Below are 57,671 nucleotides of genomic sequence, written 5' to 3'. Positions count from 1 at the left end.
CAGATGAGGAGGTCGCCCGCTTCGAGGTCGGGGCGTACGACGGGGTATTCGACGGGGTCGTAGGCGGGTCTGATCGGGTCGCGGTCGGCGGGCTGCTCCACCTTCCAGCGGTCGAAGTCGCGGAACAGCTCGGGGTTGCACTGGAAGCCGCCCTGGTCGGGCTTGGTGTCGCTGAGCGCGACGATGCCCTGCACACGCTGCGGCACCACGCCGAGCGTGGAGTCGATGTCCCAGTGCAGCCTGATGTCGAAGCCGCGCTCGGTGTGCGGGATGAGGGCGCGGTCGCGGGTCCTCACGTTGGGCGGGTTGAGGTTGAGCCGGTCGAGCGTGACCCACAGCTCCTCGCAGTCCCAGACGTCGACGAACGCGTCGTACACGCGCTGGGCCTGCCGGTTGTCCCAGATGAGCTGATGCTGGTAGGCCTCGACGAAGCCGTAGATGTGCAGTTCGCGGTCGAGGTCGGAGCGGTACTCGCGCTCCTCGTACCAGGTCTCGGGGCGTTCGGGGTCGAGGCCCTGGAAGTCCCAGGCGAACTGGAGGAGTTGTTCGGCGGTGGCACGCGGCACGGCCTCCTTGACCACGGTGTAGCCGTAGGTCTGCCAGAACGCGAAGTCCTCCTCGGACAGCACGCGCAGCTTCTGTTCCTTCTTCAGCTCGCGCAGGGGCGTCTGGGCGAGGTAGGTGTCGGCGTCGGCACTGAAGTAGGGGACGGGGGACGCAGCTCGGTACAGGTGGCGGTCGGATGCCGGCATGCGGTCGCTCCAAGGCTCGTTCTTCTGTCACGGTCACGGGTCGGTGCGCTCCGGGCGCGCGGGCGCGGCGGAGGGACCGGTGTGGGGGGACATGCACGGCCGCCGCGTCGCACAGCGGTGTCGCGGGGCCGGTGGACGGGCCACGGAGGGCGGGCCGTCTCGCGGGCGCCGAGGGGCGCCGTCAGGAAGCCGTTGTCGCGACCGGGGCCGCCCGCGGGAGGGGGGAAGGGGGCGCCGGTCGGGCGGTTTTCAGGCGTCTGCGCCGGATCGGGGGTCGGGGGGCACGCACGGCCGGGCCGCGGGACCGGCCGCCGACGGTGTGGTTCTCAGCGAATACAGCACCAGCTTCTCGCCCCTTGCACTTGCCCTTGCGCTTACCGCCCGTCACCGTACGGGCCATGGACGTTCTGCGCGTCCCAGTAGTGGTGCGCGGCGAACGGACGGACCAGCGAGGCCGGTCCGGGTCCCGCGCCGCACGCGTCACCGACGTCCCACCAAAATGGACTAGACCAACACCCCTGTCAATAGCGGCACCCGGCCCCGCCCGGTGACCGGACGCCACCCCCCGGGGGACCGCGCGGGGAGTTCCGCAGCGGCCCCACAGGGAGGTACCGAGGGGTCCACGCGAAGACGGCCGAGGGGTCCACGCGAAGACGACGGCGGGGAGGGAGCCGCGCCGCGCCGACCGGCTCACAGCCCCCTTGACACCTCGATTGGTACAGGCCAATATCCAATTGGCCTGTACCAATCACACCCGCTCGCTCGGTATGTCCCCGCTCCCCCGGAAGGCCCGGTCGATGACCTCCAGCATGCACACCAAGGACGTGCGCAGGCTCGCGCTCTCCGTTCTCCAGCCGGGTTTCGTGGGTACCGAGGCGCCGGACTGGGTCCTGCGCGCGATCCGTGACGGGCTGTCATCGGTCGTGCTGTTCACCCGCAACATCGTCTCGCCCCAGCAGGTCGCGCGCCTGACCGCGCAGCTGCGGCAGGAGAACCCCGCCCTCGTCATCGCGATCGACGAGGAGGCGGGCGACGTCACGCGCCTGGAGTCGGCGACCGGCTCCACCCGGCCAGGCAACTTCGCCCTCGGCGCGGTGGACGACGTCGAACTCACTGAGTCCGTCGCGCGGGACCTCGGCAGGCAGCTGCACGCGGCCGGCGTCAGCCTCGACTACGCGCCGAGCGTCGACGTGAACTCCAACCCGGACAACCCCATCATCGGCGTGCGGTCCTTCGGCACCGCGCCCGACGTGGTCTCCCGGCACACGGCCGCCTGGGTCCGGGGGCTCCAGTCGGCGGGCGTGGCCGCCTGCGCCAAGCACTTCCCCGGCCACGGCGACGTGGCGGTCGACTCCCACCACGGACTGCCGAGTTACGACGCGGGCGCCGACGAGATCGCCGAGCAGGCCCTGCCGCCGTTCCGCGCCGCTCTCGCCGCGGGCGTGCGCGCCGTGATGAGCGGCCACCTCCTCGTGCCCGCCTACGACCCCGAGTCGCCCGCCACCCTCAGCCGCCGCATCCTGGTCGAACTGCTCCGCAAGGAGCTGGGGTTCGACGGCCTGATCGTCACCGACGCCATCGAGATGGGCGCGGTCACCGACCTCTACGGCATCGGCGGCGCCACCGTGCGGGCGCTCGCCGCGGGCGCCGACGCGATCTGTGTCGGCGGCGAGAGCGCCGAGGAGTCGACCACGCGGCTCCTCACCGCGTCGGTGGTCGACGCCGTCGCCTCGGGTGAACTGCCGCTCGACCGGCTCGCGGAGGCGAGCGAGCGGGTGCGGGAGTTCGCCGACTGGTCGACCGGGCTCGGCGGCTCGGTCCCCGTCGACCCGGTCAGCCGGGACATCGGCTATGTCGCGGCACGGCGCGCCGTCCGGCTGAGCGGGCCCGCAGCGGACGCCCTGCCGCTCGCGGCCGCCCCCCATGTCGTGGAGCTGGTGCCGTCGACCAACCTGGCCATCGGCAAGGAGACGCCGTGGGGCGTCGCCGTGCCGCTGCGCGAGCGCGTCCCCGGTACGACGTTCGTACGCCTGCACCCGCAGGAGCTGGCGGAAGGCCCTGCCGCCCTGCGCGAGTACGGGCTCGCGCCCGCGGCCGGCCGCCCCCTTGTGGTGGTCGTCCGCGACGCCGCCCGGCACGCCTGGATGGGCAGCGCGCTCGCGGACCTCACCGCGGCGCGGCCCGACGCGATCGTGGTGGAGATGGGCCTGCCCGGCGCGGCAACGGCCCCCGGAGCGCTGCACATCTTCACGCACGGCGCCACGGCCGCGTCCGGGGTGGCGGCTGCCGAGGTCCTCGCGGGCTCGCGCCGTACCGCCGACGCGGTGCCCGAGGCGCTCGCGGGGCCGCGCGTCTGACGCGTCCCCGGAGCCCGCGGGCTCCAACGGCCGCGGACCGCGGGCTCCGGGGACGCGGGGCTCCGGGAGGGCCGTGACCGCCGCCGCGTCGGCCGCGCGCCTCACACCGTGAAGCGGTCAGGGTCCGCGGCCTTCCAGTCGGCGGCCCAGTCCGCGGGCGGCTCGTCGAGCAGCCTGCCGGGTTCGAGCCACTCGTACAGCTCGTCGTAGGAGCGCACCGTGTACGGGTCGGTCCTACGGCGCAGCATGTGCGGCCGCAGCTGCGCCGGGTCGGTGACCCCCATGGACGCCATGATCTGGAGGGCGCCCGCGACGGTGGCCTCCTGGAGCCTGCGGACGCGCTCCGTCTTGTCCCCGACGTGCAGGGCCCGCGCCCTGCGGGGGTCCTGGGTGGTGACGCCGGTGGGGCAGGTGTTGGTGTGGCAGCGCTGCGCCTGGATGCACCCCACCGCGAACATCATGGCGCGGGCCGCGTTGCCGTAGTCGGCGCCCTGCACCAGCCGCTTGACCAGGTCGGCGCCGGTGGCGATCTTGCCGCTCGCGCCGATCCTGACGCGGTCCCTCAGCCCCGTGCCGACGAGCGCGTTGTGCACGGTGAGCAGGCCCTCCGTCAGGGGCGTGCCGAGGTGGTCGGCGAACTCGAGGGGCGCAGCGCCCGTCCCGCCCTCGCCGCCGTCCACCACGATGAAGTCGGGCGCGGTGCCCTCGTCGAGCATCGCCTTGCACACGGCGAGGAACTGCCGCCGCGAACCGGGGCAGATCTTGAAGCCGGTGGGCTTGCCCCCGGAGAGCTCCCGCATCCTGGCGAGGAAGCGCACCAGCTCGCGGGGCGTGGAGAAGACGCGGTGGTACGGCGGCGAGACGACCGTACGCCCCTCGGGCACGTCCCGTACGCGGGCGATCTCGGCGTTGACCTTGGAGCCCGGCAGCACACCGCCGATGCCGGGCTTGGCGCCCTGCGACAGCTTCAGGGACACGCACTTCACACTGTCGTGGGCCGCCTTCCCGGCGAACTCCCCCGGGTCGAAACCGCCGTCGCGGGTGCGGCAGCCGAAGTATCCCGTGCCGATCTCCCAGACGAGGTCGCCGCCCGGCCGCAGGTGGTACTCGGACAGACCGCCTTCACCGGTGTCCTGCGCGAAACCCCCCGCCGCCGCACCGCCATTGAGCGCGAGGACCGCGTTGGCCGAGAGCGAGCCGAAGCTCATCGCGGACACGTTGAGCAGCGCCATGCCGTAGGGGCGGGTGCAGTCGGGCCCGCCGACGCGCACCCGCGGCGGCGTCTCGGGCACCGGGCGGGGCGCCATGGAGGGGACGAGGAACTCGTACCCGGTCGCGTAGACGTCGCGCTCCGTGCCGAACGGCTCCTCGGCCGCGGTGCCCTTGGCCCGCTCGTAGACGATGCTGCGGGTGTCGCGGTCGAAGGGGCGGCCGTCGTAGCTGCGCTCCACGAAGTACTGCTGCATCTCGGGGCGGATGCTCTCCAGCAGGTACCTGGCGTGGCCGAGCACCGGGTAGTTGCGCAGCACGGTGTGCCTGCGCTGGAGCAGGTCCCACAGGCCGAGCGCGGCGACGAGCAGGAGCGGCGCGGCGCCGAACGACCACCACGGGGAGGCCGCCGCCGCGAGCACCGCGGCGGTCGCCGACGCACACCACAGGAGAACCACAGAGCCGATACGTGTCACACGGGCCGCGTTGCCCGGCGCGGGCGGCCCACACCCGGTGGCGGCCCAAGATTCCCCCAAGGCCATCCGGCCCGCCGAGCGGTGTCACACCGGCGACCCGGCGCGGCCCGCGTGCCGCTCGTGCCCGCCCGCGCCGTCCTGCCGCGCGGCGGGCAGGGGCGCGGCGGGGCGGGCGCGGTGCCATGCCGCGTCCCGCAGCAGGCGCAGGCCGTTGAGCCCGACGACCACGGTGGAGCCCTCGTGGCCGAGGACACCGAGCGGCAGCGGCAGGCGGCCCGCGAGGTCCCACACCACGAGGCCCGCGATGAACACACCGCCGATCACGAGGTTCTGCACGACGAGCCGCCGCGCGCGGCGGGACAGCGCCACCACCGCGGGTACGGTGGCCAGTTCGTCGCGCACGACGACGGCGTCGGCCGTCTCCAGGGCGAGGTCGGACCCGGCGCGCCCCATCGCGACGCCGACATGGGCGGTGGCGAGCGCGGGCGCGTCGTTGACCCCGTCGCCCACGACCAGCACCCGCGCGCCGCGCGCGGCCTGCTCCCCGACGGCCGCCGCCTTCTGCTGGGGCAGCAGCCCCGCGCGTACGTCGGTGATGCCGGCCTCGGCCGCGAGCCGGGCTGCGGCGCGCTCGTTGTCCCCGGTCAGCAGCGTCACACCGGCCCCGGTGAGGGCGCCGAGTGCCGCGACGGTGCGGGCGGCGTCCCGGCGCAGCCGGTCGGCGACGCCCAGCACGCCGACGGTCCTGCCCTCGTACCTGACGAGCACGGCGGTGCGCCCGCCTGCCTCGACCTCCGCCACCAGTGCTGCCGCGGCGGAGCCCGGATCAGCCGCCGCGGCGAGGCGGCCCGGCGCGCCGACCTCGACGGTGCGCCCACCGACGCGTGCCCTGACGCCGACGCCGGGCTCCGAGGCGAAGCCCGCCGCCGGGGACAGGCGGAGGCCGCGCTCCTCGGCGGCCGCGACGACGGCCCGGCCGAGGGGGTGCTCGCTGGGGTGCTCGGCGGCCGCGGCCAGTGCGAGCACCTCCCCGGCGCCGAGCCCGCCGCCGGGGACCGGGCGGACGTCCGTGACGCGCGGAGTGCCCTCCGTCAGCGTGCCGGTCTTGTCCAGCGCCGCCCGGTCGACCTGGCCCAGGCGCTCCATCACCAGCGCCGACTTGACCAGCACGCCGTGGCGCCCGGCGGTGGCGATGGAGGCGAGCAGCGGCGGCATGGTGGCGAGCATCACCGCGCACGGCGACGCGACGATCATGAAGGTCATCGCGCGCAGCAGTGCGGTCGTGACCGGGGAGCCGAACGCGAGCGGGACGAGGAAGACCGCGAGGGTGGCGGCCACCATGCCCAGCGAGTAGCGCTGTTCGACCTTCTCGACGAACAGCTGGGCGGGCGCCTTGGTCGCGGACGCCTCCTCCACCATGGCGACGATCCGGGCGATCACCGAGTCCGCGGGGTCCCTGACGACCGTGACGCGCAGGGCGCCGGTGCCGTTGAGCGTCCCGGCGAACACCTCGTCACCCGGCCGCTTGGCCACCGGGAGCGGCTCGCCCGTGATGGTGGCCTGGTCGACCTCGCCGGCCCCGTCCGCGACGGTGCCGTCCGCGCCGATCCGTTCACCGGGGCGCACCAGGACGGTGTCGCCCACCGCGAGTCGGCCCGTGGGCACCCGCTCCTCCCGCACGCCGCCGGAAGGCGTCTCCACGAGCCGGGTCGCGGTGGCGGGCGCGAGGTCGAGCAGGCCGCGCACGGCGTCCCTGGTACGAGCCGTGGCCAGCGCCTCAAGCGCGCCCGACGTGGCGAAGATGACGATCAGCAGGGCGCCGTCGAGCACCTGCCCGATGGCGGCGGCGCCGAGCGCGGCGACGACCATCAGGAGGTCGACGTCGAGCGTGCGCTCCCGCAGGTCGCGCAGTCCCGCGAGACCCGGCTCCCACCCCCCGGTGGCGTAGACGGCCGCGAGCAGCGGCCCCCAGGCCCATGCGGGGGCTCCGGCGAGGTCGAGCGGAAGCGCGGCCAGGAACAGCAGCAGGGCGGCCAGCGCCCACCGCGCCTCGGGCAGGGCCAGCGCGCGGGAGCGGCGGGGCGGCGCCGCGAGGCGGCCGGCGGGAGCGGACGCAAGGGGCGGGGCCTGGCTGGGCGTCATGGCGGTACGTGCCCTTCGCGCGGGAGCGGAGACCGACGGCGCCCACCCTAACAGGAATACTTGAACATCCATTCATTCGTTTTGGTCCGTAGGATGGGCCCATGGGCCATGGAGCACCTCCCCAGGACGGCGGTCACGCCGGCGACGCGCCGCGCACCCGGCTGACGCCGCAGAACGCACAGCAGGTCGCGACCGCCCTGCAGGCCCTGTCCACGCCGTCGCGGCTGCTGATCCTCGCCCGCCTGCGTGAGGGACCCTGTGCCGCGACGGAGCTCGCGGCCGCGGTCGGCATGGAGCAGAGCGCCTGCTCCCACCAGCTGCGCCTGCTGCGCAACCTCGGCCTTGTCACCGGCACCCGTACAGGACGCTCCGTCGTGTACGCCCTGCACGACAGCCATGTCGCCGCCCTCCTCGACCAGGCCGTCCACCATGTCGAGCACCTGCGGCTCGGCCTCGTGGACCCGCCCGCGCGGGATGCCGCCCCGGCCTCCGCGCGCTGACACCGCCGCGCCCCCTCCGTACGGTCGCGGCCCGCGGCCGTACGGGTGGCGCGGGACGCCCGGGATGCATGAGCGGTGGCCCGCCGGGCACTCGGTGCGGGAGCGCGCCGAGTCCGACTGGTGAGGAGGGGCCCCATGCCCGCAGGATCGAACCGCAAGCGCGAGCGGCAGTACGAGCACATCAAGGAGAGCTCGCGGGAGCGCGGCGCCTCCCCGGGGCGCGCGAAGGAGATCGCCGCGCGCACCGTGAACAAGGAGCGCGCGCGCAGTGGCGAGGCCGGGTCCGCGGGCAAGGTGTCCACGCGCGACCCCAAGTCCGCGTCGCAGCGCGGCGGCGAGCGGTCCCACAAGGGCCCGCAGAGCCCCACGAAGGACCAGCTCTACGCCGAGGCGAAGAAGAAGAACGTGGAGGGCCGCTCGTCCATGAACAAGGACCAGCTGCGGCGGGCGCTCGGGCGCTGACCCCCGGCCGGGGTCGGGCCCCGCCCGGACGGGGCCGTTTCACATCGCGACCGCGGGCTACTCGCGGATCATGGTGCGAATCGGATACACGATGATGACGGAGCAGGCCGGTCCCCGCGAACTCGTCGAGCACGTGGTGGGCGCCGAGCGGGCCGGGTTCGACTTCTCGGTCACCTCCGACCACTTCTTCCCCTGGCTCACGGAGCAGGGCCACTCGCCGTACGCGTGGAGCGTCCTGGGCGCCGCCGCGCAGGCCACCTCGCGCATCCCGCTCATGACCTACGTGACCTGCCCGACGACGCGCTACCACCCGGCCGTGGTCGCCCAGAAGGCCGCCACGGTGCAGCTGCTGTCCGAGGGCCGCTTCCGCCTCGGCCTCGGCTCGGGCGAGAACCTCAACGAGCATGTCGTCGGCCGCGGCTGGCCGGGCGTCCGGGAGCGCCAGGAGAAGCTGGCCGAGGCCGTGGAGATCATCCGGCGGCTGTTCGCAGGCGGCTACGTCTCGTACCGGGGCACGCACTTCACCGTCGACAGCGCGAAGCTCTGGGACCTGCCGCAGGCCGCTCCCCCGATCGGGATCGCCGTCTCGGGCGAGAGCTCCTGCCGCATCGCGGGCGAACTCGGCGACCTGGTGATCGCCACCGAGCCGGAGCGCGCCCTGCTCGACGCCTTCGACCGGCACGGCGGCGCGGGGAAGCCCAAAGTGGGCCAGGTGCCCATCTGCTACGACACGGACCGCGACGCCGCCGTGGCGCGGGCGCACGCGCAGTTCCGCTGGTCCGTCGGGCCCTGGCCCGTCAACGCGCAGCTGCCGACGCCCGCGGCCTTCGACGGCGCGACGCGGTACGTCACCCGGGACGACATCGCCGAGGCGATTCCCTGCGGCAGCGACGTGGACACGTTCGTGGACGCCGTACGGGCCTACGCGGACGCCGGCTTCACCGAGGTCGCCCTGGTCCAGATCGGCGGCGACCACCAGGAGCCGTTCCTCGGCTGGGCGGAGAAGGAACTGCTGCCCGCGCTGCGGGAGCTGTGAGCCGGGCCGCGGGGCCGTACAGCGGCGGGCGGCGCCGGCTCCCCCCGGGTCCCGCCACCGCCCGCCGCGCCGCGCGCTCCGCCGTCAGGCCGCCGCGCCGGCGAGCTGCCCGTCGGGGTGGAGGACGACCTTGGTCCAGCCCTCGTCGCGGGCGTCGAAGTGCCGGTAGGCCTCGGGTCCCTGTTCCAGCGGCAGGTCGTGGGAGACCAGGAACCCCGGTTCGGCCCTGCCCGCCGCGATCAGGTCGCGCAGCGCCCGGTTGTACCGTTTGACGGGCGCCTGCCCCGTCCCCATCGACTGGCCCTTGAACCACATCAGCCCGTAGTCGAAGGGGATCCTGCCCTCGGCCTCCAGGTCGCCCTGGGCCCGGCTGCCACCCGGGTCCTGCGGCAGGAAGATGCCGACCACGCCGAGCCTGCCGGTGAACCGCACGGCGTCGACGAGGCCGTCCAGTGTCAGGGCCGCGTTCTCGTTGCCCTGCGGGTCGTGCGCCTGGTAGCCGACGCATTCGCAGCCGTTGTCGGCGCCGAGGCCGAGCGTCGCCTCCTTGACGACCTCCGCCGGGTCGCTCTCCCTGGTGTCGATCGGGATCGCGCCGATCCGTTCGGCGAGCGCGAGGCGGTCGCTCTGGTGGTCGGCGACCCAGACGCGCCCCGCGCCCTTGAGGATCGCGGAGTACGCGGCCATCAGGCCGACCGGTCCCGCGCCGTAGACGAGCGTCTGGTCGCCAGGACCGACGCCCGCCATCTCGGTGGCGTGGTAGCCGGTGGGGAAGATGTCCGCCAGCATCACGTAGTCGTCCTGGCGCTCCTCTGCGTCCTCGCCGAGGAGCAGCGCGTTGAAGTCGCCGTGCGGCACGCGCAGGAACTCGGCCTGCCCGCCCTCGTACGGGCCCATGTCGGCGAAGCCGTACGCGGCGCCGGCGAGCGCGGGCTCGGGCTGCATGGTGAGGCAGTAGTTGGTCAGGCCGCGCTCGCACTGCTTGCAGAAGCCGCAGCCGATGTTGAACGGCAGGACGACGTAGTCGCCCACCTTGACCTTGCTCACGCCGGGGCCGGTCTCGACGACCTCGCCGAGGTTCTCGTGGCCGAGGACGCGCCCCTCCTCGAAGGAGGTGCGGCCCTCGTACATGTGCAGGTCGGAGCCGCAGATATTGGTGCTGGTGACGCGGACGACGATGTCGTTGGGGTCCTCGATCCGCGCGTCGGGCACCTCCTGGACGCCGATGTCCCCGGGGCCGCGGTAGACGAGTGCTTTCACGGTGTGCCGCTCTCCGACCACCCGACGGCCCGCGGCACCACCGGCGGGCGGTGGGGGCGCGGCGGGCGGTCTGGTCGGTTTCGTGGTCGGCCGGACGCGCCCCGCGGGGCCGTCCGGCCCACTTCCACCCTGGCACCGTTCGACCGGCCGCGCCAAGGGGCGGCCGGTCGCCGCGCGGACCGCCCGCGGCCGGCGGCTGCGGGGGCGCACGCGCGCGGCCCGTGCTGTACTGGCCGGGTGGAGCGCAAGCACCCCGTGCCGTTCGCGCCGCGCGCCGGGAGGACGTCCGGCGACACGGCGCCGGGGGCCGTGGGCGGCCGGCGGGCCGAGGAGGTGCGGCGCCGGGTCCGGCTCATGATCGAGATCACCGCGCGGGCCGGGGAGTATCGCAAGGGGCTGCTGACCGCGGCGGCCCGCCTGAGCGCCGAGGAGGCGACCATCCTCTCCGACCTGGAACGCCTGGGCCTCCAGGTGCCGCAGCTGCACGACGTGCTGTGCGGCGGGCACGTGCTGGTGGACGACCCCGGGCTCTACACGGCCTGGCGGTTCGACGGCGTCAGCCATCCGCGGCTCTCCAGCCACCACCTCGACATCGACAAGAAGCGCTACCCGGACATCGGGATGCGCGGCCAGGTCGTGCGGGAGAAGCTGCACGGACGCACGGCGCGGGGCACCTGGGTGCAACTGGAGAAGACCCCGGCCGCCTTCGGCGAGAACCGGCTGCCACGCCCCGGCGACCTGCGGCACCTCGTGGACTACGTGGTCTACCGGGTCACGCGCAGCAACGTCGGCCCCTGGGGCCTTTCGCGGATGACGGAGCGCCGCCCGATGTACCTCTCGCCCGACCTCGCCCTGCCCACGTCGCTCACGCCGCCGGTCGCGCGGGAGCTGACCCGGGCGCTGCGCGGGATCGAGGAGGACGACGACAGGACGGCGGTCTCCCGCGACCTGGCGGCGCGCTTCCCGCCGCCGGACCGCGCGGACCTCTCGGCCGAGCTGGGCGGCACGCTGTCCGGCAGGTCGGGGCGCGGCCTGTTCGGCAACTCAGAGGTGTGGGTCACGGAGACGCCCTCGCGCGGCGCCGCCGAGGTGTTCCGCCTCAGCGCGGCACAGGGCGCGAACGCGCGTCCGGGCCGGAGCGGGGAGGTGCCCCATGAGCGGTGACCGGGCGGGCGCTCCCCCGCCCGCGCAGGACGGGCCCGGCTCCGGCTCCGGCTCCGGCGAGGCCAGGGTGCCCGAGGGGCTGGTGTCCGCCGTGGTGAACCTGGTGGACACCGGGCCCGTGCTGCTCGGCGCCTACACGATCGCGGAGTTGACGGCGGTGGACGCGGTCGTGGACTTTTTGGAGACACGCCCCTCGGACGAGGTGCTCGCCGAGGCCGTGCGCTCGCTTGCCGCGCGCCAGATGCTGGTGGCGGGCTCGGCGCCCGACCAGGTCCAGGTGCGCGGCGACCTGGGCATCGCGGTCGCCTTCCAGCAGCGGGCGCGGAGCGTGCTCGACGCCCGTACGACCGGTACGGAGCCGGGCGAGCCCTGGCGGATCCTGCTGCTGCCCCAGCCCGAGCACATCTGCCTGCTGCTTCGCATCGACGCGCTGGGCGTCCACCAGATCGGCCTGTACGCCTTCGACGAGGCCCTCGACATGCTCGTCGACTGGCTGCCGCGCGGCCCGGCGGCCGATCCCGCTCCCGGCGCGGACGCCGACGCCGTCCTGACCGGCGCCGAACGGTCCGCGCTCGTCACCGTCACCCACTACACCGCACGGGGCTCGGCCGAAGTGGCGGGATCGAGCACCGACCTGGTCCTGGCGCGCCGCGGCGGGCGGCTGCACCTCTTCACCCGGGACCCGGCCGACCGGGACCGCCTGGTGGCGGGCCGTGCGGACGGCAGGGACGGTGTGCGCGACAGGGTCGGCGCGCTGCTGTCCACCTGACCACGGCCGTCCGGCGCGTGCGGCTCAACCCGCGCCACCGGAAGGGGGCTTCACACCGACGCCTGCCCAGATCGGGGCGGCGGTGTCGTCGGGGGCCGCGTCGGGCGTGCCGACGTCGAGTGTCCGCGCGTCGGGGCGCCACCGGTGCGGCGCGACCAGGCCGGGCTCGATCAGCTCCGTGCCGTCGAAGAAGCGCAGGGCGTCGTCCCTGGTGGCCGGGTGCAGGTCGATGCCCTGTGCGCCGAAGTCCTCCTCAAGACTGGCAGATCCCCCCGCGAGCTCCTTGGCGAAAACACTGATCAGGAGGTAACTCCCGGCGGGCAGGGCGTCGACAAGGCGCCGCACCAGGGCGTGCGGCCGCGCCTCGGGCGCGATCCAGTGCAGCAGCAGCCCCATGGACAGGGCGACGGGCTGCCCGAGGTCGAGGACCTCCCGCAGCTGGGGGGCCGTCAGGATGCTGTCCGGGTCGGTGAAGTCCGCCTGCACGTACGTCGTGCGCCCGGCGGGCCCGCTGGTGTGCAGGGCCCGCGAGTGGGCCAGGACGATCGGGTCGTTGTCCACGTAGACGATGCGGGACTCCGGCGCGACGCTCTGGGCGACCTCGTGGAGGTTGGGCGAGGTGGGGATGCCCGTGCCGATGTCGAGGAACTGGCGGATGCCCGCCTCGGCCGCGAGGCGGCGCACGGCCCGCAGCACGAAGTCCCGGTTGACGCGGGCCGCGAGCTTCACGGTCGGCATCTTCTCCGCGACTCTCTCGGCCATGTCGCGGTCCGGCCGGTAGTTGGTCTTGCCACCGAGGAACACGTCGTACATGCGCGCCGGATGGGGGATGTCCGTGCGCAGGTCGAGCGGCGGACGGTGGCCCGCGCGACTCATCCAGCCATCCGCATCCGACATCGGCAGCGCCGCCTCTCTCGCGTCAACTCCCCCACTCTATCGGCGGATCCGCACCCCTTGCGGACGCGGGGGTGCCGGGGGCCCGTGGCGGTGCACGGTCCGTGCCCGGGGACCCCGGGCGCGCGGCCCCGTCCCGCGCCCGCGCCCGCGCCCGCGCCGGGGGAAGATCCCTCCGTCCTCTACGCTGGTGAACCGTCATAGCACCCGCAACGTTGTTCACGAGTGGCTGGGCCGGGGCCGCTCCCGGCCCGTTCTGCCCGAGTACGAAGAAGGATCATGGACGAGGTCAGCACAGCCGAGAACTACACCACCGCAGTTCTGCGACGATTTGAGGCAAGAGGCAGTCGTGACGCCCTGATAGCCGGGGACCGCCGCATCAGCGGGGCCGAGGCCGCGCACACCGTACTGAGGTTCGCGGCGGTCCTCAAGGACGCCGGACTGGGGCGCGGCGACGGGGTGGCACTCTTCGTCCAGAATTCCCCGGAAGCGTTGCTTTTGCAACTTGCCATTCACTTCTCCGGGTGCCGTCTGGTCTTCGTACCGCCGGAGCCCGGCAACGGCGAGCTGGGGGCGCTGATCCGCAGGGCGGACGTCCGGATGCTGCTGTTCGACCCGGCCTTCGAGGACCGGACCAGGCGGATCACCGAGGAGGTCGGGATCCCGCACGTCTTCGGCGTGGGCCCGTCCGCCGTGGCACCCGACTTCGTCGAGGCCGCCGAGGGGCGGGAGGCCCTCGCGCCGCAGGACGCCGCAGACGGCCGCCACCTGGCCACCCTGCTGTACACCGGCGGCACCACGGGCCTGCCGAAGCTGGTCACCCACCGCAGCAGCTACTACCGCGGGTTCATGGACATCTCGGTGGACTTCACCGACGCCGCGGTGGCCGAGCCGGTGCTGCTCATCGGCACGCTCGTGACGCACACCAGCGGCCACGCGGCTTTCCTGGTGGGCGTGTTGAGCGGACACACCATCGTGCTGCTGCGGACGTTCGACGCCGGGGCGGCCCTGTCGGCCATGGCGCGCGAGCGCGTCACCCGGCTCATGATCGTCACGCCCATGCTGTACGAGTTGCTCGACCACCCGCGGTGCCGCCCCCACGGCTTCCCCGCCCTCAAGACCCTCTACTACACGGGCGCCGCCGCCTCCCCCGCCCGGCTGCGGCAGGCTATCGAGGTCTTCGGCCCGGTCCTGCACCAGGTCTACGGGGCGTCCGAGAACGGCGGCGTCACCGAACTCACCCCCGCGGAGCACGACCTGGACCGGCCCGAGTCGCTGACCAGCTGCGGGCGCCCCGGTGCGGGGGTCGAGGTGGAGCTGCGCGACCCCGAGGGCAAGCCGGTGGCCGTGGGCGAGACCGGCGAGCTGTACGTCCGCGGCGACCGGGTCATGGAGGGTTACTGGAACGACCCCGAGCGCACGGCCGAAGTGCTCGACGCGGACGGCTGGTTCCGCAGCGGCGACCTGGCACGCCAGGACGAGGACGGGTACTTCTACCTGGTCGACCGTGCGCGCGACATCATCGTGACGGGCCGCACCGCGGACAACGTCTACTCCCGGCTGCTCGACGACTTCCTGAGCGGCCACCCGGCGGTCAGGGAGGCCGCCACCGTGGGCCTGCCTGGCGCGGACGGCACGGAGTCCGTGCACGTGGTGCTGGTCCCGCGCGACTCCTCGGACACCCCGGACCTCCCCGCGCTCACCGTCGAGATCGTCGAGGCGCTCGGGGAACTCTACGCGCCCGAGTCCTATTCGTTCGCCGCCTCCCTCCCCCGCACGACCGTCGGCAAGACCGACAAGAAGGCGCTGCGCGCGGCCCTGGCTCCGGCGTAACGGGCAAGCCGGCGCGCGGCCCACGGCCCGAACACCCGCGCGGGACGGGGCGATGTCTCCCCGTCCCGCTGACGGCGGCTCGGCGGCCCGCTACGCTCCCGGTGTGTCTGCCACGCCTGATCATGACGACCGCCGCGTCGCCGCCGCGCCCGTGCTGGGTGAGGAGTACGCCCTTGACGGGGCGTGGGTGATCCGCGTACGCGGTGACCTGGACCTCGACTCGCTCCCGCCGCTGCGCGCGGCTCTGGAGGCGGCCACCGGCACCCGTCCGGTGACGGTCCTCGACGCGAGCGGGGTGACCTTCGCGGACTCCAGCGCGCTGAACCTGCTCCTGGACACCGCGCAGGCCGCCACCCTGCGGATCGCGGCCCCCTCTGAGGCGCTGCTCCGGCTGCTGCGGATCACCGGAGCCGACCAGGTCCTGCCCGTGTGGCCGGACGTGGCGCGGGCGGCGGCCGGCTGACGGAGCGGTCCGGGGGGCCGCGCGCCGGCTCGCCCGCCGAGCACGTCCGCCGCAGGGGCGCACGTCCGGGCAGGGTGCCCGGGGTGGCCGGAGGGCCGGGGTGCCCGAGGGGCCGGGGTCCCGGGAGGCCGGGAGGCCGGGAGTACAGCCCGGCCTCCCGTCCCGCGTCCGTCGTGGGGCGGCGCACCGTGCGTAGGCTCGGGAACATGACCACACATTTCAACGTCGTCGTCCTGGGCGCGGGCCCCGGCGGGTACACCGCCGCGGTCCGCAGCGCCCAACTGGGCCAGTCAGTGGCGGTGGTGGAGGAGCGCTACTGGGGCGGGGTCTGCCTGAACGTGGGGTGCATCCCCTCGAAGGCCCTGCTGCGCAACGCCGAGCTGGCCCACATCTTCACGCGGGAGGCGAAGACCTTCGGCATCCGCGTGGACGGCACGGTGAGCTTCGACTACCACGAGGCGTACGCCCGCAGCCGCCGGGTCGCCGACGGGCGGGTCAAGGGCGTGCACTACCTGATGAAGAAGAACCGGATCACCGAGTACGACGGGACCGGGACCTTCCTCGACGACCACACCCTCGCGGTGCGCACCGCGGACGGCACGTCCGAGACCCTCACGTTCGACCACTGCGTGATCGCCGCGGGCGCGTCGACCCGGCTGCTGCCGGGAACCTCGCTGAGCGAGCGCGTGGTGACGTACGAGGAGCAGATCCTCAGCGAGGAGCTGCCGGAGAGCATCGTCATCGCCGGCTCGGGCGCCATCGGTGTCGAGTTCGCGTACGTCCTGCACAACTACGGCGTGCAGGTCACCCTGGTGGAGTTCCTCGACCGGCTCGTCCCCCTGGAGGACGAGGAGGTCTCCGCGGAACTCGCCAGGCGCTACCGCAAGCTGGGCGTCAACGTGCTGACCTCGACGCGGGTCGAATCGGTCGACGACTCGGGCGACACGGTGCGGGTGCAGGTGGCCACGGACGGCCGGCGGCAGACCCTGGAGGCCGACAAGGTGCTCCAGGCCATCGGCTTCCGGCCCCGGGTCACCGGTTACGGCCTGGAGAACACGGGGGTGCGCCTGACGGAGCGCGGCGCGATCGACGTGGACGCCCGGTGCCGCACGAACGTCCCGCACATCTACGCCATCGGCGACGTCACGGCCAAGCTCATGCTCGCCCACGCCGCGGAGGCCATGGGCGTGGTGGCCGCGGAGACCCTGGCGGGCGCGGAGACCATGGAGCTCGACTATGTGATGATCCCCCGCGCGACCTACTGCCAGCCGCAGATCGCGAGCTTCGGGTGGACGGAGGCCCAGGCCAGGGAGCGGGGCTTCGACGTGCGGGTGCAGAAGTTCCCGTTCACGGCGAACGGCAAGGCGCACGGTCTGGGCGACCCGGCCGGGTTCGTCAAGATCCTCAGCGACGGCCGGTACGGCGAACTGCTCGGCGCCCATCTCATCGGGCCTGAGGTGACCGAGCTGCTGCCCGAGCTGACCCTGGCTCAGCAGTGGGACCTGACGGTCCACGAGGCGGCCCGCAACGTCCACGCGCACCCCACGCTGGGCGAGGCGGTGAAGGAGGCCCTGCACGGCCTCGCGGGGCACATGATCAATATGTGAGGCGCCCGACACCCCGGCCCCCCCGGCCCGCCTGTCGCCGCGCCGCGCCGGGGCGGCGCGGTGTGGCGGCCGTCTCCCCCCGACCGATTGACGTACCTCGGTCAGGATCCGTAGGCTCCGCGGGTAAGGATGGTGTAAGGAAGCTGGTGAGAGTCCAGCACGGTCGCGCCACTGTGAACGGATCCGCCACGGGTCCGCAGTCAGACACTTCACCATCACGACGCTCCACCCACGCGGGACGCAAGATCCCCGAAGGAGACCCTCGTGAGCAGCATGTCCGCGCCCAGCGCCGCCCCCGCCTCCACCCCGCTCGTCCTGCCGGTCACCAAGGCCGTGCTGTGGCTTGTGGGCGCCGCGGTCGTCGCGCTGGCCGTCTACTACTTCATCGGCGTCGACCAGGGCGCCTACTCCGTGTTCGGCAATGACATGCACGTGCACGAATTCGTGCACGACGCGCGCCACTTCCTCGGCTTCCCCTGCCACTGAACGGCCCCCGGGCCGACTGCCACTGACCGGCTCCGGGCCGACCGACGGAACCTCAGGGACCTCAAGGACCTCAAGGACCTCAAGGACCTCAGGAAAGCGGACTGCTGAACAATGGAAAAACGACTCATACTGCGCGGCGTCCTCGCCGGCGCGGTCGCGGGCCTGCTCGCGTTCCTCTTCGCGCGGATCTTCGCCGAGCCGCTGATCGGCAGGGCGATCGACTACGAGAGCGGGCGCGACGCCGCCCAGGCCGCGCTCGACAAGGCCGCGGGTCTCGCCCCCGAGGCCGCGGACCCCGACATCTTCAGCCGGACCGTCCAGGCCGACGTGGGCATCGGTGTCGGCATGGTCTTCTTCGGCATGGCCATGGGCGCCCTGTTCGCCATCGCCTACGCCGTCTGCCTCGGCCGCGTGGGGAAGTTGCGCGCCCGCAGCCTGGCCATGCTGGTGGCACTCGGCGGGTTCCTCGGCTTCTACCTGGTGCCCTTCGTGAAGTACCCGGCCAACCCGCCCTCCATCGGGCACCCCGACACCATCAGGGAGCGCGGCAACCTGTACCTGGTCATGGTGGGTGCCTCGATCGTGCTCCTCGTCCTGGCCGTCTGGCTCGGCAGGCGCCTCGCCGGGCGGTTCGGCAACTGGAACGCCACGCTGCTCGCCGCCCTCGCCTACGCGGTGGTGATCGGCGTGGTGATGGCGCTGCTGCCGTCGCTCGGCGAACTGAGTGCCAACGTGCAGGAGTTCGGCCACCACGCCACGGAGACGCCGCTGCCGCTGACCGACGCGGAGGGCAGGATCGTCTATCCGGGCTTCCCGGCCGACACCCTGTTCTCCTTCCGCTTCTACTCGGTCGCCGCGCAGCTCATCCTGTGGGGCGCTCTCGGGCTCGTGTTCGCGCCCATGGCGGAGCGGCTGCTCGCCGGGTCGGCAGCGCCCGAACGCGGCCCGGCGCGAGCCGCGGGCCGCGTGGAGCCGGCCGCGGGGGCATGACGGGCCCGGACCCCGGGGCCGCGGCGCTCGACGCGCTCACGGCCGCGGGCCCGTTCTTCGCCGTCGCGGCCCACGGCGCGGACGGCCCGCCGCCCGGCCGGCCGTGGCGGCCGCTCTCCGAGGTCGTCACCGATCCCGCCGTCCTGCCGCGGCGGATCGACGAGGTGCGCGCGCACCTCGCGGGGGCGGCGGGGCAGCCCGCCGACGGCGTCGAGCGGCGGGTGGCCGCGTCCGTGGCCCATCTGGGCCTGGTGGCGCGGGTCCTCTCCCCCTTCTTCGCCCTCGCCGCCCTGGGCTGCACGCCGCGCGTGCCCACGCTGTCCGGGCTCTACTGGATCCCGGTGCCTGGCGGGGCGTTCCCGCTGTCGCTGCCCCGCGCGAGCCTTGCGGGCCGGGGCGGCGCGGTGCCCGAGAGCGCCGCGCCGGTGCTCGACGGCCTTGTCGCTCCCCTCACCGAGGCCGTCGCCGGGCTCCGCGTACCGCGCAGGACCCTGTGGGGGAACGCGGCCTCGGCGGTGAACGGCGCACGCGCCGCGCTCGTCGCCGCACTCCCCCACGCGGGGGACCTGGCCGCCCGCACGGCCCGCGTGTTCCTCGAACACCCCGCCCTGCGCGGCACGTTCGAGGACTCCGGCGGAGCCGCGCCGTTTCGCAGGCGCAGTTGCTGCCTCATCTACCGCGCCCTGCCAGGCACCGACCGGGCCGCCGCGGTCTGCGGCGACTGTGTCCTCGCGGGCCGCTGAGCCCAGCCCGTACCGGCGCGTGAACCCGGCCTCTGACGGCTCACCGTACGGCGCGCTCAGCCGAGGCTGCCCCTGCGGGTCCGCTGCCACAGGTCCACACTGCCCTCGAAGACGGCGTGCTCGTCGATCTCCGCGAGCGCGGCCTCACTGAAGTCGAGCCGGTCGAGGGCCGCGACGTTCTGCTCCAGCTGCCCGACCCGGGAGGCGCCGATCACCAGGGAGGTGACCCGCGGGTCGCGCAGGGCCCAGGCGAGCGCGAGCTGCGCCAGGCCCTGCCCGCGTCGGGCCGCGATGTCGTTCAGGGCGCGCAGCCTGCGCCGCGTCTCCCCGGTGAGCCAGGCGGTGTCGAATGCCTTGTCCTCCGCGGCCGCCACCGCGCCGAGCACCGGGCCGAGGCGCCGGTTGAGCCCGGTGGACACGGCGCCGGGGTGGGCGGCGAGGGCGCGCACCGGACGGCCCGCCGCGTCGAGCCTGCGCCGGAGCTCCAGCGTGAACAGCAGGTTGTCAAGGTTCGACTGCGCGTATGCGGCCGGGGCCCGGTAGGCGCGGCGCTCCCCGTGGGGGTCGTCGCGCTCGACGGGTACGCGCGGCTCGGGGCCCGGCCCGGGGCCGTGCTCGACAGCGGCGGGGACGTCACCGAGCGCCTCACGGCGTTCCGCTGCACCCCCACCCGGCTGACCCGCCTGGTGCCGTGGACGGGCACGACGGGCGCCCCGAGCCGCCCGCTCCGCCGAAGCGCCGGACGGCTAGCATCGCCCGCGTGCCGTACACCACGCAGGTCCACGACTGCCGGACCCCAGAAGCCCTGAAGACCGGTGTCTCCCACGCCACGGAGGCGCTGCGGGCCGGGGCGCTGATCGTCTTCCCGACCGACACCGTCTACGGCGTCGGCGCCGACCCCTTCGACCCGGGCGCGGTCAAGGCCCTGCTGTCCGCCAAGGGGCGCGACGCCGACAAACCCGCCTCCGTCCTGGTGGCCGACGTCGCGGCTGCGGAGACACTGGTCGGCTCCATGCCGCCGGACGCGCGGCGGCTGGCCGAGGCGTTCTGGCCAGGGGCGCTCTCACTCGTCCTGCCCGCGGCCCCCGCTCTCGCCCTCGAACTGGGGAACACCGGAGGGACGGTCATGGTCCGTATGCCCGCCCACCCGGTGGCCCTCGCCCTGCTGCGCGCCGCGGGGCCGGTCGCCCAGTCGAGCGCCAACCTCACGGGCCGGCCGCCCGCGACCACGTGCGAGGAGGCCAGGGCCCAGCTCGGGGACCGCGTCCGCGCGTATCTCGACGGCGGACCGAGCGGGACGCTGCCCTCCACCATCGTCGCGTTCACCGGCGGCTTTGGACCTGCCGTCCTGCGCGAGGGGGCGGTCCCCCGCGCCGCGGTCGAGGAGGCCCTGCGCGGCCTGTGACGCCGCGCGGGCGCGGTGCTCCGCCCGGCCGGGACGGTGCGTGCGGTGCCGGCCGGGTCGCGCCCGTTCCGTGGTGAGGTGGTCCTGCGGTGCTACAGGTCGGCCGGGTCCCTGCGCAGCGTCACCTCGCGCCCCGACGCGGTGCGCACCGTGGCGGCGTGCACGCCCGGCCGGCCGGGCACGAGCACCAGCGGCAACCGCTCGAAGGTCTCGGCACCGATGTGCTCGCGCAGTTCCCCGGCGTCGGCGCTGACCTCAAGCCGGGTCACCGCCGCCCCTCGGTCGCCGCGCTCCACCGCGCCGCGGTCCGGATGGGTGGCGGGGTCGTCGCGGTAGAACCAGTTCGGCAGCCCCCGCCGCCACCCCGCGATCGCACCGTCGGTGCCGGGCGCGGTGGTGATGACGCGCTGGGTGCCGTCGGGCTGGACGCGGCCCGCCGTCCGCGTCACCTCGCCGCCGAGCCGCCGCGCGACCGCGGCCAGTTCCTCGGGGCTGTCGGCCCGCAGGCTCCAGAACATCCACCGGTCGCCGTCCGCGACGGCCCGGTCGAACCAGGCGGCGGCCCCCTCGCCGCGCTCGGCCGCGGGAGCCGTCACCGCCTCGACCTCCAGGTAGACGTCCCCGCCGAGGGGGAAGATCGTGTTGGCGAGGCCGAAGGGGAAGACGCCCCCGTCGTAGTGTGCGAGCCCCGTCTCCTCCCGCACCCGGCGCACGCCGTCGTCCAACTCGCGTACGCCCAGGCAGAGGTGGTCAAGATGAAACATGCCGGTCCTTTCCGGGTTCACCACGTCGCAGCGGGGCTGTACACCCCGTGGGCGAGCACGCCTCCGCCGCGGCGCGCCGGGCCCTGAGGAAGTCGCCCGGCGCATGCCCGCTCCGCCCGCGGAGGCACGCGCACCCCATCCAGGGTGCCCGCTCTCCACCAGGAAGCAGCGGGCGCGTACCGGAATCCGGATGGCCTGGCACGGAGGCCGCGCGGGCCCGTAGGGTGGGTGGCGCAGCTGGTTCGCCCCGTCCGCCAGGCGGTGGCGTCGCAAGAGGGAACCCGGTGGGAATCCGGGACTGCCCCGCAGCGGTGAGCGGGAACGACCGCCGTCATACGCACTGGGCCCCGCGACAGGGGTCTGGGAAGCGACGGCCAGTAGGAATCCGCGTCGGAGACGACGAGGACACGCCCGCGAGTCCGAAGACCTGCCACTGCCCGTACGCGTACCCCACGCGCACGGAACACCGGTGACCTCGTGGGCGGGTCGGCGTGCACCACCGGCGGACGGCCGCGCCTCGCGGGCCGTGCCGCGGGTTGCGTCACCCCTCTCCTCACCACGAGACCCCGGGATCCCAGGGAAACGTCTCTCGAAGGAGAACTCCGTGACCAGCGAGACCACAGCCGCGGCGGCACGGGCCACCGTGTACGGCTACCCGAGGCAGGGGCAGGGCCGCGAGCTCAAGAAGGCGATCGAGGGGTACTGGAAGGGCCGCGTGGACGCCGCCGCCCTCCGCGCCACCGCCGCGGGACTGCGCCGCGCCAACTGGCGCAACCTGGCGGCCGCCGGCCTCGACGAGGTGCCCACGGGCGACTTCTCGTACTACGACCACATGCTCGACACGACCGTCATGGTCGGCGCGGTCCCCGCGCGGCACCGGGCCGCCGTGGCCGCCGACCCGCTGGACGGCTACTTCGCCATGGCCCGTGGCACGCAGGACGTCGCGCCGCTCGAAATGACCAAGTGGTTCGACACCAACTACCACTACCTCGTACCCGAGTTGGGCCCCGACACCGCCTTCTTGGCCGACTCGGCCAAGCAGGTCGCCGAGGTCCGCGAGGCGCTCGCACTCGGCCTCGCCGCCCGGCCTGTCCTGGTCGGCCCCGTCACCTATCTGCTGCTGTCGAAGCCCGCGCCGGGGGTCGCGGCCAGCTTCGACCCGCTGACCCTGCTCGACCGGCTGCTGCCCGTCTACGCGGAGGTGCTCGCCGACCTGCGCGCGGCGGGTGCCGAGTGGGTGCAACTGGACGAGCCCGCCCTGGTCCAGGACCGCACCCCTGCGGAGCTGAACGCCACCGCGCGCGCCTACCGCGACCTGGGCGCCCTCGCCGACCGGCCGCGGCTGCTCGTGGCCTCCTACTTCGACCGGCTGGGCGACGCCCTGCCCGTACTGGCGGCTTCGCCCGTCGAGGGCCTCGCGCTCGACTTCACCGGGCCGGCGGCCGCCAACCTGGACGCGCTCGCCGCCGTCGGCGGCCTGCCGGGCAAGCGGCTCGTGGCGGGCGTCGTCGACGGCCGCAACATCTGGGTGAACGACCTGGAGAAGTCCCTCAGCACGCTCGGCACACTCCTGGGACTCGCCGACCGGGTCGACGTGTCGGCGTCCTGCTCCCTGCTGCACGTCCCGCTGGACACGGCGGCCGAGCGCGACATCGACCCGCAGATCCTGCGCTGGCTCGCCTTCGCGCGGCAGAAGACCGCGGAGGTCGCCGCCCTCGCGCGGGGCCTGGCGCGGGGCACGGACGCGATCGCCGCCGAACTCGCCGTGAACCGGGCGGCGCTGGCCTCCCGCGCCGCCTCGCCCGTCACCCGCGACCCGGCCGTCCGCGCCCGCGCCGCAGCCGTCACCGAGGCCGGGACCCGCCGCTTTCTGCCCTACCCGGAGCGGGCCGCCGCGCAGCGCGCACGGCTCGGCCTGCCGCTGCTGCCGACGACCACGATCGGCTCCTTCCCGCAGACCGGCGAACTGCGGGCGGCGCGCGCCGACCTGCGCTCGGGTCGGATCGGTACCGAGGAGTACGAGGAGCGGATCAGGGCCGAGATCCGGGACGTGATCTCCTTCCAGGAGAAGACGGGACTCGACGTGCTGGTGCACGGCGAGCCCGAACGCAACGACATGGTGCAGTACTTCGCCGAGCAGCTCACCGGCTACCTCGCCACCCGGCACGGCTGGGTCCAGTCGTACGGCACCCGCTGCGTGCGTCCGCCGATCCTCGCGGGCGACATCGCACGCCCCGGGCCGATGACGGTGCGCTGGACGGCGTACGCGCAGTCCCTCACCGACCGTCCGGTCAAGGGCATGCTGACCGGTCCCGTCACCATGCTCGCCTGGTCCTTCGTCCGTGACGACCAGCCGCTCGGGGAGACGGCGCGGCAGGTGGCGCTCGCGCTGCGCGACGAGGTGAACGACCTGGAGGCGGCCGGTACCGGGGTGATCCAGGTGGACGAGCCCGCGCTGCGCGAGACGCTGCCGCTGCGCGCCGCCGACCGCCCCGCCTATCTGGCGTGGGCCACCGAGGCGTTCCGGCTCACCACGGGGGGCGCCGCGCCCGTCACCCAGATCCACACGCACATGTGCTACGCCGAGTTCGGCGACATCGTCGGGGCCATCGACGACCTCGACGCGGACGTCATCAGCCTGGAGGCGGCCCGCTCGCACATGCAGGTCGCCCACGAGCTCGCGGGCCACGGCTATCCGCGCGAGGCGGGCCCCGGTGTCTACGACATCCACTCACCGCGGGTGCCGAGCGCCGAGGAGGCCGCCGCGCTGCTGCGCGCCGGGCTCGGGGCGATCCCCGCTGAGCGGCTCTGGGTCAACCCGGACTGCGGGCTGAAGACCCGGGCCTGGCCGGAGACCCGCGCTTCGCTCGAACACCTGGTCGCCGCCGCCCGCACGGTCCGCGCGGAGCTGGGCGGCCCGTCGGTCTGATCCCGGCGCGGTGCGAAGGCCCCGGGCCCGCGCCGTGTGCGGCGCGGTCCCGGGGCCCGGGGTGCGGGTGCGTGCCGGGGTCAGTGCAGCAACTCGACCTCCGCGAGGGTGCTTTCGTGGTCCGCCACCAGCCGGTAGTGCGTGTACGCGCCCGGGTGGGCGACGGTGAACGGGCGGGTCTGCTTGTCCCACGTGAAGGACTGCCCGGAGCGCCGGTCCACGGTCGTCCAGTGGCTGTTGTCGGTGGAGCCCTGGAGCACCCAGCCGTCCGGGGCCTTGGCGCGGTCCGCGGAGGTCAGGGTGTACTGCACGCCTTCCACCGGGGCGCCCGAGGTGCCGAGCGGCAGGTCGACGGCGGTGAACGAGGCCGATGTGTCGGAGGTGTCGTCGAACAGGGCACCGGGGCCCGAGAGGGCGTCGGTGCGCGGCGTCGGGGCCGTGTCGCCCTGGGTGATGGAGGCGGGTCCGTCCTTCTCGCCGCTGCCCCAGGCGGAGGGCCGCGGCCCCATCGCGAAGTCCAGCGTCCCGCCCTTGACGAGCAGGTCGTGCGGGAGAGACGTGGAGTCCCACCGCTTGCCGTTGAACTTCACGCCCTGGATGTAGACGTTGCGTGAGCTGTTCCTCGGCGCGTTGACCGTCAGGGTCCGTCCGTTGTCGAGGTGCAGGGTGGCCTGCTGGAACAGCGGGGAGCCGATGGTGTAGTCGCCGCTGCCCATCACGAGCGGGTAGAAGCCGAGCGACGAGAAGATGTACCAGGCCGACTGCTCGCCGTTGTCCTCGTCGCCGTGGTAACCCTGTCCGATGTCGCTTCCGGTGTAGAGCCGGGACAGCACCTCGCGGACCTTTGCCTGCGTCTTGTACGGCTGGCCGGCGGCGTCGTACATGTACGTGATGCCGTGCGCGGGCTGGTTGCTCTGGCCGAGCTCGCCCATCCGGGTGTCCCTGGCCTCGGTCATCTCGTGGATGACGCCGCCGTAGGAGCCGGGGAACTGGGCCGTCTCGGGCGTCGAGAAGAACGTGTCGAGCTTCTTCGCGAGGCCGGCGCGGCCACCGTAGATGTCCGCGAGGCCGCGGGTGTCCTGGGGCACGGTGAAGGAGTAGCCCCAGCCGTTGCTCTCGGTGTAGTCGCCGCCCCAGTCGCGCGGGTCGTACTGGCCGGGCGGCAGGTGCCAGTTGCCCTGGTCGTCGCGGCCCTGGAAGAAGCCGACCTGCTTGTCGTAGAGCTCGACGTAGTCCTGCGCCCGGTTGCGGAAGTAGGCGGACTCGTCGGCGTACCGCTTCTTGTGGGTCTTCTGGTAGAGGGCCTTGCCCATCTGGGCGATGCCGTAGTCGTTGACGTACCCCTCCATGGCCCAGGAGAAGCCCTCGCCGGTGCTGGTGGTGGTGTAGCCGAGGAACGGCGAGGTGTTCATGCCCTTGCGGCCGACGCCCGAGGAGGGCGGGACGACGGTGGCGTTCTTGACCGCGGCGTCGTAGGCGGCCTCGGCGTCGAACTTCACGCCCTTGAGGTACGCGTCGGCGAAGGCGATGTCCGACGAGGTGCCGGTCATCAGGTCGGCGTAGCCGGGCGAGGACCAGCGCGACATCCAGCCGCCGTCCTTGTACTGCTGGACGAATCCGTCGACCATCTCGCCCGCCCTCTGTGGCGTGAGCAGCGAGTAGGCCGGCCAGGTGGTCCTGTAGGTGTCCCAGAAGCCGTTGTTGACGTACACCTTGCCGTTGACGATCTTGGCGCCGGTGTGGGTAGCGGTGTCGGGCCCCGGCATCGCGGAGAACGGGCTGGCGTAGCGGTAGACCGGCTTCTTCTTCGAACCGGTGTTCTCGAAGCCGGAGTTCGGGTAGAGGTAGAGCCGGTACATGTTCGAGTAGAGCGTGGTGAGCTGGTCCTGGCTCGCGCCCTTCACGGTGATCCGGCCCATCAGCTTGTCCCACTGCGCGCGGGCCGCGTCGCGTACCTTCTCGTACGAGGTGCCTGCCGGGATCTCCTGCGCCAGGTTGGCCTTGGCCTGGTCGACGCCGATCAGCGAGGTCGCCATGCGCAGCGTCACCGTGCGGCCGTGCCGGGGCGCGAACTTCAGATAGCCCGTGACACCGCTCGAACCGCCCTCGGTGACGGGCGCGTCGAAGGTGCCGTACACGAACAGGCGGGTGGCGCCCGTGGACAGGCCGCTCTTGACGTCGGAGTAGCCGGTGAAGGTGCCGTTGTCCTTGTCGAGGGTCAGGCCGCCCTGCTGGGAGACGTTGTCGAAGACGACGGACGCGTCCTTGCCCGGGTAGGTGAAGCGCATGACCGCGGCGTGGTCGGTGGGCGCGACCTGTGCCGTGAGCCCGTTCTCGAAGGTGACGCCGTACTCGTAGGGCCGCGCCTCCTCGTTGTCGTGGCGGAAGGCGAGCGCCCGTCCGGTGCGCGAGGTGTCGGGCTTGCCCGCGGCGGCCGACGGCATGACCTGGAAGGTCTGCCGGTCGCCCATCCAGGGGCTGGGCTCGTGGCTGAGGCCGATCGCCTGCATCTCGGGGAGGTTGTCGGCGTTGTTCTGGCTGGCGTAGTTGTAGAGCCAGCTGTCGGAGCTCGCGTCGGTGACCGGGGTCCAGAAGTTGAAGCCGTTCGGCACGGCGGTCGCGGGGAAGTTGTTGCCGCGCGAGAAGCTGCCGCTGGAGTTGGTGCCCCTGGTGGTCAGCGCGTAGTCGGAGAGGTGCGCCTTCGGCTTGGCCGGCGGGGTCACTGCGAGGCCGATGTCGTCGACCCAGCCCTGGAACTTGGCGGGTCCCTTGGGGGCGTCGTACGCGACGAGGATGCGCGCCACGGTCTTGCCCGCCGCGACGTCGCCGATCCGCGAGACGCGGTGGTTCCACTGGTTGACGTAGAGGGACTTCGAGTCGCCCTGGCCGCGCGGGCTGAGTCCGAAGCCGTTCTGGTCGACGGCGCCGAGGCCGCTGAGGTACGTGCCGTCGGTGAACGCCAGGTCGACGGAGACGTTGGTGGCCTGGTAGTCCAGGTCGCCACTGGCCATCGCGGGGAAGATCTCGTACGAAAGCTGGGTGTCGCGGCGCACCGCGACGTCGGCCTTGAAGACCTTGTTGTACGAGTAGCCGCGGCCTGCGGCGGTCTGCGAACCGGCGTAGCGCAGCGCGCTCTTGCCGGTGAAGCCCATGCCGGTCTTGGCGGTGGGCGAGGTGGCGGGGCCGCTGTCGACGCGGCTGAGCATCTGCGGGGGCGGCGGCGCGGCGGAGCCGGCGGCGACGAGTTGCAGGTCCGCCAGCTGGGTGGCGTCGGTGGCGCCGTTGTTGGCGGTGATCTCCAGCCGGTAGTGGGCGTACGCGGCCGGCCGGCCCGTGAGGTCGTAGCTCTGTGTCTGCTGCCGCTTGGCGAAGGACTCGCCGTCCCGGGTGTCGAGCGTCTTCCAGTCCTCGCCGTCCGTCGAGCCTTGCAGCGCCCACGACTTGGGGTCGCGCTCGGCGTGGTCGTTGGCGGAGGTCAGGGCGTAGCCGGTGAGGGCGGCCGGGGAGTCGAGGTCGTAGGTGACCTGGGCGGTGGTGGTGAAGGCGAGCCACTTGCTGGAGGCGTCGCCGTCGGCGAGGTTGCGGGCGACCTCACCGCCCTGGGTGTTCTCGCTGCTCGCCGCGACGGCGGTCACATGGTCGTTGAGGTTGCCGGGGACCCCACTCGTGAACGCGCCGTCGACCCCGGAGACCTTGCCGCGCTCGGCGGTGTCGGTCCAGGTCGGGGCCGGGTCACCGGCCTCGAAGGAGGAGCTGAAGGACGTCTTCGCGGGGTGCGCGGGGCTCGCCGATGCCGCGTAGGCACCGCCCTGCGCGGACGCCACGAGGGTGAGCGCGGCCAGTCCCGCGACGAGAGCCGGTCTCCGCCTGCGGCGGCGGTCCCTGGGGTGTGAGTGCTGCATACGGGGACTCCCGTGAGGTGTGGACAACGTTGTCAGGACCCTGCCACGTCACCCTAGACGGGCAGGAGTGGTGTCAGTCAAGGGTGTTGCGCCGGATCGGCCTCATGGGAGGTCAGGTTATGCGCCGGGGAGGGGTGTTCGGGCGCGCCGGGACGCCCCGGCCGCCCGCGGGGCCGGGATCCGCGGGGTCGCGATCCGCGGGGCCGGGATCCGCGGGGTCGGGATCCGCGGGGTCGGGGTCGGGTGGGGGCGCCGCGCCGCCCCCCACCTCCCCTGGCGCGCGGGCGGCGAGGACACTCCGGCTCGGAAGCGGCCCGACGCGCCGGGAGGTTCGCCGTGCACCCGCTTGAACAGCCATGTGAAGGCGTGCGGTTCGGGGCGCCGGCGGCGGCGGAGAACTCCGCGTCCCGCCGGCCCGCGTGCCGCGGGCCGGCGGGACGGCGGGACGGGCGCGAGTCCGTACAGCGCCATGGCCGCCGGCGCGACGGCGGCGGGCCTGGCGTCCCGCTGCCGCTCGGGGGCGAGGCCGCGGGCGGTCGGGGAAGTCCGCCGCGGGCTCGGCTCGCCCCGATGTCACGGGCGACGGGCCGCTTCAGCTGCCGCGCTCCGGCCCGGTCGCACTCCCGCGCTGGACGGCCCGCGCGCCTACGGGGCCGTGGCCGCCCGGCGCACCCCGTTCAGGCGGGCGGGCCCTGGGCGCGTGGCCGGCTCCGGGAGGCCGGTGCGGGCGCCTGACTCGCGGACGTCCCGCTCACGCGCATCCGCCTCACGGGCATCCCGTCCACGGGCATCCGCCTCACGGGCATCCGGCCCACGGAGATCCGGTCCACGGACATTCAGCTCACGGGCATCACGCTCACGGAGATCCGGTTCACGGGCGTCCGCGAGGCCGGCCGCGGCGCGTACGAGTGCCGCCACCGCGCGGGAGCGGCTGCTCGCCGGCCAGGCCACCACCGCGGTGACCTCGGGCGCGTCGACGACGGGCACCGCGACGTGCTCGGGGCACTGCCAGGCGCGGCTCGACGCCGGAATGACGAGGAGCGTCCTGCCGAGCGCCAGCAGGGTGCCGCGATCGCCGTCCGGCTGGCCACCTTGCCGGACGACGGGCAGCGCGGCGGCTTCTTCGACGACGAAGGCGCCGTGCCCTGGTGACCCGGGTGTGCGGGAGGGACGGCGCCGGCCCGCGCCGTCCCTCCCGCACACCGCGTCCGTGGTGTCCGTTGCTACCGCGTCCCGGACTCCGGGGCGGCCTCCGGCGCGGGGACGCGGCGGTCGCGGCCGGCCCCGTGCCCGGCGGCGGCCATGGCGAGGCTGACCGCGGCGAGGAGGACGAGCGGGACGGTCCAGCCGCCGGTGCCGTCGTGCAGGGCACCCAGCAGGAGCGGTCCCGTCGCGGCCACCAGGTAGCCGATCGACTGCGCCATGCCGGCCAGCGCTGCGGCCTGTCCGGGGCCGCCGGCGCGCTGGCTCTGGAAGCCGAGGGCGAGCACGAGGCACGCGCCTCCGCCGAGGCCGAGCAGGGTGCAGGCCACCACCGTCACCGCGGGGACCAGCAGGAGCAGGAATCCGGCGGCGACGAGCAGCGACGCGCCCGCCGCGGTGAAGCGCTGGTCGGGGCGGCCTCGGGTGGCCAGCGGTACGACCAGGCCCGCGGTGAGCGCGACGACCTGGTAGTAGAACAGCATCCACCCGGCCGCGGTGCTGCTCATGCCCTGGCGGGCCAGGATGCTCGGGAGCCACGCGATGATCGTGTAGAAGCCGAAGGACTGAAGGCCCATGAAGAAGCTGACCTTCCAGGCGAGGGCGGACCGCCAGGGTGTCGGGGCGGGCGCCGCGCCGGTGCTCGCGGCCGGCGTGTCCCCGCGCGTGCGCAGCAGCCAGACGGGCAGCGCGGCGACCGCGAAGACGATCCCCCAGGCCAGCCCGGTGTGCCAACCCCCGGGCAGCGCGTGCGCGACGGGCACGGAGATGCCGGAGGACACGGCGGCCACGAGGCCCATCACGGTCACGTAGAGCGCACTGACGGTGTGGATGCGCGGCCCCGGCACGTGCCGGCGGATCACGGCGGGCAGCAGGACGTTGCCGCAGGCGATCGCCGCGGAGAGGACCGCCGTGCCGGCGAACAGGGCGATGTCGGAGGGCAGCGAGCGGATGACCGTGCCGCAGGCGAGGACGGCGAGCGAGCCCGCGAGGAGCTTCGCCGTCCCGTAGCGGTGCGAGGCGCGCGCGACGAGCGGCGAGGTCGCGGCGAACGTCAGCAGGGGCAGGGTGTTCAGCAGGCCGCCCCAGGTGGAACTGAGGCCGCTGCCGCGTTCGATGTCGGGCAGCAGGGTGCCGACGCCCGTCAGGGTGGCCCGGAGGTTCGCCGCGACCAGCAGGACCGCGACGAGCAGGCCGACCGGTGCGGCGGGGGCCGGTAGCCGGGTGCCGCGGCCGGGGGCCGTGGCGTCCGGCGCGGTCACGTCAGCGCTCCTCTCCACCGGTGCTCCTTCCGGGGTTGAAGGCGACGATCACGCTCACGCAGTGCCGGGCGCCGACCTCGTCGCGCGCGGTGATCGCCTCGACCAACCGGGCGTGCAGGCGGGCGTGTTCGACCACGGCGCCGGTGTCCCACGGCAGGTCGCCGAGGACCGCGGAGACCGCGGCGCCGAGGTGCTCGTACATCTCGATCAGCAGCGCGTTGCCGCTCGCCCGGACGACGGCCTCGTGGAAGCGGGCGTCGGTGCGTGCCACCGCCGCCATGTCCCCGGTCCGCGCGACGGCGCCCGCCTCGTCGGCCAGGGCGCGCAGCCGGTCCAGGTCCTCGTCGCTGCGGCGCAGGGCGGCGGCGCCCGCCGCGTACTCCTCCAGCACGGCGCGGAGTTCGAGCACGTCGTCCCCGCGCGACGCGCCGGCGCGCCGCACCAGCGCGGACTGGAGCTCGCTCGACGCCCTGACGTACGTCCCGTCGCCGACGCGCGCCTCAAGGAGCCCGAGGTGGACCAGGGCGCCGAGCGCCTCGCGCAGCGTGCTGCGCCCGACGCCCAGCCGCTCCACCAGCTCGTGCTCGGCCGGGATGCGCGTGCCCACCGGCCACGCCCCCGAGGTGATCTGCTCCCGCAGGCTCTCCACCACCTGAGCCGACAGGCTCGCCGCACGGCGAGGCGCCCGAAGATTGTTCATGGATCGATCCTATATTCAAATGTCTGATGTCTGGCATCCACCGCCCGCGGGCTCAGGCGACATCCACCGCCCGCGGGCTCAGGCGACATCCACCGCCCGCGGGCTCAGGCCGCATCCACCGCCCGCAGGCACCAGGCCGCGGCCTCGACGACCGCCGCCCGGCCCTCGGCGAGCCAGGGGCGGGGGTCGTGCTCCTCGGGGGACGCGGCGAGTGACGCGCGCACCGCGTCCGTGAAGGCGACGCTCAGCAGGGTGCCGAAGTTGATTTTGGTCATGCCGTGCCGTACGGCGTCCCGCAGCTGGGCCGCCGGGACCCCGGAGGAGCCGTGCAGGACCAGCGGCACGGGGACCTCCGCGGCGATGCGGGCGACGAGGCCGAGGTCGAGGCGGGCGGTGCGGTCCTTCATGGCGTGGCTGCTGCCCACCGCGACCGCGAGCGCGTCGACCCCGGTGGCCTCGACGAACTCCCGTGCCTCGCGGGGATCGGTGCGGACGCCTGGGGTGTGCGCGGAGCCCTTCTTGCCGCCGATGGCGCCGAGTTCGGCCTCGACGTACAGGCCCTGCCCGTGGGCCCACTCGGCGGCGGCCCTGGTGGCCTTCACGTTGTCCTCGTCACTCAGCCGCGAGGCGTCGAACATCACGGACCCGGCGCCGCACTCGGCGGCGCGGTGCAGCAGGGCGGTGTCCTCGACGTGGTCGAAGTGGAGGGCGAGCCGGGCGCCGCTCGCCCGCGCGAGGGCACCGACCGCGGCGGCCAGCGGAGCGACGTCACCGTGGTGGCGTGCCGCGTTCTGGCTGATCTGGACGATCGCCGGGAGGCCGGTCCGCTCGGCGGCGAGGACGACGGCCTCCGCGTGTTCGAGGGTGATGACGTTGAGGGCCGCGACGCCGGTGCCCGCGGCGCGGGCCGCGGAGACGAGGGCGGAGGTGGTGGTGAGCACGTCGGGTACTCCTGCCGTGTGGTGCGCCCGCGGGGGGGCGCGTTCGGACGGGGGCGCGGTCTCGCGGGCGCTACGGCCTCGGCTTCAGCACGACGGACCGGCTCAGGGAGCGCGGGCGGTCCGGGTCGAGGCCCCGGCGGCGCGCCGTCGCCTCCGCGAGGCGCTGCACGCGTACGAGGTCGGCCTGCGGGTCCTGCGGGTGGTCGACGAAGGCGGCGCCCGTGGGGGCTACGTCCGCCGCGAGCCCCGCGGTGTCCTCGCCGAAGTGCCAGACGAGGCGGTGCGGGGCCGCGATGCTGATGGGCCCGTGGCGGTACTCCATGCTTGGGTACGCCTCCGTCCACGCCTGCGCGGACTCCCTCATCTTGAGGCCGGCCTCGCGGGCCACGCCGTGGGCCCAGCCGTCCCCGAGGAAGGTGATCTGTTCCGCCGCCAGCCACGCCTCGGGCAGCGGCTCCCCCAGGGCGGTCTCGGCGGCGCGGGCCAGCGGCTCGACGTCCTCGCCGAGGGAGGCACGCAGCGCGGTCAGCGCGGTCGTCGCGAACAGCGTCTGGACGACGGAGCGTTCGTCGGCGAAGGCGAGGTCCACGAGGTGGTCGGCGGCCGTCGCGACCGGGGTGGCGGTGTCGGCGGTGAGGGCAACCGTGGGGCAGGTCCCGCGCACACGGCCGAGCACGTCGAGCACCTCGGTCGTGGTGCCGGAGCGGGTGATGGCGACGACCCGGTCGTAGGCGCGGCCCGCGGGGAAGGCCGACGCCGCGAAGAAGTCGCTCTCGCCGAGGCCGCGGGACTCGCGCAGGACGGCGTACGCCTCGGCCATGAACCAGGACGTGCCGCAGCCGACGACGGCGACCCGCTCCCCCGGGGCCGGCAGGCCGCGCCAGGAGGCGGCCGTCTCCGCGGCCCTGCGCCAGGCGTCCGGCTGGCGGGCGATCTCGTCGCTGGTGAAGGACATGTGTGCTCCCGTGACTGGTCGGGTGGCCCAGGAGGGCCCTGAGTGGCTGGTGGACTGCGGGTTCCGGTGGACTGCGGCACCGGCCCGCGGCGGGTGGGGCGCGGCTCACCGGGTGCCGGCACCCCCCGGCGGGGCTCCCGGACGGCTGCGCTGGTGTTTGGCGAAGTACCTGGCGAGGTCGGGCGCGAGCGGTTCCACGGGCGTGCGGTTCCCCCCGGTGCGCAGCGAGCGGGTGGCGGCGACGCCCGCGGCCACCGCCTCGCGGGCGGCGACGGGCGAGGTCTCGGTGGGGCCGCCCACTGCCGCGAAGCGCAGGAACTCCCCGACCAGGGCGGCGTCGGCGCCGCCGTGCGAGGAGTCGTCGCCGCTCAGGGTCTCCACGAGGTCGGCCCGCGGACGGTAGCCGGAGCGGCGCGTGTTCCAGACCTTGATCACGGGCGCGTCGTCCTCCAGGCCGTCGCCGAAGTTCTCCATGCGACCCCGGTCCCCGATGACCGTGTAGTTGCGCCAGTAGTCGGGGGTGAAGTGGCACTGCTGGTAGCTCGCGAGCACCCCGTTGTCCAGGCGGCCGACCAGCATGCTGATGTCCTCGACGTCGATCACGGGGTTCAGCCCGGTGAGCGCCGCCGGCGGCCAGACGTCCGGGGCGAACCAGTCCGGCATGCGCGCGGCGCCGTCCTCCCGCTCCTCGGCTCCCGTCCCCGGGCGGCGCGGGTTGCCGCCGTACACGGCCAGGTCCCCGAGGGCCACCACGTCCCTGGTGTACCCCCCGGCCAGCCAGTGGATCGCGTCCAGGTCGTGGGCTCCCTTCTGGAGCAGCAGGCTGTTGGTGCGGGCTCGTTCGGCGTGCCAGTCCTTGAAGTAGTAGTCGCCGCCGTGTCCGACGAAGTGCCGGCACCACACCGCGCGGACCGTTCCGACGAGGCCCTCGTCGATCATCTCCCGCATGCGGCGGAGCACCGGCAGGTGGCGCAGGTTGTGGCCGACGTAGAGACGCGTACCCGAGGTGAGGGCCGCGCGCAGCAGCCGGTCGCAGTCCGCCACGGTGATGGCGAGTGGCTTCTCCACGAAGACGGGGACGCCCCGGGCGAGGAAGAACAGCGCGGGGCCGAGATGGCGGTCGTCCGGTGTGAGGACGAACACGGCGTCGAGGCCGTCGTCCGCCATGTCCTCGTAGCGGGTGTGGACCGCGACGTCCCGGCCGAACAGCCGGGCGGCGTCGGCCCGGCCGCGCTGCGACACGTCCGCGCACGAGACGACGCGGGCGGTGCCCGGCCGGTTCGCCGCGGTCGCCAGGGGGGCTCGCTGGCCGACCCCGACGACTCCGATGCGCAGTTCGTTCATCGTTGCGGGCCCTCCGGGGGTGAGTGACGGTTCAGTGGCCGAGGGTGGCGCGCAGCGACGGCTGGAGGAGGTCGCCGTGGGCGCGCACCATGGCGTCGCACAGGTCCCAGATCTGCTCCACGGTCAGGCTCGCCGCGGTCGCCGGGTCGGTCATGGCCGCGTGGCGGATGTGGCGCGGCTCGTCGGCCACGGCGGCGCGCACCACGAGGTCGTTCGTGCTGAGGTACGTGCGGTTGAGCGCTGCGAGCTGTGGCGGCAGCTCCCCGATCCTGGTGGGCCGCACGCCCGTGCCGTCGACCAGGCAGGGCACTTCGACGGTGCCCTCCGCGGGCAGGTTGCCGATCAGGCCGCGGTTGGGCACGTTGCCGTAGACGGTGCGCGGGACCCCGGTGGTGATGCTGTGGATGATCTGGGGCGCGTACTCCAGAGTGGACTCGACGGGGAGCGGCCGGCCCGCGGCGAGCGCGGCACGGGTCCTCTCGTACGCTGCCGTGTTCTCGTCGACGATGTCGAGGTAGGCGCCCACCGGCAGGCGCAGCCGGCTGATCTCGCTGTCGTGGTGGAGGTACCAGGGCACGTACTCGCTGGAGTGCTCGCTGGTCTCGGTCGGGTAGTAGCCGAGCCGCCGGTACATGTCCACGCGCACCCTGCGCCGGAGCTGCTCGTCCTCGGCGATGAGGGCGTCGAGCCTGGGGTAGAGGTCGACGCCCTCGTGTTCGAGGCTCAGGACCCACGCCTGGTGGTTGACGCCCGCCGCGTGGTAGCGGACCTCGTCCTGGGGCACGCCGAGGAGCGCGGAGAGGTCGTGGATGGTCCAGTACACGGAGTGGCAGAGCCCGACGACGCGGGTCAGGCCGGTGGCGCGGGTGAGGTACTGGACGTTCATCGCCATCGGGTTGGTGTAGTTGAGCAGCCACGCGTCGGGGCAGACTGCGGCGATGTCCTCGCCGAGCGCCTTCAGCAGCGGGAACGTGCGCAGGGCGCGGAAGATGCCGCCGATGCCGAGGGTGTCGCCGATGGTCTGGCGCAGGCCGTGGCGCGCGGGCACCTCGAAGTCGGTCCTGGTGGACTCGCGCATGCCGACCTGGACGATGTTGATGACGAAGTCGGCGCCCTCCAGGGCCTCGCGCCGGTCGGCGTGTGCGGTGACGACCGGTGCCGCGCCCCGCTCGGCGGCGATGAACCGGGCGGCTCCCTCGGCGGTGGCCAGGCGTTCCGGGTCGATGTCGTGGAGGGCGACGCGGGCGTTCTTGAGCTCGGGGAAGCTGAAGAGGTCGGCGAGCAGCCCCTGGGTGAAGACGACGCTTCCCGCGCCGACGAACACGATCTTCTTGGCGGTCATCAGTGGTTCTCTCCGTCGTGGGCGAGGGCCGCGAGGGCTTCGGCCCAGGTGGGTTGTGCGGCGGTGCCGCCGCGGGCGCGGGTGGAAAGGGCGCCGCAGGCCGCGGCGATCCGCAGGGCGCGGCCGGGTTCCTCGCCCGCGAGGACGGCGGCGAGATAGCCGGCGTCGAAGCTGTCGCCCGCCCCCACGGTGTCCTGTGGCTCGACGGGGACACTGCCGGCCCTCGACGGTGTGCGGCCGTCGTGGGCGAGCGCCCCGCGCGCGCCGTCCTTGACCACGACGAGCGGGCCGCGGGCGGCGAGGTGCGCCGCGGCCCGCTCCAGGTCGCTCTGGCCCGCGAGCGCGAGGGCCTCCCGGGCGTTGGGCAGCAGGATGTCGGTGGCGGGCAGGACGGCGGCGATGCCGCTGGGGTCCCAGCGGCCCGAGGGGTCGTCGTTGGTGTCGAGCGAGGTCGTGGCGCCGTGGTCGCGGGCCGTGCGCAGCAGGCCGGGGAGCCCGGCCGCGAGCGCGGGCATCAGGAAGTACGACGCCGCGTGCACGTGCCTGCTGGTGGTGAGGAGGCGCTCGGGCACGTCGCCGGGTGCGACGGCGGCGAGGGTGCCGGGGGCCGTGAGGATGGCGCGGTCCTCGCCGCGTGCGACCACCGCGGTCAGCGGGGTGCTCAGGCCGGGGTCGACGCGCAGCGCTCTGGTGTCGACTCCCCTGTCCTCCAGGGCGGCGCGCACGAACCGCCCCGCGCCGTCGTCACCGATCCGGCCCGCGAGGGCGACGGACAGCCCGAGCCTGGCGGCGCCGCAAGCGGTGATGGCGGCGGAGCCGCCGAGGGTGAGCACGCCGTCGGACACGAGTTGTTCGCGCTGGCCGAAGGCGAGCGGCTCGTCGAGCGGGCCGAGTACGACATCGGGGTTGGCGTCCCCGACGACCAGGAGGTCGAAGGTGTGCGGCATGGGTCTTCCTGTGGAGGTGGGCGGCGTACGGCGGTCGCGGCGCACGGCGGGCGCGCGGGCGGTGTCACCCCTTGAGGCCGCTGGAGGTGATGGACTGGATGAACGACTTCTGCGCGCCGAGGAAGGCGAGCAGGACGGGGAGCACGGTGATCACGTTGCCCGCCATGACGGCCGCCCACTGGGTGTGGTGCTGGCCCTGGAAGGTGGTGAGGCCCAGCTGGAGTGTGTACTGCGTGTCGTGGTTGATGGCGATCAGCGGCCAGGTCAGGTCGTTCCACGTGCTGAGGAAGGTGAGGACGGCGACGGTGCTGAGCGCGGGCCGCGACAGCGGGAGGACGATCCGGAACAGCACGCGCAGGCGGGAGCAGCCGTCGATCCAGGCGGCCTCCTCCAGTTCCCTGGGCAGCGAGAGGAAGAACTGCCGCAGCAGGAACACGGCGAACGGCGTCACGAGCGAGGGGACGATCAGCGCGCCGAGCGTGTCGATGAGCCCGAGTCGCTTCATGACGAGGAACGTCGGGATCATCGTGAGCTGGAAGGGGATCGCCATGGTGGCGAGCATCAGGACGAGCAGCACGCGGGAGCTGGCGAACCGCATCCGGGCGAAGGCGTAGCCGCCGAGCGAGCCGAGCACCAGGTTGGAGGCGACGGCGGTCGCGGAGACGATCAGCGAGTTCGCGAACCAGCGGGGGAACATGCCGTTGCCGAGCACGTACCGGTATCCGTCCAGGTGGATGCCTGACGGCCAGAGCGCGGGCGGGAAGCGGTTGATCTCGGCGTTGCTCATCACGGAGCTGAGCAGCAGCCACACCAGCGGCAGGGCGAACAGCAGGGCGAGCGGCGCGAGCAGCAGGTGCCAGCCGCTGAAGGGCAGCCGCCGGCGCCTGCGGGGCGCACCGGGGGCGGGCGCGGGGCGCAGCGCGCCGGAGGACCGGGTGGTGGTCGCGGTCATCGGGCTGTCCTCTCCGTGGCGGCACCGCGGCGCCTCGCGAGCCGCATGCCTCCCGAGATCACCAGGAGTGCCAGCGCGAGGACGTACGCCGCTGCCGCGCCGTAGCCGGCGGTGAAGTTCTTGAACGCCTGCTCCCAGATGAAGTAGACGATGACGGTGGTCGATCCGAGCGGGCCGCCCTTGGTCGTGACGTAGACGAGGTCGAAGACCTGGAGGGCGCTGAGCGTCTGCCACATGACGAGGAAGACGCTGACGGGCCTGAGTGTCGGCAGCACGACGTGGCGGAGCACCTGCCACCGTCCGGCGCCGTCGAGCCTGGCCGCCTCGACGAGGAGGTGGGGTACGTCCTGGAGGGCGGCGAGGTAGATGACCACGCAGAATCCGGTGCCGCTCCACAGGGAGATCCCCACCAGGACGGGCAGCGCCTGCGACGGGTCGGTGAGGAAACCCTGGGAGGGCAGGCCCATCGCGTGCAGCACGGAGTTGGCCGCGCCGAACTCGGGGTCGAGGATGAAGGAGAACAGCACCCCCTGGGCGGTCTCCGAGATGACGAACGGCACGAAGATCAGAGTCCGGTAGAGGCCGACCAGGCGTATGCGCCGGTTGAGCGCGAGGGCGAGCGCCAGCCCGAGCAGCATGCTGAGCGGGACGTAGGCGACCGTGTACAGCAGGGTGTTGCGCACGGCCTGGCTGAAGTGGGGGTCGAGGGTGAGCGCACGGTAGTTGTCGAGCCCCACCCATCTGCTGGGCGTCACCAGGTCGTCGACCTGGAAGGACAGCAGGAGCGACCAGATGACGGGCACGACGCTCAGGCCGAGGATGACGAGGACGGCCGGCAGGACGAAGCCGTAGGCGGTGGCGGACTCCCTGCGGCGCGCCCTGCGCCGTGCGCGCAGTTGCGCCGCATGGTCGGGCAGCGTGAACGGAGCGGGCAGGTGCGGCATGGGTGGCTCCTCAGCGCGGGATGACGAGGGCGGCCCTGGAGTCGGCGGCGCACGCGCGCATCGCCTCCGCCGGGGAGCTGCGGCCCAGCAGTACGGACACGACGGCCTGCCCGAGTGCCGTGGAGACCTCGGGATACGCGGGGTGCACGGGGCGCACCCGCGCGGTCTGAAGGGCCTTGGTGAACACGTCGAGGCCCCGCGTGCCCGCTTCCTTGGCGCGCCAGGCGCTCTCCTCCTCGCTGCGCCTGCTGAGGGGGAGGCTGCCCGCCTCGACGTCCCAGCGGACGTCCTGGCCGGGCTGGGCGAGCCAGGACACGAAGGTGCGGGTGGCGCGGGCCCGCGCCCCGCCGTTGTCGAAGGCCGTCCAGGTGTCGGGGCCCGAGATGGTGAGGGGCCGGCCCGAGTAGCTGGGCAGCGGCACCACCTCGTAGTCGATGCGGGCCTGGCGGATGTCGGGGAGCTGCCAGGGCCCGGTGACGACCATGCCCATCCGGCCGGAGGCGAAGACCTGGTACATCTGCTCGCTGCCCGGCTTCGGATCGACGTAGACACTCTTGTCCCCGGCGAGGGCGGCCACCGTCTCCAGGGCCCGCACCCCCGCCTTCGCGAAGCCGATGCCGCGGCCGTCCGGCGCGATGACCTCGCCGCCGAGGTCCCACACCATCGGCCACAGCCGCCAGACGGTGTCCTCGTCCCCGACGCCGGGCCAGCCGGTGCCGAATACCCCTGTGCGGGCGTCGGTGAGGGACCGGGCGGTGCGCCTGAAGTCGTCCCAGGTCCAGCCCGCCTCCGGCAGGGGGACGCCCGCGGCACTGAACAGCTTCCTGTTGCAGACCACGGCGAGCGAGTCCAGCAGGGCGGGGGACGCCCTGAGGCGGCCGTTGACCGTGACGGCGGCCCTGGCGGGCTCCCAGTAGCTCTGCCAGGGCGTCGGCCCGTGGCGCAGGGTGTCCGTGAGGTCGAGCACCTGGGGGCTGCGGGCGACTCCCGCGAGGTCGGAGCCGAAGATGTAGGCGAGGTCCGGGTAGGTCCCCGAGGCGAGGGCCGCGGTGACCTTCTGGAGCATCGCGTCGGCGAGCACGCCGCCCCCGAGGTCCACCCTGATGTGCGGATGGGCGCGGGTGAAGGCGGCGACCAGGCCCTTGAGCGCCTTGAGTCCCGTGTCGGTCTGGCCGTGCCACATCTCGATCGTGACGCGCCCGTCCTGGCCCACCCCGTCGGACCCCGACGCCCCGCAGGCGGCCAGGGCCGCGGCGGCGGCGGCGCCCATGCCCGCGCGCAGCACGGTCCTGCGCGTACGGCCGGCTGGCGGGTGCTGGCCAGGAGCCACGGGGTACCTCCGGTGAGCGTGCGTACGGGGGGCGGGACGAGGGTGTGAGGTGGCAGGGGCGGGGCTACGGCAGGCCGGTGCGGAACGGGCGGGTGTCCGTGCCGCGGCGGGCGCGGGCCGGCGGGTCCCACGGGCGGCCGCGGCACCGGTCGGGGCGGGAGGAGCGGATGTGCACGTGGGTCTCCGACTGCGCGAGGGCACGGCCCCGCCTCGGGTGCTGCGCACCCTGGCGACTGTGTCCGGGCTTGCGGCTGGGCGCCGCCCACCGGCTGGGCGTACCTCTGACGCCGTGTGCAGCGGTGGCGTCGACAGCAGTTAATCGAGCAGTTTTCGTCATGTCAAGAGCGTGAAACTGATCAGAATTGCGCACATTGAACAGGCCATCCCGGCGCCGCGACCGATATCGGCCGACGTGGGCGGGTGTTCGCCTGGCTATGCTTTCGGGCATGCTGAGAACCGAGCGCCATGCGCGCATCCTTGAGCACGTGACCGCGAAGGGCAGCGCGGGCGTGGAGGAGCTCTCACGGATGCTGGACGTCTCGGGGGCCACCATCAGGCGCGATCTCCAGCAGCTGCACGCGCTGCGCCTCCTGCGGCGCACCCACGGCGGGGCCTCCGTCGGCACCTTCGGCCTCGAAGCGCCGCTCCAGTACCGCAGCGAGCGCAGGCGGCCGGAGAAGGTGGCCATCGCGCGCGCCGCCGCCGCGCTGGTGCCGCAGGACGCGGTGGTCGGACTGACGGGCGGCTCCACCGCCATGGCGATCGCCCGCCTACTCGCCGAGCGCGGCCCCGTCACCATCGTCACCAACGCGGTCGACATCGCAGCGGAGCTCATCCTGCACCGGGACGTCACCCTCGTGGTCATCGGCGGCACCGCCCGCAGGGAGAGCTACGAACTGGTGGGCCCCCTGGCGGAGAAGACGCTCGCCGAGTACCACACGGACATCGCGTTCCTCGGTGTGGACGGCATCGGCGCGGCCCACGGCTGCACGACACACGACCAGTTGGAGGCCGCCACCGACCGCGCTTTCACCGAGAACAGCAGCCACACCGTCGTCGTGGCCGACAGCTCGAAGATCGGCAAGGTGACACTGGCGCGGATCTGCCCGCTGTCCAAGGTCGGGCATCTCGTCACCGACTCCGGTGCCCCGCAGGAGGAGTTGACGAGGATCACGGCGGCCGGGGTGTCCGTCACGACCGTCTGAGCACGGCCGCGCCGCGCGGGGCCCGCCGGCCGGGGGTGCGGACCGCCGGCACGGGCCGGGGTGCGGCAACGCCCCCGGCCCCGCGCCGGGGGCCGGGAGCGGGGGCCGGGTCAGCAGACCTTGCGCACGTATCCGGCGTCGCCGGGTGACAGCACGTCGCGGTCGCGCAGCACGACGCTCAGCCGGTCCCCGTAGCCGCCGCACGTCTTCGTGAAGTACTTCTGCCCGTACTCGATGACGATGACGTGGTCGCCGAAGCCCTCGACGTAGTCCCCGCACTCGTCCCACTCGCCGCACTCCTCGGCGATGGCGAAGTCGAGGCCGGTGTCGGCGCGTTCGGTCGAGAGCTGGGCGGTGTTCTTCTGCGCGACGGCCAGGCCCTGCTCGTGGGCGTGGTCGGCGAGCAGCTTCACCATCGCCTTCGCGTCGGACTCGCTGAGCAGGCCGGTGCGGTCGAAGGTGTCGAGGTTGTCGGGCTCGACCGCGTCGAAGCCCCTGGCCGCGCAGGAGTCGATCCACGTGTCCACCTTGGCGGCGATCGCCCTGCGGTTCTTGTCCGTCCTGGTGTCGAGCATGGCCTCGCCCCAGTCCTCGTCGTAGACGACCTGGCCGCCGGCGTCCTTCAGCAGCAGGCCGGGCCACTGGTCCTCGGCGCCCGGCTGGGCCTGGAAGGCGTTGACGTAGCAGATGTTGTACAGGCCCTGCGCGGGCGACGCGGTGTGGTCGCGGCTGACCACGCGCACTCCGGCGGGCGGCTGGTAGGGCTTGTTGATCTGGTAGTCGAAGCCGGCGTGCACGGGCGGGAGGGTGACCGCGGGCGCAGCCGCCCCCGCGGTGGAACAGGCCGGCAGGGAGACGGCGACGGCCGCCGTCACGGCGGCCAGCACGGCGAGCCCCCGCCGGAGGCGGGGGCGTGTGGTGTCGGTCACGGGTACTCCACGGGAGGGGGCACGTCCCCGCCTCGGAGTCCGCACTCCGTGCGGATCCTGGCGACTGAGTCCGGACTTGCGGTGTGCGCACCGCGGTACCGGCTGGGCGTACCTCTGCCGCCGGGCGCTCGGCTCCGGCGTCGCATGGAGTAAATCGGGCGGCCCCCGGCGTGTCAACCGCACGTCCGGGGCGGATCGTTGGGGGTGGCGGCCCGGCACTGCCGGGAGCCGTACGGCGCCGCGGGCCGCCGGTCAGCCAAAAGCCCGCCGCACGAGGGCCGTCGCCAGCTCGGCGCTGACCGCGAGGGTGTCGGGCGGGAGCGGCTGGGTGGCGAGGGCACCCTCGTGCAGGACGAGGAGCCGTACGGCGAGGGTGCCGGGGTCCCGGCAGCCGGCGTCGGCGGCGAGTTCCTCGAACAGGCCGAGCAGCCAGAGCTTCTGGTCCGCGGCGATGCGGTGCGCGGGGTGCGCGGGGTCGGGCAGCTCGGCCAGCGCGTTGATGAAGGCGCAGCCGCGGGGGTTGCCCTCGCTCCAGGTCCGCAGGGCGTCGAAGGGCGCGGTGACGGCCGCGACGCGGTCGGCGCAGGCGTCGACCGCGTCGCGGACGAGGGAGCGCCAGCGCTTGTCGCGCTCCGCGAGATAGGCCGCCACGAGCCGGTCCTTGGAACCGAACTGGTTGTAGAGGGTGCGTTTGGTGACACCCGACCGCTCTGCGATCAGGTCCACGCCGACCGCCGTGATCCCACGGCTGTAGAACAGCTCCTCCGCCGCTGCCACGATGCGGCGTCCTGCCGGGGTCACGGGCCGCGCCTCCTGCATTGGACCTTCCTTCACCGATCGGTATACCTTGGCGATGTTCACCGATCAGTATACTTGAGGAGGCCCAGGTGACGGTGGTATCGAACAGCATGCGGGCGGTGCGGATCACCCGCCACGGGGGGCTTGAGGCCCTGGAGCCGGCCGAGGTGGCGGTACCCGTACCGGCGCCGGGCGAGGTACTCGTACGGGTCGCCTCGGCCGCGCTGAACAACACCGACCTGTGGACCCGGGAGGGCGCCTACGGCCGGCCGGGCCGCCCGGAGGCGCTGTCCGGCTGGCGCGGCCCGGTCGGCTTCCCCCGGATCCAGGGGGCGGACGTGGCAGGTCGCGTCGTCGCCCTCGGCCCCGGCGCGGACGCGGGGCTGACCGGGCGGCGGGTGGTCGTCGACCCGGCGATCTACGACGCGGAGGGTCCGGACGCCAACCCGGTGGGCCTGATGGGCAGCGAGCGCGACGGAGGCTACGCCGAGTACGTCACCGCACCGGCGGCGCGCGTGCACGACATGACGGAATCCCCGCTCACGGACGACCAGCTCGCGGCGCTGCCGACCGCGTACGGCACGGCGCTCGGCATGATCGAGCGCGGCGGGCTGCGCGCCGGGGAGACAGTCCTGGTCTCGGGCGCCTCGGGCGGCGTCGGCCTCGCCCTGACGCAGCTCGCCCGCGCCCGCGGCGCGCGGGTGGTCGCCATCAGCAGCGGCGCCAAGGCCGACGCGGTGCGCGCGGCGGGCGCGCACGCGGTGGTCGACCGCGCCCGGGGCGTCGCCGACCAGGTGCGGGCCGCCGCTCCTGACGGTATCGACCTCGGACTCGACGTCGTGGCAGGGGAACTGGTGGGCGAGGGACTCCCCCTGCTGCGCGAGGGCGGCCGCTGGGTGGTCGCGGGTGCGCTCGGCGGCCACGGTGTGGCGTTCGACGTGCGCCGCCTCTACCTGCACAACACGCGGCTGATCGGCTCCTCGATGCACACACCCGCGCACTTCGCGCTCCTCATGGACCTCGCGCGGAGCGGGGCTTTCCGGCCCGTCGTCACCGCGGCGTTCCCCCTGGAGCGTGCCGCGGAGGCACAGCGGGAGCTGGCCCGCAGGAACCACGTGGGAAAGATCGTCCTGCACCCCTGAGGCCGGCCCCTCGCCGCCGGCCACGGGGCCTCGTGCCCCAGGTGGTGGTCGAAGAGGAGGCGCGTCGCCCTGAGCAGGAGGACCGCGTGGCCCCGGGCCGAGGGGCACACCGCCGCGACCGGCCGCTCGTCGTCGGCGATCGGCACGCGTATGCGCTCGGGCGGCCCGGGTGGCCTCACCGTCGCACTGTCCCAGCGCGGTGGGCCCCGCAGGGTCCGGTCCCGCGTGCCGGGCTCCGCCCCCGGCGTCCGTGCGCACAGCGCCGCCGTCCGCACGGCCCTCTCCCGGCCGAACGGCCCGTAGCCGCTGTGGATGTCCGCGGGGCGCTCCCCGCACGAGGGTGTGTCACCCACGGCAGAGTCCGGCCACGAGGGAGCCACAGGCATGACACCGGGGACCGCAGGCAGCACGCGCGGCCGGCCGGGAGAATACACGGGGCAACGGGCGGTGGCGGGGCCGCGCCGCTGGCCGGCGGGGTGTAGCCGCCGGCCCTGACACTGGTGGCGGCCCGTGCGGGCCACGGCGCTGCCGGGCCGGGGACCGGCGGTGCCGCGCCCGGGGGTAGGGTGGACGCGGCGGATGCGGAAGCACCGGTTCAGGCCAGGCGGGCGGGGTGGTGGGCACCCGGTCCACACCGTTCCGGGCCCCGGGCGACACCTGGAATCGGCCAAAGTTGACGGGACGGGCCGCCGCTCAATACCCCTTCGCCGCAGGGCGTTTGACCGGAGGCGGCGGAACAAAGGGTCCGCAAACGGGACATCCCGCTCCGCGCGCGGAGGGTCCTCATTCCGGCCGCCCGGCGGACGTCCGCCATTGCACGGCGCCTCCTCGCGCCCCACGATGTCGGTGACGCCTGGTTCACCTCGTGTCGCTGAGCACCCCACTCACGTTGAGCACCTCGTGGCATTCCCGCGCACGCCGCCCGGTGGCAGGCGTGCCCGGCTTCGCACAGGTCACCTGGGCCGTGACCGTGTCGTTCTCGGTGATTCTGATGGGGGTGACCCAGTGGTAGTCCTGATTGCGAAACGTCTCGAGCGCGATCGTCGTGATCTTGCGCTCGCCGAAGTTGATGGTCATCACCCCTTCGTCGCCCTGGAAGTTGGCGACGACGATGTCCGTGATGCCGAAGACCTTGCCCTGCGGGACCTTGTAGGTGCCCGTCTTGTCGGCCCCGCCGGCCGTCTGGAGGTCGATGGTGGCGGAGCTCTGCTGACCGTCCCCGCTGCCGTCCGCTCCCCCGCTCCCGCCTGCGCCGCCCGTGCCCGTGCCCGTGCCGGAACCCGGGCTCGCGCCGCCGGTGCCCGGCTGGGTGCCGGAGCCGCCGCCCGGCTGGTCTCCCGTGCCGCCGGATGCCTGGGTGCCCTCTCCTGCCGGAGTCTCCTTGGGGTGGACGACCTGGTCGGCTGCGGCCTTGGCCGTGCTGCGCACCGCGGGCCGCACCAGGGCGAACCACGCGAGCAGCAGTGCGAGGATCGCGGCGAGCACCGCGAGCAGCCACTTGGGGAAGACCGGGATCTGCACGAACTCCGCGTCCAGCGGCGGCTGGAGTTCCCCCGGCGCGTCCTGCTCGCGCCCCCCAGCAGCCGTCCCGCTCTCGGTGACGGCGACCGTGAAGGGCCAGACCACCGGCTTGCCGAACCACACCGGCTTCCCCGTGCGCACCCGCAGCCCGGCCTCGGCCGACTCCCCGGGCTCCAGCTTCCGCACCGCGGGACGGAACGCGAACCGCAGCTCCTCCCCCGGCTGTTGGGGCGAAAACCCCTTCTGGACCGTGGAGTTGCCCTCGTTGCGCAGGGCGATGCGGTATCTGCCCCGCAGCCAGCCGCGGCGCCGGCGCGGTGCGATCTCGGCGCGCAGCTGCCGGAACTCCTCGACGCGCACCGTGGTTTCGGGAACCCGTACCGCCTCGGGATGCTCCGTGGGTAGCACGCGCACCGCGAGGGGCACCTCGCCCGCCCTGACCTCCGGCGAGCGCGGAGGTGCCAGTCTGATCGTCACCGTCTCCGAGGTGCCCGGGTACAGCGAGACGCGCTCGGGTTCCACGCTCGCCCAGGCGGCGCAGTCGCCGACGACCTCCAGGCTGTACGCCTCGACGATGTCGCTGTCGTTGCGGACGGTCAGTCGGGTGGATGCGGCACCGCCGGGCGTCACGGACACCTCGGGGATGCCGAGGCCGGGCGCGCCGGGACCTGAGGGGGCTGCGGGAGACGTCACGCGGCGACGCTACGACGCGCCGCGGCCGCCCTGGAGAGGCGCGAGGGCAAGGCGCCGTGCAGCCGCGATGCCCCGGACAGCTCCCTGGGCCTCCCCTTCCGTTGGGCACCGCCTGGGCACCGCCGCCCTTTCCGCGGACGCCCCGCCCTCCCGACGCGCCGCCGCCCACCCTCACCCGCTTCAAGGAACAGGTACCCGACCATGACCTGCCCCCAGGCAAGCGCACCCGCACCCGCACCCGAGTACACCGGGCGCTGGCCCGCGCCCGCAGGACGCCCCGCGCGGGTCTCGGTCGCCGTGTACGCGCCCGACCCCGTCCTCTACGTGGGCATCGTGCAGCAGTTGCGCCAGCGCCCCGAGATCGACCTGGTCGACGATGCCGGCGCGGACACCGCCCAGGTGTCGCTCGTGACGGTCGACACCGTGGACGACGAGACGACCGCCCTGCTGAACCGGCTGCGGCACAACCCGGGCACCCGCACAGGACTCGTGGTCGGGACCTTCGAGTCGGGCGACGCGCTCCAGCGCGCCATCGACTCCGGCGTGGCCGCGGTGCTGCGGCGCGCCGAGGCCGACCAGGACCGGCTGCTGCGCCTGGTGCTCGCGATCGCGAACGGGGAGGGCATGCTGCCGGGCGACCTGCTCGCGAAGCTGCTCAGCCACGTCGGGAGCCTCCAGCGCTCGACCCTCGACCCGCGCGCCGCGTCCCTGTCGACGCTGACCTCGCGGGAGGCGGAGATGCTGCGCCTCGTGTCGGAGGGCCTGGACACCGCGGAGATCGCCAGGAAGACGGCGTACTCGGAACGGACCGTCAAGAACGTGCTGCACGAGGTCATCACGCGGCTGCACCTGCGCAACCGCGCCCACGCCGTGGGCCACGCGCTGCGCAACGGCCTGATCTGAAGGACCGGGACGGCCCGCCCGCTGCCCGAACGCGCACCCGCCGCTTCCCCCGGGTACGCCCCGCCGGTCCTGCCGCGCCCCGGGGTCCCGCGCCCAGGATGGCGGGCGTATGCGTGACGGCGGCGTTCGGACGGTGAGGTGGGCCGTGACAGGCACGGATGGCTCCGGGTGCGCGCGGCGCCGCCTGGGGCGCATCGGCATGGCGCTGCTGCTGATGGTGCCGCTGTTCGCGGTGACCGCAGCGGCCGGGCCCCGCACCGTGCGGGCGGCCGCGCCCGCCGCGGCGAGCGCGGCCGGGACCCGGATCGCGTACGCGGGCACGCAGCACCGCAGCCTCGGCCGGGTGGAGGCCACCGATTCGAGCGTCCCGCTGTTCGGCGCGGGGCCGGTGCACTACGACGTCCAACCCCAGGCACACGGCGGCCAGTTGGTCTTCACCAGCCGTCGCGACGAGAAGAACCCGCAGGTCTACCTGCGCGGCGCGGACGGCTCCGTACGCAAACTGACCACCGGCAGGGACGCCGCCCACCCGTGGCTGACCCCGGACGGCCGGTCCGTCGTCTTCGACTCGGCCGAGCCGGGCGGCACCGGCGGCGGCACACAGCGCGACCTGTGGCTCGTACGCACCGACGGGACGGGGCTCACCCGGCTGACGGACACCCCCGCCGACGAGGAGCATCCGACCGTGTCGCCCGACGGGGCGCGGCTCGCCTACGCGAGCGACGCCGACGCGCTCGCCGGGGAGCAGGTCTATGTGCGGCCGCTGGCGGGCGGCACCGCACGGCGCGTCACCGACCCGGCGGACGGCACCGCGACCGAGCCCGCCTGGAACCCGGTCGACGACGAAGAGAACCGGGACATCATCGCCTACACGTCGACGGGTGCCGACGGCCCCAGGCTGCGCTGGGCGTCGGGCAGCGGGGGCGGCGGAGGCCCGCTGCTCTCCGGCGAGCAGGCCGGCTGGCGTACCCACGGGGCAGCGTGGCTGCCCGACGGGGACGGTGTGCTGTTCCTCAGCCAGGACATCATCGTCTGCGTCTGCGAGGGCGACTGGAACCACGTCTACCGGGCGACGGCGCACTCCGACGCGACGGCCACGCTGGTGCTGAGCGAGAACCGCGACGTCGGCTCCGTCACCTGGCTCGGGCCGGTCGACGGCGGCACCTCGGTCGTGGACCGCACGACCGCGTCCGGGCCGAACACAGCGACCCTCCAGGACATCCGCCAGGACGGCTCCGACCCGCGCGACCTCGGCCTGACCGTCCTGACCGAGGACCCGGCGGCCGACACCAACACCGACCCGTCCAAGGACCCGCTGTTCCAGCCCGCGGCCCCGTACGACCCGTGGACGGAGCGGCAGAACTACACGCCGGACGGGCGCGGGATCGTGCTGACCCGCTTCGAGGGCGACACGCAGGACCGGATCGAACGGATCTGGCTCGCGGACGCGGACGGCTCGCACGCGCGCCCCATGCCGCTCGCCGGGCGCGGCGACCACGACTGGGACACCGACCCGACGTTCTCACCCGACGGCAGGCTCATCGCCTTCACCCGCACGTCGCCCGGCGGCGTCGGCACGGACGCGGGGCCGAGCCGGGTCCTGATCGCGGACGCCGCGACCGGGGCGCTCAAGGGCGAGATCACCCCGCCCGCGGGCGAGACCGCGGGCGGCGACGCACAGCCCACCTGGTCGTCCGACGGCACCGTGCTCGCCTTCACCCGCACCGAGGTGATCGACGGGAACGGCGGCAACAAGCACGTGTGGACCGTCCCGGTCGACCACCTCGACCGGCAGCGCGACCTGAGCATCGCGCACTGCCCGGGCGACTGCCAGGTCATCGACGACAGCCCGGCGTTCTCGCCCGACGGCACGACGGTCGCCTTCAACCGGAAGAACGGCGGCGGCCGGGTCGACGAGGACGACGGCATCCTCCTCACCTCGCTCACCGGCGACGACTGCCACGTCCTGCTGCCCGCCGCCGCGCGCGGCCTGCCGGGGGCGTGCGGTCGCGAGCTGCCCGACACGACGGCCACCGGCCCCTTCCAGCCGCGCGACGCCGCGTGGAGCGCGGACGGCAGGAGCCTGGTCCTCAGCTCGCGTGCCGAGGTCGCGGCCAACAGCCCGGAGAAGCTCAGCCGCGTCGACATCGCCACCGGAGCCCTGACGCCGCTCACCGGCGAGCTGCCGGGGCGGCAGAAGGAGCCGAGTGTGCAGCAGTCCGTGGACCTCGCGGTCCAGGCACCGGGCACGTCGGGACCTGTCGTCGTCGGCCGCACCGGCGCCGTGCGCGTCGACGTCGTCAACCACGGGCCGGCCGCCTCGCCCGGCACCCGGCTGACCGTCGCCCCGCCCCTCGGGGTCACCGTGACGGGCCTCACCGCGCCCGGCGGCACCTGCGACACCGCGGGACTCACCTGCGACCTCGGCGTGGTGGAGCCCGGCGGCACCGTCCCCGTGACGGTGACGGTCACCGGGGTCACCCCGGGTGAACAGCCGGTCGGCTGGTCGGTCACCGGCGCCGTCATCGACCCGGATCCCGGGGACAACGCGGCCACGACCGTGGTGCCGGTGCGCGAGGCACCCGCGCCGCCGGGTCCGCCCGCCCCGCCGCCGCCGACGACCGGCCCGCCCGCGCCGCCGCCCGCCGAGCCGCCCCCGCCGCTCGCGGGGCCAGGGGTGCGCGTCACGGCCCAGCCGGAGCCCGGATACGTGGGCGGCCGCGTCGTCGTCACGTACACCGTGAGCAACGGACGCAACGCGCTGGCCACAGGGCTGCGGCTGCGGCTCGGGCTGCCGGCCGGCGTGCCGGACAACGGGCCGCCGCCGGGGTGCGACAGCGGCTTCTCGTGCGCGCTGCCCGACCTCGCGCCGGGCGCGCGTACGGTGCTCACCGTCGTCCTCTCCCCCACCCGGGCGGTGAGCACGCGGGTGACGGGCCTGCTGACGACCACGGGCACCGACGCCGACCCGGGCGACAACTCGGCCAGCAGGCCGCTGCGGATCCTCCAGCCGAAGATCGTGGCCGTGCCGCCGATCGGCAAGCCCGGCTTCGTGACCTCGGTGCGCGGCAAGGACTTCCCGCCGGGCGTGCCGGTGCGGTTCCGCTGGAAGCCCGGCATCACCGCGGCGGCGGCCCCCACGGTCCCGGTGCCCGACGGCACGTTCATCGGGCAGCTGCTGATCCTCACCAAGGACCAGACGGGCCCGCGCACCATCACCGCGAGCGGCCCCGGGTTCTCCCCCGTGACCACGGACTTCCTGGTCGTCAGCGGGACGGTGCAGCCGCCGGACGAGGTGACGCGCCGGTGATCCACGAGGTCGACGAGGCGCTGCGGGCCCTGCTCGACGGCTCGGGGCTCGCGGCGTCCGGCGTCGAGGTGGCCTTCGACGCGCCGACCCGCGACTGGGCCGCGCGGCGCACCGCACCCACCGTGTGCGTGTTCCTGTACGACATCCGCGAGGACAACACGCGGCGCGGCAGCAGCGGCGGCGAGGTGTACGACGAGGAAGGACACGTCGTGGCGCGCCGCGCCCCGGCGCGCTGGTTCGAGCTGACGTACCTGGTCACGGCGTGGGCGAGCCGGCCGCGGGACGAGCACAGGCTGCTCTCCCAGGTCCTGGCGTGCCTGGTGTCCACCGACACGCTCGGCCCTGAGTTGCTGACCGGCTCGCTCGCCGAACTCGGCCTGATCGTGGGCCTCGACGCGGGCGGTACGGGCCTCGACGCTCCGGCCGCCTCCGACGTGTGGTCGGCGCTGGGCGGCGAGCTCAGGCCGTCGCTCGGGGTGCGGGTGCGGGCGCCGCTCGCCGGGATCCGCCGGGTCGCGGCGCCGCCGGTCACCGAGGGGCTCGTCGTCCGCCCGGTGCCACAGGCGGGCCCGGAGGCCGCCGAGTCGGCGCGCCGCCTGCGCTACACCGGGATCGCCGACCCGGGCGGCGAGGGCTTCGGCGGGCCGCGCGAGCGCCGTCCACGGCCCGCGCGCCGCCGGGGGGACCGCCAGCCGTGACGTACACCGCGCGGCCCGCCGCGCCCTCGGACCCGGGCACGGCGCCGTACCTGTGGCGGCGGCTGCGGCTGGTCGAGGAGCGGGTGCGGTACGCCGTGGCCGTCCGGCGGGCCGCCGACCCGGATCCCGACGACCCGTACCGCGGCCAGTACCTCACGCCGGAGGCGGTCGGCCGCCTCCTCGACGAACCGCCGGGGCCTGCGCTGCCGCCGCTGCCGGGCGGCGGGCCGCCGCCCGGCTCCGTACTCGGCCGTCTGGCACGGGACTTCGGCCTCACGCCGCTCGACGTGGACCTGCTGCTCGTCGCACTCGCGCCGGACCTCGACGCGCGCTTCGAGCGGCTCTACGGCTATCTCAACGACGACCTGACGCGCAGGCGGGCCACGGTCGGCCTCGCGCTCGAACTGTGCGGGTACGGCGGCCTGTCCGCCGCGCGGTTCCGGCTCGCTCCCGGGGCGCCGCTGACGGCCGGCGGCCTGGTCGAGGTCGCGGAGCCGGAGCGGCCACCGCTGTCCCGGGTGCTCGCCGTGCCCGACCGGGTCACCGCGCACCTGCTCGGCGAAGCCGCGTCCGACCCGCGCCTCGTGCCGGTGCTCGGCGAGGAGACGGCGGACCCGTCCTGCGACGACGCGCAGGCCGGGCAGGCCGCGGCGTCCTTCGCGGGTGGCACCGGGCACGTGCACCTGCGGACCCGCGGCGGCGCCCCGGAGGGCCTGGCCTGCGCGGCCCTGCGCGCCGCCGGCCGCCGCCCGCTCGTCCTGGACGCGGCGGCGCTCGGCCGCCGCGCGGGCGAGCTGCCGGAACTGGCCGCGATCGCCGCGAGGGAGGCGCGGCTGACCGGTGCGGGCGTCGTGCTCGGCCCGCTGGAAGCACTGCCAGAAAGGCCGTCAGAGCGGGCCCACGCGCTGCGTACCCTGAGCGGCACGCTGGCCCACGTCCCGCTCCTCACGTACGGCGCGGACGGCTGGGACCCCTCCTGGGCGGCCAGGACGCCCCTGACCCTGACGGTGGCCGCGGCGCCGCCGGAGCGGCAGGCGGCGCGCTGGCGGCAGGCGCTGGAGGCGGCGGGCGGGAGCGACCGGGCGGCGGACGCGGAGGCGCTCGCCGGGTCGGTGGCCGCGCACCGCCTCGACTCCGGGCAGGTGCGGCGCGCCGCGGAGGCCGCGGTGCGCGCGGCGGCGCTGGCGGGCCGCGCGGTGGACCGGGACGATCTGCGGGCCGCCGTGCGGGCGCAGAACAGCGCGGGCCTCGCCCGGCTGGCCCGCCGGGTCGAGCCCGCGGTCGGCTGGGACGACCTGGTGCTGCCGCCGCGTACGCTGCGGGAGCTGCGCGAACTCGCCGTACGGGCCCGCCACCGCGACCTGGTGCTCGGCCGGTGGGGCATGCGGCCGGGCGGCGGGCGGGGGCGGGGGGTGATCGCCCTGTTCGCCGGGGAGTCGGGCACGGGCAAGACCATGTCGGCCGAGGTGGTCGCCGCCGACCTGGGCATGGACCTGTACGTGGTGGACCTGTCCACGGTGGTCGACAAGTACGTCGGCGAGACGGAGAAGAACCTGGAGCGGATCTTCACGGAGGCGTCGGCGGTCAACGCGGTGCTGCTGTTCGACGAGGCCGACGCGATCTTCGGCAAGCGCTCCGAGGTGAAGGACGCGCACGACAGGCACGCCAACATCGAGTCGGCCTATCTGCTGCAGCGGATGGAGTCCTTCGACGGGGTCGCGGTGCTCACCACCAATCTGCGGGCCAACCTCGACGAGGCGTTCACCCGGCGCCTCGACGTCGTCGCGGACTTCCCCGTGCCCGACGCGGCGCACCGCCTGGCCCTGTGGGAGCGCTGCCTCGGTGGCCGGCTGCCGCGCGCGGGCGATCTGGACCTGGCGTTCTGCGCGGACCGGTTCGAGCTGGCCGGGGGGTCGATCAGGTCCTGCGCGGTCACCGCCGCCTACCTGTCGGCCGAGGCGGGCACGCCGCTGACGATGGCGCAGGTGGTGGCGTCGGTCGCGCGGGAGTACCGCAAGCTGGGCCGCCTGGTCCTGGAGGGCGAGTTCGGGCCGTATCTCGCGCAGGCGGCGGGCGCCTGACCCTGCACGCGCGGACCGCGGGAACCGCCCGCGCGGGCAGGGCGATTGCCCCCGGGCAGGGCCCGGCGTCCTCTGCCACCGGTGGCGGGCTGCGACAACGCTGGGGACACCGAGGCCGCAGGACCGTGAAGGAGCGAGCATGGCGACGTACCTCACCCCAGGCGTGTACATGGAGGAGGTGCAGTCCGGTGCCCGGCCGATCGAGGGGGTCGGCACCGCCGTCGCCGCGTTCGTCGGTTTCGCCGAGGACGGCCCGTTCCACACACCGACACTGGTCACCAGCTGGGACCAGTACACCCGTCAGTTCGGTGGCTTCACCCGGGGCACGTATCTGCCGCACGCGCTGTACGGGTACTTCGCCAACGGCGGTGGCGCCGCGTACGTCGTACGGGTCGGCGGCTCGGCCGACGACGCCTCGGCCCCCGCGGCGGGCGGGCCCCGGGGCAGCGGGCGGCTTGCCGCGCAGCCGGTGGAGCTCGGCGGCTTCCTCGTCGCGGCGCGGCCCGGGGTGAGCGGGGTGTCCGTCGAGGTCGCCGAGGCTGAGGGGGAGAACCCGCCGGACGACCGCTTCCGGCTGCTGGTGCGCCAGGGCGACCAGGTGGTCGAGACGTACGACGCCTCCACCCGCAAGAACGTCAAGGGGTATCTGCTCAACCAGGCGCGCGCCTCGAAGCTGGTCGAGGTCACCGAGCAGCGCGGCGCGAGCCAGACGAAGCCCGCCGCGCAGACGGTCGCGGTGCCGGACGCGCCGCCCGCGCCCGCCGCTGGCCCCGGCGAGGTCACGCGGCTCGACCCGGCCGAGTACGTCGGCGACGCGGACTCCCGCACCGGGTTCGCCGGACTTGAGACCATCGACGAGATCACCATGGTCGCCGTCCCTGACCTGATGAGCGCCTACCAGCGCGGCGACCTCGACGCAGAGGGTGTCCGCACCGTGCAGCTGGCCGTCATCGCGCACTGCGAGCAGATGGGCGACCGGGTCGCCGTGCTCGACGCCCCTCCGGGGCTTTCCCCGCAGGCCGTGCGGACCTGGCGCAACGACGAGGCGGGATACGACTCCCACTACGCGACGCTCTACTACCCGTGGGTGCGGGTCTTCGACCCGGCGTCGGGCCACAACACCACGGTCCCGCCGAGCGGCCACGTCGCCGGCGTGTGGGCACGCAGCGACGCGGAGCGCGGCGTGCACAAGGCCCCGGCCAACGAGGTGATCAGGGGCGCGGTCGACCTGGAGCTGCGGCTCAGCAAGGCCGAGCAGGACCTGCTCAACCCGATCGGGGTGAACTGCGTGCGCGCCTTCCCCGGCCGGGGCATCCGGATCTGGGGCGCCCGCACCCTCTCCTCCGACCCGGCCTGGCGCTATCTCAACGTGCGCCGCCTCTTCAACTACCTGGAGGAGTCCATCCTCCTGGGCACCCAGTGGGTGGTGTTCGAGCCCAACGACGACCGCCTGTGGTCGAGCATCAGGCGCAACGCGAGCGCGTTCCTCACCGAGGAGTGGCGCAGGGGCGCGCTGTTCGGGCAGACCGCGGCGGAGGCCTTCTACGTGAAGTGCGACCGCGACAACAATCCGCAGGAGTCCATCGACCAGGGCCGCGTGGTGTGCGAGATCGGCGTGTCGCCCGTGAAGCCGGCGGAGTTCGTGGTGTTCAGGCTCGCCCAGTTCTCCGACAGCACCAGCCTCGTCGACGAGTGAGACGAGCGCGCCGAACGCGGTGAGCACGGCGAGCGCGCCGGGCAGCAGCGGGCCGCAGGCTCCCCAACCCCGCACCAGCGAGAGAAGGTGACAGACAGTCATGGCAGAGGGCGATGCGCTTTCCACGCATATCTTCGGCGTGCAGCTCGGCGGCTACCTGGTCGAGTCGATCCAGGAGATCAGCGGTCTGACCGTCGAGGAGGAGGTCGTCGAGGTCCGCCAGGTCAGCTCGGAGGGCAAGCAGATCATCCGCAAGCAGCCGGGCGCCCGGCAGGCCGGGGAGATCACGATCACCCGGGGGCTCGACCAGAGCAGCGAGTTCACCCAGTGGATCAAGGAGACGCTGAACAACGGGGCCGTGGACACGGCGCGGCAGAACCTCACCATCGAGATCAAGGACTCCACGGGCGAGACGGTCCGCCGCATCCAGCTGATGCAGGGCTGGGCGTCGCGGTGGGAGGGCCCGTCGCTCAAGGCGGGCGAGTCCTCGGCCGCCACGGAGTCCGTGACCATCGTGTTCGAGGAGATCGTCGTCGAATGAGGCGCCGTACGGTGACAGCGGGCAGTCTGGACGAGATCCTCCGGGCCACGGCGCCCGCCGCCGACGCGCCCGCGGCGGCCCCCGCGCCGCCTCCGGCCGCGCCCGCCGCGGGCGGCCAGGACCACGGGCTGCGCACCGAGTTCGAGTTCGAGCTGCCGCGCGGGTACGTCGACGAGGCGGGCACCGTGCACCGGCACGGAGCGATGCGGCTCGCCACCGCGCGCGACGAGCTGCGGCCCCAGATCGACCTGCGCGTCAAGGAGAACCCGGCGTACCTGAGCGTCGTGCTGCTCAGCCAGGTGATCACCAGGATCGGCACCGTCACCGACGTGCACGTCGGCGTCGTGGAGCGGATGTACGCGACCGATGTGGCGTTCCTCCAGGACTTCTACCGCCGCGTCAACAGCGAGGGCCACACCCGGGCTGCCGTGACGTGCCCGCACTGCGAGGGCGGCTTCGAGGTGGACCTCTCGGGTGGGCGCCTGGGGGAATCGTGACGTACGCGCTCCCCCGGCTGCGGGAGGAGATCGCGTACATCGCCTACCACTTCCACTGGCCACGCGAGGAGATCCTCGACCTGACCCACGCCGAGCGCCGGCAGTGGGCCGGCGAGATCGCCCGTATCAACACTCGTGTGAACGAAGGCGGTTGAGTACATGGCATGGCGGGACATGGTGCGCCGCAGGGGGCGCGCCGCACGGGCCGCACCGTCCGGGGGCGCGGCGGCGCCGCACCTCGGGGCCGGGCCCGGCGCCGTCCCCGAGGGCTGGGACGGCGGCTGGCGGCGTGCGGGCGCACCCGTGCTGACGCTGTCCCGGGAGCCGCTCGCGGTCAGCGACGGGCTGGTGTTCCGCTCCGGCCTCGCCGCGTGGCGCGACCCGTCGTTCGACACGGGGCTCGCCCACGGGGTGCTGCGCTCCGCGCCGGCGGGTCTGGTGCGCGGCGTGGTCCGGCCGCCCGCGGGTACGGACCCCGACGGCGCCGCCCCGAGCACGGGCGGACCGCTGCTGCTGCGTGCGCTGCCGCGCCCCGCCGACGAGACGGCCGGGGCCGACGAGGCCTCTCCGGCCCCGGGCGCCAGGGTCCTGCACGCGCCGCCGCCGTCCCCGGCCGCCCCGTCGTCGTCCGGCGGGCGGGCGGCGCCCGGTGGGAACGCCCCGGCCGGGCCGCGCACCGGTGGCGGCGACGGGGCCGCCGGCCGGGCGGCGGGTCCGCAGGGCGCGCTGCCGCAGGTCCGGCAGCGCCCACGGACCGAAGGGCGGCGGACCACGGACGCCGCGGCTGGAGGGGGCGGACGGGGCCGCGAGGGTCTGGGCCGAGGCACGCAGGACGCCCCGGGAACCGACCGCCGCCGTGCCGCAGCCCCTGCAGGCGGCGCGCAGGAGCGTGAGGGCCGGGCGCCGGAGGACGGGCGTGTGCCACGGGACGCGCGAGGCACGGCGGACGGCGGGGCCTCGGCGGGTTCCGCGTCGGCGCGGCGGCCTGTCCGGGAGGCCGGGGCGCGGGGCCTCGCTTCCGGGAGCAGCGCGGAGGGCTCCCCGGCCCGGCAGCGGCGGGACCCGGATCCCGCGGTGCCGGGCCGGGGCGGCGAGGCGCCGGGGGCCGGGGCGGCGCCCGCAGCAGGGGAGGCCCCCGTACAGCGCGCCCTGACATTCGAGAGGCCCGTGCCCCTGGCGGAGCCCGGCGCGGAGCCGGCGGCGCGGGCGACCGGCGCCCCGGGCCTCCCGGCGGCCCCGGCGTCTCCTGCCCTTCCGCTGGTGCGCCGCGTCGCCGTGGTGCCGGTAAGCGGGCACGGCACACCGCCGTCCCCCGCCGCCCCTGCGTCCGCTGCGTACGGGGCGCGGCGGCGCGCCGCGCCGTCCGGCACGGGACACGACGGGGCATCCCACGGCCCTGCCACCGCCAACACCCCCACGGCCTCGCCCCGCGCGGGACGTGGCGGGCCCTCGGCGGACACCGACCGGCGCGGTCGCGCCCCGCACGGCCCCTCCACCACCGACACCCCGGCCGCCGCAGCGCGTACGGCACGTGGCGGGCCGTCGGCGGACACCGACCGGCGCGGTCGCGCCCCGCACGGCCCCTCCACCACCGACA

Annotated in this window: 44 protein-coding genes, 3 pseudogenes and 1 riboswitch (1 of these 48 only partly in view); of the genes and pseudogenes, 26 read left to right on the top strand and 21 right to left on the bottom strand. The window is 74.3% G+C overall.

What is annotated here, in order from left to right; translation table 11 throughout:
- Positions 1–752, bottom strand: the 5' portion of a protein-coding gene (locus ABEA77_RS06435; RefSeq protein ID WP_345642425.1) for a phytanoyl-CoA dioxygenase family protein. It extends 313 nt beyond the left edge of the window; 752 of the gene's 1,065 nt are visible here — the first part of the coding sequence; the start codon lies at positions 750–752; its stop codon lies off the left edge, out of view.
- Positions 753–1,549: 797 nt separating this feature from the next.
- Here ABEA77_RS06435 and ABEA77_RS06430 point away from each other — a divergent pair.
- Positions 1,550–3,109, top strand: a complete 1,560-nt coding sequence (locus tag ABEA77_RS06430; protein WP_345642423.1) for a glycoside hydrolase family 3 protein — start codon at positions 1,550–1,552, stop codon at positions 3,107–3,109.
- A 101-nt stretch (positions 3,110–3,210) separates the two neighbouring features.
- Here the strand turns inward: ABEA77_RS06430 and ABEA77_RS06425 are convergent, their stop codons facing one another.
- Both ABEA77_RS06425 and ABEA77_RS06420 read right to left on the bottom strand, forming a co-directional pair.
- Positions 3,211–4,794 (bottom strand): FMN-binding glutamate synthase family protein, encoded by a 1,584-nt coding sequence (locus tag ABEA77_RS06425; protein WP_345642420.1) that lies wholly within the window; start codon positions 4,792–4,794, stop codon positions 3,211–3,213.
- A gap of 84 nt (positions 4,795–4,878) precedes the next feature.
- On the bottom strand, positions 4,879–6,936 hold the full coding sequence (locus tag ABEA77_RS06420) for a heavy metal translocating P-type ATPase (protein ID WP_345642418.1): 2,058 nt from the start codon (positions 6,934–6,936) through the stop codon (positions 4,879–4,881).
- Positions 6,937–7,037: 101 nt separating this feature from the next.
- Here ABEA77_RS06420 and ABEA77_RS06415 point away from each other — a divergent pair, with 101 nt between their 5' ends.
- The 3 genes from ABEA77_RS06415 to ABEA77_RS06405 all read left to right on the top strand — a co-directional run bounded on the left by ABEA77_RS06415 (position 7,038) and on the right by ABEA77_RS06405 (position 8,934).
- A complete protein-coding gene (locus ABEA77_RS06415; RefSeq protein WP_345642415.1) occupies positions 7,038–7,436 on the top strand; it encodes an ArsR/SmtB family transcription factor in 399 nt (132 codons plus the stop codon).
- A gap of 135 nt (positions 7,437–7,571) precedes the next feature.
- On the top strand, positions 7,572–7,898 hold the full coding sequence (locus tag ABEA77_RS06410) for a plasmid stabilization protein (protein ID WP_345642412.1): 327 nt from the start codon (positions 7,572–7,574) through the stop codon (positions 7,896–7,898).
- Between the two features lie 70 nt (positions 7,899–7,968).
- On the top strand, positions 7,969–8,934 hold the full coding sequence (locus ABEA77_RS06405) for an LLM class F420-dependent oxidoreductase (protein WP_345642409.1): 966 nt from the start codon (positions 7,969–7,971) through the stop codon (positions 8,932–8,934).
- 84 nt (positions 8,935–9,018) lie between these two features.
- Here the strand turns inward: ABEA77_RS06405 and ABEA77_RS06400 are convergent, their stop codons facing one another.
- Positions 9,019–10,194: a glutathione-independent formaldehyde dehydrogenase gene (locus ABEA77_RS06400; RefSeq protein ID WP_345642406.1), complete on the bottom strand. Its 1,176-nt coding sequence runs from the start codon at positions 10,192–10,194 to the stop codon at positions 9,019–9,021.
- 237 nt (positions 10,195–10,431) lie between these two features.
- On the opposite strand from ABEA77_RS06400, the gene ABEA77_RS06395 reads away from it, so the two are divergent.
- Complete coding sequence (locus ABEA77_RS06395; RefSeq protein WP_345642403.1) at positions 10,432–11,358, top strand: hypothetical protein; 927 nt, start codon at positions 10,432–10,434, stop codon at positions 11,356–11,358.
- Positions 11,348–12,127, top strand: a complete 780-nt coding sequence (locus tag ABEA77_RS06390; RefSeq protein ID WP_345642400.1) for a hypothetical protein — start codon at positions 11,348–11,350, stop codon at positions 12,125–12,127. The genes ABEA77_RS06395 and ABEA77_RS06390 overlap by 11 nt, the downstream gene beginning before the upstream one ends.
- A 24-nt stretch (positions 12,128–12,151) precedes the next feature.
- Here the strand turns inward: ABEA77_RS06390 and ABEA77_RS06385 are convergent, their stop codons facing one another.
- Positions 12,152–13,003, bottom strand: a complete 852-nt coding sequence (locus ABEA77_RS06385; RefSeq protein WP_345642397.1) for an SAM-dependent methyltransferase — start codon at positions 13,001–13,003, stop codon at positions 12,152–12,154.
- 297 nt (positions 13,004–13,300) lie between these two features.
- Here ABEA77_RS06385 and ABEA77_RS06380 point away from each other — a divergent pair, with 297 nt between their 5' ends.
- From ABEA77_RS06380 to ABEA77_RS06355, 6 genes are all read left to right on the top strand, one after another.
- Positions 13,301–14,854 carry an AMP-binding protein gene (locus tag ABEA77_RS06380; RefSeq protein WP_345642394.1) on the top strand — a complete coding sequence of 518 codons (1,554 nt, stop codon included), beginning with the start codon at positions 13,301–13,303 and terminating at the stop codon, positions 14,852–14,854.
- Positions 14,855–14,957: 103 nt separating this feature from the next.
- The gene (locus ABEA77_RS06375) at positions 14,958–15,317 is read left to right on the top strand and encodes an STAS domain-containing protein (RefSeq protein WP_345642391.1); all 360 of its coding nucleotides are present in this window, start codon (positions 14,958–14,960) and stop codon (positions 15,315–15,317) included.
- Between the two features lie 206 nt (positions 15,318–15,523).
- Entirely contained in the window at positions 15,524–16,924 is a 1,401-nt protein-coding gene (gene lpdA / locus ABEA77_RS06370; RefSeq protein ID WP_345642388.1) for a dihydrolipoyl dehydrogenase, read from the top strand.
- A 273-nt stretch (positions 16,925–17,197) separates the two neighbouring features.
- Positions 17,198–17,410 carry a CbtB domain-containing protein gene (locus ABEA77_RS06365; RefSeq protein ID WP_345642627.1) on the top strand — a complete coding sequence of 71 codons (213 nt, stop codon included), beginning with the start codon at positions 17,198–17,200 and terminating at the stop codon, positions 17,408–17,410.
- Between the two features lie 111 nt (positions 17,411–17,521).
- Positions 17,522–18,400, top strand: coding sequence for a CbtA family protein (locus ABEA77_RS06360; protein WP_345642386.1), 879 nt, complete (start codon positions 17,522–17,524; stop codon positions 18,398–18,400).
- Positions 18,397–19,143 (top strand): (2Fe-2S)-binding protein, encoded by a 747-nt coding sequence (locus ABEA77_RS06355; protein WP_345642383.1) that lies wholly within the window; start codon positions 18,397–18,399, stop codon positions 19,141–19,143. Before ABEA77_RS06360 ends, ABEA77_RS06355 begins: the two co-directional genes overlap by 4 nt.
- 56 nt (positions 19,144–19,199) lie before the next feature.
- Here ABEA77_RS06355 and ABEA77_RS06350 read toward each other — a convergent pair.
- Positions 19,200–19,511 (bottom strand): annotated as a pseudogene (locus ABEA77_RS06350) (aldo/keto reductase); the annotation flags it as partial.
- A gap of 392 nt (positions 19,512–19,903) precedes the next feature.
- Between ABEA77_RS06350 and ABEA77_RS06345 the strand changes: the two are divergent.
- Positions 19,904–20,548, top strand: a complete 645-nt coding sequence (locus ABEA77_RS06345) for an L-threonylcarbamoyladenylate synthase (protein WP_345642381.1) — start codon at positions 19,904–19,906, stop codon at positions 20,546–20,548.
- Positions 20,549–20,640: 92 nt separating this feature from the next.
- Here ABEA77_RS06345 and ABEA77_RS06340 read toward each other — a convergent pair whose 3' ends face one another.
- Positions 20,641–21,312 (bottom strand): VOC family protein, encoded by a 672-nt coding sequence (locus tag ABEA77_RS06340; RefSeq protein WP_345642378.1) that lies wholly within the window; start codon positions 21,310–21,312, stop codon positions 20,641–20,643.
- A gap of 245 nt (positions 21,313–21,557) precedes the next feature.
- A riboswitch (cobalamin riboswitch) is annotated at positions 21,558–21,761 on the top strand.
- Between the two features lie 155 nt (positions 21,762–21,916).
- Here ABEA77_RS06340 and metE point away from each other — a divergent pair.
- Positions 21,917–24,241, top strand: coding sequence for a 5-methyltetrahydropteroyltriglutamate--homocysteine S-methyltransferase (gene metE / locus ABEA77_RS06335; RefSeq protein ID WP_345642375.1), 2,325 nt, complete (start codon positions 21,917–21,919; stop codon positions 24,239–24,241).
- Positions 24,242–24,321: 80 nt separating this feature from the next.
- Here metE and ABEA77_RS06330 read toward each other — a convergent pair whose 3' ends face one another.
- Positions 24,322–28,143, bottom strand: a complete 3,822-nt coding sequence (locus ABEA77_RS06330) for a GH92 family glycosyl hydrolase (RefSeq protein WP_345642372.1) — start codon at positions 28,141–28,143, stop codon at positions 24,322–24,324.
- A 1,056-nt stretch (positions 28,144–29,199) separates the two neighbouring features.
- On the opposite strand from ABEA77_RS06330, the pseudogene ABEA77_RS06320 reads away from it, so the two are divergent.
- A pseudogene (locus ABEA77_RS06320) lies at positions 29,200–29,295 on the top strand (dehydrogenase); the annotation flags it as partial.
- 71 nt (positions 29,296–29,366) lie between these two features.
- Here the strand turns inward: ABEA77_RS06320 and ABEA77_RS06315 are convergent.
- From ABEA77_RS06315 to ABEA77_RS06270, 10 genes are all read right to left on the bottom strand, one after another.
- The gene (locus ABEA77_RS06315) at positions 29,367–30,605 is read right to left on the bottom strand and encodes a CynX/NimT family MFS transporter (RefSeq protein ID WP_345642369.1); all 1,239 of its coding nucleotides are present in this window, start codon (positions 30,603–30,605) and stop codon (positions 29,367–29,369) included.
- A gap of 1 nt (position 30,606) precedes the next feature.
- Positions 30,607–31,305 (bottom strand): FadR/GntR family transcriptional regulator, encoded by a 699-nt coding sequence (locus ABEA77_RS06310; RefSeq protein WP_345642366.1) that lies wholly within the window; start codon positions 31,303–31,305, stop codon positions 30,607–30,609.
- A gap of 104 nt (positions 31,306–31,409) precedes the next feature.
- Positions 31,410–32,246 (bottom strand): class II fructose-bisphosphate aldolase, encoded by an 837-nt coding sequence (locus ABEA77_RS06305; RefSeq protein WP_345642363.1) that lies wholly within the window; start codon positions 32,244–32,246, stop codon positions 31,410–31,412.
- A gap of 70 nt (positions 32,247–32,316) precedes the next feature.
- On the bottom strand, positions 32,317–33,201 hold the full coding sequence (locus ABEA77_RS06300; RefSeq protein WP_345642360.1) for an SIS domain-containing protein: 885 nt from the start codon (positions 33,199–33,201) through the stop codon (positions 32,317–32,319).
- A 105-nt stretch (positions 33,202–33,306) separates the two neighbouring features.
- Positions 33,307–34,545, bottom strand: coding sequence for a Gfo/Idh/MocA family protein (locus ABEA77_RS06295; protein ID WP_345642357.1), 1,239 nt, complete (start codon positions 34,543–34,545; stop codon positions 33,307–33,309).
- Between the two features lie 31 nt (positions 34,546–34,576).
- On the bottom strand, positions 34,577–35,887 hold the full coding sequence (gene melA, locus ABEA77_RS06290) for an alpha-glucosidase/alpha-galactosidase (RefSeq protein WP_345642355.1): 1,311 nt from the start codon (positions 35,885–35,887) through the stop codon (positions 34,577–34,579).
- On the bottom strand, positions 35,887–36,834 hold the full coding sequence (locus ABEA77_RS06285; RefSeq protein ID WP_345642352.1) for a carbohydrate kinase family protein: 948 nt from the start codon (positions 36,832–36,834) through the stop codon (positions 35,887–35,889). The genes melA and ABEA77_RS06285 overlap by 1 nt, the downstream gene beginning before the upstream one ends.
- Before the next feature lie 64 nt (positions 36,835–36,898).
- Complete coding sequence (locus tag ABEA77_RS06280; RefSeq protein WP_345642350.1) at positions 36,899–37,786, bottom strand: carbohydrate ABC transporter permease; 888 nt, start codon at positions 37,784–37,786, stop codon at positions 36,899–36,901.
- On the bottom strand, positions 37,783–38,730 hold the full coding sequence (locus ABEA77_RS06275; protein WP_345642349.1) for a carbohydrate ABC transporter permease: 948 nt from the start codon (positions 38,728–38,730) through the stop codon (positions 37,783–37,785). The genes ABEA77_RS06280 and ABEA77_RS06275 overlap by 4 nt, the downstream gene beginning before the upstream one ends.
- 10 nt (positions 38,731–38,740) lie before the next feature.
- Positions 38,741–40,000 (bottom strand): extracellular solute-binding protein, encoded by a 1,260-nt coding sequence (locus tag ABEA77_RS06270; RefSeq protein ID WP_345642624.1) that lies wholly within the window; start codon positions 39,998–40,000, stop codon positions 38,741–38,743.
- A 506-nt stretch (positions 40,001–40,506) separates the two neighbouring features.
- Between ABEA77_RS06270 and ABEA77_RS06265 the strand changes: the two genes are divergently transcribed.
- Positions 40,507–41,265 (top strand): DeoR/GlpR family DNA-binding transcription regulator, encoded by a 759-nt coding sequence (locus tag ABEA77_RS06265; RefSeq protein ID WP_345642346.1) that lies wholly within the window; start codon positions 40,507–40,509, stop codon positions 41,263–41,265.
- Positions 41,266–41,375: 110 nt separating this feature from the next.
- On the opposite strand, the gene ABEA77_RS06260 is transcribed toward ABEA77_RS06265, so the two are convergent.
- Positions 41,376–42,194: an endo alpha-1,4 polygalactosaminidase gene (locus tag ABEA77_RS06260; protein ID WP_425588210.1), complete on the bottom strand. Its 819-nt coding sequence runs from the start codon at positions 42,192–42,194 to the stop codon at positions 41,376–41,378.
- Between the two features lie 252 nt (positions 42,195–42,446).
- Positions 42,447–43,013 carry a TetR/AcrR family transcriptional regulator gene (locus ABEA77_RS06255; RefSeq protein WP_345642618.1) on the bottom strand — a complete coding sequence of 189 codons (567 nt, stop codon included), beginning with the start codon at positions 43,011–43,013 and terminating at the stop codon, positions 42,447–42,449.
- Positions 43,014–43,102: 89 nt separating this feature from the next.
- Between ABEA77_RS06255 and ABEA77_RS06250 the strand changes: the two genes are divergently transcribed.
- Positions 43,103–44,134, top strand: a complete 1,032-nt coding sequence (locus ABEA77_RS06250; protein WP_345642615.1) for a zinc-binding dehydrogenase — start codon at positions 43,103–43,105, stop codon at positions 44,132–44,134.
- Positions 44,135–44,992: 858 nt separating this feature from the next.
- On the opposite strand, the gene ABEA77_RS06245 is transcribed toward ABEA77_RS06250, so the two are convergent.
- A complete protein-coding gene (locus ABEA77_RS06245) occupies positions 44,993–46,348 on the bottom strand; it encodes a COG1470 family protein (protein ID WP_345642344.1) in 1,356 nt (451 codons plus the stop codon).
- Positions 46,349–46,549: 201 nt separating this feature from the next.
- Between ABEA77_RS06245 and ABEA77_RS06240 the strand changes: the two genes are divergently transcribed.
- The 9 genes and pseudogenes from ABEA77_RS06240 to ABEA77_RS06200 form a co-directional block, all read left to right on the top strand.
- Positions 46,550–47,251 carry a helix-turn-helix transcriptional regulator gene (locus ABEA77_RS06240; RefSeq protein ID WP_345642341.1) on the top strand — a complete coding sequence of 234 codons (702 nt, stop codon included), beginning with the start codon at positions 46,550–46,552 and terminating at the stop codon, positions 47,249–47,251.
- Between the two features lie 145 nt (positions 47,252–47,396).
- Positions 47,397–50,561: a hypothetical protein gene (locus ABEA77_RS06235; RefSeq protein ID WP_425588209.1), complete on the top strand. Its 3,165-nt coding sequence runs from the start codon at positions 47,397–47,399 to the stop codon at positions 50,559–50,561.
- Positions 50,558–51,259 carry a Pvc16 family protein gene (locus tag ABEA77_RS06230; RefSeq protein ID WP_345642338.1) on the top strand — a complete coding sequence of 234 codons (702 nt, stop codon included), beginning with the start codon at positions 50,558–50,560 and terminating at the stop codon, positions 51,257–51,259. The genes ABEA77_RS06235 and ABEA77_RS06230 overlap by 4 nt, the downstream gene beginning before the upstream one ends.
- A complete protein-coding gene (locus tag ABEA77_RS06225; protein ID WP_345642335.1) occupies positions 51,256–53,340 on the top strand; it encodes an AAA family ATPase in 2,085 nt (694 codons plus the stop codon). Before ABEA77_RS06230 ends, ABEA77_RS06225 begins: the two co-directional genes overlap by 4 nt.
- A gap of 139 nt (positions 53,341–53,479) precedes the next feature.
- Positions 53,480–55,036, top strand: a complete 1,557-nt coding sequence (locus ABEA77_RS06220; protein ID WP_345642332.1) for a phage tail sheath family protein — start codon at positions 53,480–53,482, stop codon at positions 55,034–55,036.
- Between the two features lie 100 nt (positions 55,037–55,136).
- A complete protein-coding gene (locus tag ABEA77_RS06215; protein ID WP_345642329.1) occupies positions 55,137–55,577 on the top strand; it encodes a phage tail protein in 441 nt (146 codons plus the stop codon).
- A complete protein-coding gene (locus ABEA77_RS06210; RefSeq protein ID WP_345642326.1) occupies positions 55,574–56,074 on the top strand; it encodes a hypothetical protein in 501 nt (166 codons plus the stop codon). Before ABEA77_RS06215 ends, ABEA77_RS06210 begins: the two co-directional genes overlap by 4 nt.
- Positions 56,071–56,229: a DUF6760 family protein gene (locus tag ABEA77_RS06205; protein ID WP_345642323.1), complete on the top strand. Its 159-nt coding sequence runs from the start codon at positions 56,071–56,073 to the stop codon at positions 56,227–56,229. The genes ABEA77_RS06210 and ABEA77_RS06205 overlap by 4 nt, the downstream gene beginning before the upstream one ends.
- Positions 56,230–56,233: 4 nt before the next feature.
- A pseudogene (locus ABEA77_RS06200) lies at positions 56,234–57,671 on the top strand (hypothetical protein); the annotation flags it as partial.

The sequence above is a fragment of the Streptomyces tremellae genome (genome assembly GCF_039540215.1).
In the GTDB taxonomy this organism is placed as follows: Bacteria; Actinomycetota; Actinomycetes; order Streptomycetales; family Streptomycetaceae; genus Streptomyces; species Streptomyces tremellae.
Note: the sequence above shows the minus strand (reverse complement) of the source record. Positions and strands in the feature narration are given on the sequence as shown.

What these genes read in the sequence shown, in the direction of transcription:
- ABEA77_RS06215 (WP_345642329.1), top strand. Translation starts at nt 55,137, where the DNA reads ATGGCAGAGGGCGATGCGCTTTCCACGCATATCTTCGGCGTGCAGCTC.
- ABEA77_RS06280 (WP_345642350.1), bottom strand. Translation starts at nt 37,786, where the DNA reads ATGACCGCGACCACCACCCGGTCCTCCGGCGCGCTGCGCCCCGCGCCC.
- ABEA77_RS06250 (WP_345642615.1), top strand. Translation starts at nt 43,103, where the DNA reads ATGCGGGCGGTGCGGATCACCCGCCACGGGGGGCTTGAGGCCCTGGAG.
- ABEA77_RS06390 (WP_345642400.1), top strand. Translation starts at nt 11,348, where the DNA reads ATGAGCGGTGACCGGGCGGGCGCTCCCCCGCCCGCGCAGGACGGGCCC.
- ABEA77_RS06255 (WP_345642618.1), bottom strand. Translation starts at nt 43,013, where the DNA reads ATGCAGGAGGCGCGGCCCGTGACCCCGGCAGGACGCCGCATCGTGGCA.
- ABEA77_RS06220 (WP_345642332.1), top strand. Translation starts at nt 53,480, where the DNA reads ATGGCGACGTACCTCACCCCAGGCGTGTACATGGAGGAGGTGCAGTCC.
- ABEA77_RS06410 (WP_345642412.1), top strand. Translation starts at nt 7,572, where the DNA reads ATGCCCGCAGGATCGAACCGCAAGCGCGAGCGGCAGTACGAGCACATC.
- ABEA77_RS06415 (WP_345642415.1), top strand. Translation starts at nt 7,038, where the DNA reads ATGGGCCATGGAGCACCTCCCCAGGACGGCGGTCACGCCGGCGACGCG.
- ABEA77_RS06360 (WP_345642386.1), top strand. Translation starts at nt 17,522, where the DNA reads ATGGAAAAACGACTCATACTGCGCGGCGTCCTCGCCGGCGCGGTCGCG.
- ABEA77_RS06405 (WP_345642409.1), top strand. Translation starts at nt 7,969, where the DNA reads ATGGTGCGAATCGGATACACGATGATGACGGAGCAGGCCGGTCCCCGC.
- ABEA77_RS06265 (WP_345642346.1), top strand. Translation starts at nt 40,507, where the DNA reads ATGCTGAGAACCGAGCGCCATGCGCGCATCCTTGAGCACGTGACCGCG.
- ABEA77_RS06330 (WP_345642372.1), bottom strand. Translation starts at nt 28,143, where the DNA reads ATGCAGCACTCACACCCCAGGGACCGCCGCCGCAGGCGGAGACCGGCT.
- ABEA77_RS06275 (WP_345642349.1), bottom strand. Translation starts at nt 38,730, where the DNA reads ATGCCGCACCTGCCCGCTCCGTTCACGCTGCCCGACCATGCGGCGCAA.
- ABEA77_RS06270 (WP_345642624.1), bottom strand. Translation starts at nt 40,000, where the DNA reads ATGGGCGCCGCCGCCGCCGCGGCCCTGGCCGCCTGCGGGGCGTCGGGG.
- lpdA (WP_345642388.1), top strand. Translation starts at nt 15,524, where the DNA reads ATGACCACACATTTCAACGTCGTCGTCCTGGGCGCGGGCCCCGGCGGG.
- ABEA77_RS06295 (WP_345642357.1), bottom strand. Translation starts at nt 34,545, where the DNA reads ATGAACGAACTGCGCATCGGAGTCGTCGGGGTCGGCCAGCGAGCCCCC.
- ABEA77_RS06355 (WP_345642383.1), top strand. Translation starts at nt 18,397, where the DNA reads ATGACGGGCCCGGACCCCGGGGCCGCGGCGCTCGACGCGCTCACGGCC.
- ABEA77_RS06420 (WP_345642418.1), bottom strand. Translation starts at nt 6,936, where the DNA reads ATGACGCCCAGCCAGGCCCCGCCCCTTGCGTCCGCTCCCGCCGGCCGC.
- ABEA77_RS06430 (WP_345642423.1), top strand. Translation starts at nt 1,550, where the DNA reads ATGACCTCCAGCATGCACACCAAGGACGTGCGCAGGCTCGCGCTCTCC.
- ABEA77_RS06385 (WP_345642397.1), bottom strand. Translation starts at nt 13,003, where the DNA reads ATGAGTCGCGCGGGCCACCGTCCGCCGCTCGACCTGCGCACGGACATC.
- melA (WP_345642355.1), bottom strand. Translation starts at nt 35,887, where the DNA reads ATGACCGCCAAGAAGATCGTGTTCGTCGGCGCGGGAAGCGTCGTCTTC.
- ABEA77_RS06365 (WP_345642627.1), top strand. Translation starts at nt 17,198, where the DNA reads ATGTCCGCGCCCAGCGCCGCCCCCGCCTCCACCCCGCTCGTCCTGCCG.
- ABEA77_RS06340 (WP_345642378.1), bottom strand. Translation starts at nt 21,312, where the DNA reads ATGTTTCATCTTGACCACCTCTGCCTGGGCGTACGCGAGTTGGACGAC.
- ABEA77_RS06285 (WP_345642352.1), bottom strand. Translation starts at nt 36,834, where the DNA reads ATGCCGCACACCTTCGACCTCCTGGTCGTCGGGGACGCCAACCCCGAT.
- ABEA77_RS06380 (WP_345642394.1), top strand. Translation starts at nt 13,301, where the DNA reads ATGGACGAGGTCAGCACAGCCGAGAACTACACCACCGCAGTTCTGCGA.
- ABEA77_RS06210 (WP_345642326.1), top strand. Translation starts at nt 55,574, where the DNA reads ATGAGGCGCCGTACGGTGACAGCGGGCAGTCTGGACGAGATCCTCCGG.
- ABEA77_RS06310 (WP_345642366.1), bottom strand. Translation starts at nt 31,305, where the DNA reads ATGAACAATCTTCGGGCGCCTCGCCGTGCGGCGAGCCTGTCGGCTCAG.
- ABEA77_RS06240 (WP_345642341.1), top strand. Translation starts at nt 46,550, where the DNA reads ATGACCTGCCCCCAGGCAAGCGCACCCGCACCCGCACCCGAGTACACC.
- ABEA77_RS06300 (WP_345642360.1), bottom strand. Translation starts at nt 33,201, where the DNA reads ATGTCCTTCACCAGCGACGAGATCGCCCGCCAGCCGGACGCCTGGCGC.